Here is a 53,197-nt window from a genome sequence, read left to right as displayed (position 1 = left end):
GCGCGTAAGCGTTTATCTCCGTGCCAGCTCGACCAAGTGCGCTGCTGCTTCCTCGCTCTTGAGTACCAGCACGTCGCCTTCCAGTGAGTCCAGAACCACCTCTGCGGTGTTGCCGATCAACGCACCGGAAATGCCTGTGCGCGCCACAGTGCCAACGATGGTCACTGCCGCGTTGCACTGCTTCTCGGTGTAGGGAATCAGCACATCCGCTGGCCCTTCTGCGATATGCAGGCGCTCATCGGCAATATCGAACTCTGCCTGGAACGCTTTGCATGCCTCGCGATACCGCTGCTCGATGGTCGAGCTCAGCTGGTAGGTAGGGTCGCTGGCAGACAGCATGGGGGAGGGGTGTGCGCTGATCACATGGAGCTCGCCCTTGGCCAGGCTGGCGATGGCGTAACCGTGATCGATGATGCTGGTATGCAGCCGACGATGGTGTTCATCCTGGTTGCCGACATCCACAGCCGCCAGAATCACGCCGCCTGTCCATGGCTGCTCGCTTTTGACCATCAGCACGGCACAAGGGCACTGGCGTAGCAGCTTCCAGTCGCTGGGGGTAAGCAAGGCCTTGCGCAGAGGGCTGTCGGGGTGGTGCTCCTTGATGACCAACTCGCACCCTTCGGCCTGCTGCACCTTGATGATCGACTCATGCAAACTGTCGTGCCAGGTCTGTTCGTGGGTGACATTGTCATACCCGTCGTCATGCAGCTGGCTGCTCAGCAAAGAGAGCAACGCGCTGTGGTCGTGTTTCTTGTCGCACATCAACAGGTGCAAGCGCGCGCCGGTGACCCCGGCGATCAGTTTCGCTCGCGTCAGGGCGCGGCTGTGGGCGTGCTCGGGGTCGAGAACGACGAGGATACTGCGGACGGCTTGCATGAACGTGAACTCCCTGGGAAATGACGACCAATGCCTGACTATAGTCGGCGTCGTGCGCGATGCCGCTTGACGTGCATCAAGCATAGTCACTGGTGATCGGCACCGCTGACGGTATAATCGGCGATCCTGTCGTTGCCCTGTGTAGCCTTGAGTTTATGTCCCTGATTCCCGAAGTCGACGCCTTCCTCGGTTGTCGCACCCCTGACGCCTGGATCGAAGCAGCACTCGCCGACCAGGAAACCTTGCTGATCGATCACAAAAACTGTGAGTTCAAGGCTGCCAGTACCGCGCTCAGCCTGATTGCCAAGTACAACACCCATATCGACCTGATCAACATGATGTCGCGCCTGGCCCGTGAGGAGTTGGTTCACCACGAGCAAGTGCTGCGCCTGATGAAGCGTCGAGGCGTGCCGTTGCGACCGGTTTCCGCAGGGCGATATGCCTCGGGCCTGCGGCGTGTGGTGCGTGCCCACGAGCCGGTCAAGCTGGTCGATACCCTGGTCGTCGGGGCATTTATCGAGGCGCGCAGTTGCGAGCGTTTCGCTGCGTTGGTGCCGCACCTGGACGAAGAGCTCGGCGCCTTCTATCACGGCTTGCTCAACAGTGAGGCGCGGCACTTCCAGAGTTACCTGAAACTGGCACACCAGTATGGCGACGCAGCGGATATCGCCCGGATGGTGCAGAGGGTGCGTGAGGTGGAGGCAGAACTTATTTGCTCACCCGACATGGAAATGCGTTTCCACAGCGGCATACCGATGGCCCAGGCGGCCTGAACCATCGACCACGCCGTCCGTTTACGGGCGGCGGCCCAGCAACAGGCCAACCACCAGCCCCAGCCCTGCTGACAGTGCTATGGTTTGCCAAGGGTGCCCGCCGATATATTGCTCCGTCGCCTGCACCACAGGTTGCGCCTTGGCGCCGAGCTTGCCGGTGGCCTGGCGCGCTTGGCGCAGTTTCAGGCCAAGCTGCGCGCGCAAGGTGTCGGCTTCCTCGCCGACCAACGCAGCGCTGTCCTCAAGCAGTTTTTCTGATTCCTGGATCAAGGCTTGCAGCTCGCTGAACACTTGGTCCTTGATTTGGTCACTGTCGACAAGCGTGGCGGATTTCCTGGCCATGAACACGTCCTCGTAGGTGGATTGACTTGTACAGTGGATGCCGACGTGCTGCGAAAGTTGCAGCGGCGTACCGATGGCGTGGCGCTACAGTGTAAGATAGCAATCTTTTTTTCAGCGGCAGGAATGACCCCATGAGTTTCAACTTGGCCAACCGAGACTTCGCCGAGCGTGCGCAGATCGAAGGGGAGAAGTCCCGCCTGTTCGAGCTCTGGCAGAACAACCTGGGCAAGGCCAAGGGCGAGGCTGGTCGGTTGATCGCCGAGAAATCGCGGCGCAAGGGCAAGTGGGCAGAGTGGGTGCGCGCCGAATTGGACGCCATGTCGCCACCTGAATACGCCAGCATGGTCCGCAGCGAAGTCAACAAGATGATGGCCGCCGCCAGCGCCAACCGCTAAGGCCCGCTCGATTACCCGCCCGAAGCGCTTGCCTGGGGCAGGTCGAGCGTGCCCTTGTCGGTGAAGCGCACTGTCCCCAACGGCCCGCCGGCCAACTTGCCACGCAGCACGTAGGGCAACCCCTGCAGCGATTCCAGCCGACTCAGGCCATAGGCCTGACGCAGGAAGGCAAAGGCGGTGATACTCACCGGCACCACGATCACTTCCTCGTCATAGCGGCCGATATGTCCGCGTTGGTCGCTGACGCCAGCGGCCAGCGGCTGGTCGTTCACCTCCAGGTTCAGGGCGATGCCGTTGAAATCCACGGCACTTTCGTTAGGGTTCTGCACGCGGATCTTCACCGCCATGCGCAGCTCCAGTTCCTGTCCGGGCAGCGGCTCTATGCCGATCACACTGATGTTCAGCGGGTCGCGTGGCTGCAACAGGGCGCAGGCATTCAGGCCTGTGGCCAACAGCAGGATCGAGCACAGGCGCAGGTAGCGGGCAGTCATATCGGGGGCCTTGGTGAGCGAGCGGCCCTTGAGTGTGGCAAATGCATCCACGCTTGTCAGTGCTGGCCAGGCGCGAGGAAATGCGCCAGCAGGTCATCCACGAATGCCTGCTGTGCCTCGCCCGGTACCTGGCCTCGGTGCTGCGCCAGGGTGAAGGGCACCATGAAATCCAGCGTGGGGTCCAGCGCTCTTAGCAGTCCTTGCGCTTCCCAGGTGGAGGCGCAGTGGCAAGGCAGATAGCCGATATGCTGCCCCGACAGGATGAAGGTCAAGGCGCTGTCGATCTGTTCAGCCTGTGCCGAGCTGCGGCGGCTCTGGAACGGCTCCCCGTGCTTTAGGAACCGATAGGGGTGGCGTACCTGGTCGGCTTCCAGCAACTGTTCGCGAGTGATGTCCGACACTTTGAACAGTGGGTGATGCAATCCGCAAAACAAGCGTTGGCGTTCCTCGAACAGTACCTGGTAATCGAACGCCGCCTGATTCCCGGAGAAATAGCTGATCGCCAGGTCCAGGCGCTGCTCCAGCAGCAGACGCTCCAGCTCTGCCGGTGGCGCGCAGGTGAGCTCCAGCTGTACCGCCTGGTCACGCTGGCGAAAGCGGGCGATGGCTTCGGACAAGCTCAGCGTCACGCCGCTGTCCTGGTTCTCCGCCATGCCGATGCGCACCCTTCCCAGCAGGCGTCCGGCCACCCCATTGGCCTGCTGGCGAAACTGCTCGATCTGCAACAACAGCCCGCGTGCCGCCTTGAGCAACAATTCGCCTTTCTCGGTGAGGGCAAAGCCGCGCTTGCCCCGGCTGCACAAGCGATAGCCAAGGCGCGTTTCCAGCCGGGCCATCTGCTGACTGATGCTGGGTTGGCTAAGCCCTAGCACGCCCTGGGCGGCACTGAAGCCGCCGGCCTCGACTACAGTGACGAACAGCCGCAGCAGGTGCAGGTCCGGGTCGTGGAGTTGTCCAAGCATCACATTGCTCCCGGTGAATGTCAGCTTTATACAGTTGCCATTTTTGCAATGTAACCCGCCTGGCATGCTTGCGGCATCCCCCATTCGCCGAGGTCCCCGTCATGCGTCGATCGTTGTGCCTGCTCAGCCTGGTCCTGGCCCTGCCCCTGCAAGCCGAGGAAAAGGTCGTCAACCTGTACAGCTGGGCCGACTACATCGCCCCGCAAACCCTGGCGCGGTTCGAGAAGGAAACCGGCTACAAGGTGCGTTATGACACCTTCGACACCACCGAGGTGCTGGAGACCAAGCTGCTGACCGGCCGCAGTGGCTACGACGTGGTGGTGCCATCCTCAACCGTGTTGGCCAGGGCACTCAAGGCCGATGCCCTGCAGCCGCTGAACCCGCAAGCGATGCCCGGCTATGCCAACCTCGACAAGGACTTGCTGGCCAAGCTCGCCGAGACCGACCCGGGCAACCGCTACGCAGTGCCCTACACCTGGGGCACCCTGGGCCTTGGGGTTAATGTGGAGGCAGTGCGCCAGCGCTTGGGCGACGTGCCGTTGGACAGTCTCGACTTGTTGTTCAAGCCCGAGTACGCCAGCCGCCTCAAGGATTGCGGCATCGCCATGCCCGATTCGCCCCAGGAGGTCATCGGCCTTGCCCTGCACTACCTGGGCAAGGACCCCTACAGCCAGCAAAAGGCCGACCTCGACGCGGCCCAGGCGTTGCTGCGAGGGTTGCAGCCTTCGATCAGCTACGTCGCCAACGGGCGGCAGATCAACGACCTGGCCAATGGCAGCGTGTGCCTGGCCCTGACCTACAACGGCGATGCCGCCATGGCTGCCGACCAAGCCCGCGCTGCCGGCAAACCATTCGAGCTGATCTACCGCATTCCGCGTGAGGGCACGTTGGTCTGGCAGGACAACCTGGTCATTCCCAAAGGTGCGCCGAACCCTGAGGCGGCGCGGGCCTTCATCACCTTCATGCTGCGTCCCGAGTCGGTGGCCGAGCTTACCAATACGCTGTTCTTCGCCAACGCCAACCAGGCCGCCACGGCACTGGTGGACGACAGTGTGCGCAACGACCCGGACATCTACCCGCCGAGCGAGGTGCGCGAGCGCCTGTACGCCGACCGCAGCATGGCGCTGTCCGACCTGCGTCAGCGCAACCGCCTGTGGACCGCCTTCCGCAGCCGTCAGTGACCCTTTTGCAGAACCAGGAGCAGCACCGTGGAACAAGCTCTGAACAACGACCAGGCCATGACCCGCGACAGCCTCTACGGCACCGCTGCGGAAAGCACCTACGCCGGCATCACCAGTTTCTCGCGACGCCGCTACAGCCGTGACCTGCGCGGTGTGGACGTAGTGGTCAGCGGCGTGCCGTTCGATACCGCCACCAGCAACCGTCCCGGTGCGCGCTTCGGCCCGCGGGCGATCCGCGCTGCCTCCGTGCAGCAGGCCTGGGCGCGTCATTGGCCCTGGAGCTTTGACCCATTCGACTATCTGGCGGTGATCGACCATGGCGATTGCGCCTTCGACAGCGGCACGCCCGAGTCGGTACCCGGCAGCATCGAAGCCCACGCCACGCGTATTCTCGAGGCCGGCTGCGCGATGCTCACCCTGGGCGGTGACCATTTCATCAGCTACCCGCTGCTCAAGGCCCATGCTCGGCGTCACGGGCCGCTTGCGTTGATTCACTTCGACGCACACAGCGACACCTGGCCAGACGAGGAGGGCAAGCGCATCGACCACGGCACCATGTTCTGGCATGCCGCTCGCGAGGGCCTGGTGGACCCCTCCAGCTCCGTGCAGATCGGCCTGCGCACCACCAATGACGACAGCCAGGGCTTTGCCATCATCGATGCCCGCCAGGTGCACCGGCAGGGTAGCGAGGCGGTGATCACGGCGATCCGCCAGCGCGTGGGCGAGCGTCCGGTGTACCTGACCTTCGACATCGATTGCCTGGACCCGGCCTACGCGCCCGGCACTGGCACCCCGGTGTGCGGTGGCCTGAGCACCGTGCAGGCGTTGGAGATCCTCGGTGGCTTGCGCGGCATCAACCTGGTGGGCATGGACCTGGTGGAGGTTGCGCCGGCCTATGACCATGCCGACATCACCGCCTTGGCAGGAGCGACCCTGGCGATGGAGATGCTGTGCCTGTACGCAGCGCGCCACAAGGTGGACAAGACGACTTAACGCACCCGGCCCCCGGTGCGAGGGTTGCCGTAACATGAGGAATCAACTCCAGCGGCTTTCGGGCTTTTTCCGCGAACCTGTCGCGCCTTAGGCTATCCAACGCTTGGGCGCGACTTTTCGTACCGGAGATAGCGATGAAACCGATTCTGCCAATTTTGGCCCTCGGCCTGCTGCCTTGCCTGTCTGTGCAGGCGGCGCCATCCCAGTTGTTGCTCGCCGCAAGCAACAACAACCCCTACAACAGCCCCATCCAGCGCGCCAACCCCAACAGCCGCCAGGGCAGTGTTCCGGCTACGCCAGCGGTGCGTGGCCCGTCCACCCAGCCGAATCCACGCCCGCCCACCCTGGAAAACCGTGGTATCGGCAATGGTGAGAACCTGCGCCGCCAACAACAGACGCCTGACCTGGAACCCATCCGCCCACCGCGCGACTCGCAACGCGCGCCTTGAGCCCTTTGGAAGGAAGCCCGAATGACCTCACGTACCTGGTTGACCACCCTGGCCGCCGCCGCGCTGTTCCCGTTGTTGGCGCAGGCCGCGCAAGAGCAGCAGCTGCCCAGCGAAGAAGGTCAATTGACCGTCAGCACCATCGCCGATGGCCTGCGCAACCCCTGGGCACTGGCCTTCCTGCCGGGAGGCAAGGACATGCTGGTGACCGAACGTGCCGGCAACCTGCGGGTGGTCACTGCCGACGGCAAGGTCGGGCCGCCGCTGTCGGGCGTGCCCAAGGTATGGGCCAAGGGGCAGGGTGGTTTGCTGGATGTCGTGCTGTCGCCGGAGTTTGCCAAGGACCGTACGGTCTATCTGTCGTTCGCCGAGGAAGGCAGCGACGGCAAGGCCGGCACCGCAGTCGGTCGCGGACAGTTGTCCCAGGACCTGGCGCGGCTTGAGAACTTCAACGTGATTTTCCGCCAGATGCCGAAGCTGTCCGATGGCAACCATTTCGGCTCGAGGCTGGTATTCGACCGCGACGGCTACCTGTTCATCGCCTTGGGCGAGAACAACCAGCGGCCCACCTCGCAGGACCTGGACAAGTTGCAGGGCAAGGTCGTGCGCATTCTGCCCGACGGAGAAGTGCCCAAGGACAACCCGTTCGTAGGGCGCGACAACGTGCGCCCGGAAATCTGGTCGTTCGGCCATCGCAACCAGCAAGGCGCGGCGCTGAACCCCTGGACCGGCAAGCTGTGGACCCACGAGCATGGGCCGCGTGGCGGGGATGAGATCAACATTCCAGCGCCCGGCAAGAACTACGGCTGGCCGATCGCTACCCATGGCATCAACTACTCGCTGCTGCCGATTCCCGAGGCCAAGGGCAAGCACGTCGATGGCATGGTCGACCCGCACCATGTGTGGGAAAAGTCCCCGGCCATCAGCGGTATGGCCTTCTACGACAGCCCGACGTTCAAGGCCTGGGACCACAACCTGTTCATCGGCGCGCTGTCCAGTCAGGAGCTGATTCGCCTGCAACTCGATGGCGACAAGATCGTCCACGAAGAGCGCCTGCTGGGCGACCTCGGCGCGCGCATTCGTGACGTGCGGGTAGGGCCGGACGGCTACCTGTACCTGTTGACCGATGCCACGGACGGGGCGTTGCTGAAGGTGGGCCTGAGCGACGGCTGAGCATCAGTTGGCTGCGGGCAGAGGGCCATGGTGTACGATGGCCTTTTGGCCCAGACCCTCCACCAATGCCCCTCGATCCTCAGACGTTGTACCGCCAAGCCCTGGAGCAGCATGGTTTTGCTCCCGACCCCGCGCAAGCCCAGGCCACCGCTGCATTGCAGTCCTGCTTCGAGGCCTTGCGAGACGGCCCGCCAGGCCAGGGGGTGTACCTCTGGGGCCCGGTCGGTCGGGGCAAGACGTGGTTGATGGACCAGTTCCACCATTGTCTTGGTGTACCTTCCCGGCGCCAGCATTTCCACCATTTCATGGCCTGGGTCCACCAGCGCCTGTTTCAGCTCAATGGCACCGCCGACCCCCTCCAGGCCCTGGCCCGCGAGTTGGCCGGGCAAATACGCGTACTGTGCTTCGACGAGCTGTTCGTCAACGATATTGGCGACGCGATCATCCTCGGGCGGCTGTTCCAGGTGCTGTTCGACCAGGGGGTCGTGATCGTCGCCACCTCCAACCAACCCCCAGGCCAGCTATACCATGACGGCTTCAACCGCGACCGCTTTCTCCCGGCCATCGCCGCCATCGAGCGGCATATGCGGGTGGTATCGGTGGCGGGCGAGCAGGATCATCGCCTGCACCCAGGGGCCGAACGGCAACGCTACTGGGTGGCCGAGCCAGGGCAACCCTGCGCGCTGGCTGCAGTCTTCCAGCAGTTGAGCCCGGACGACCCGGGGACCGAACAGCCATTGCAGCTCGGCTCGCGACAGGTTCAGGTGGTGCGGCGCAGTGTCCAGGCGATCTGGTTCCGGTTCGCTGACCTTTGCGAGCAGCCGCTGGCCACTGCCGAGTTCATGGCCTTGTGCGATTGCTTCCCGGCGGTTCTGGTGAGCGGTGTGCCAGCCATGGGCGGTACGCAGCAGGCCGGGCGCATTGCTCGGGGGACGGAGGACGGCGCCACGCGCATCGAGGCGGGCGACCGCGAGTTGCCGATGCTGTCGCCCAAGGACGACGGTGCGCGGCGCTTCATCGCTCTGGTCGACGAGTGCTACGACCGGCGGGTGCCGTTGTACCTGGAAGCCGAGGTGGCGCTGCAGGCGCTCTACACTCAAGGGTATCTGGCGTTCCCGTTCAGGCGGACCCTGAGCCGACTGCGGGAGATGCAACTGCAACGCTTCGCTTGAAGGAGCCGACCATGGAGCCGCTGTCGCATCATCTGCTGACCCAGGCCTACAACAATGGCTGGGCCAACCACCGCCTGTACAAGGCCTGCCTGCAACTGACCCAGGACGAGTTCGTCGCCCCCCGCTGCAGCTTCTTTCCTTCGATCAAGGCTACCCTCAGCCACCTGCTGACGGTGGACTGGTTCTACTTGCACGCCCTGGAGTGCGAGCAGCGCGGCGAGGCGCCGGACCCGGACGCCGAGCGCTTCTTCCAGCCCGGGCAACCTTTCACCACCTGCGCCGATTTGCAGGCCCAGCAGGCACAGGCCGACCAGCGGCTGATCGCCTACTGCCGACAACTTCGCGACAGCCAGCTGGCGCGCTACGTGAGTATCGTGCGGCCCGAGCGGGTGCAGCGCGAGCAACGCCTGCGCCTGCTGGCGCATCTGTTCGAGCACCAAGTCCATCACCGTGGTCAGGTGCACGCGATGCTCAGTGACACGGGAGTGCGCCCGCCGCAGCTGGATGAGTTCTTCTGTGAGGAGGAAGCCCAGCTGCGGGCGGATGACTTCGCCGAGCTGGGCTGGACTGAGGAGCAGGTCTGGGGGCGCGGTTAGCACAGCCGTTGAGCGTTTCGCAGCGCCTGGGGGCGGGCTGATCTAAACGCCATGTGGAAGACAGCGCCGGAGGCGTTAGCGCGCCATCCAGTCGACCAAGGCCTTGTGGAAGCGTTCTGGTTCCTCGATCTGCGGCGCGTGCCCCAGGCCTTCGAAGGTCACCAGTTCACCCTTGGGAATCCTCTTGGTCGCCTGCGGCCCCAGTTCCTTGTATTTGCCCATGCGCGCCTTGACCTCAGGCGGGGCGATGTCGCTGCCGATCGCGGTGGTATCGAGGTCGCCGATCAGCAACAGCGTCGGCATCTTCAGGTCCTTGAACTCGTAGACTACCGGCTGGGTGAAGATCATGTCGTAGATCAGCGCCGAGTTCCACGCCACTACTTCATGCCCCGGGCCTTTGTTCAAGCCCACCAGCATCTCTACCCAACGCTCGTACTCAGGCTTCCAGCGTCCAGCGTAGTATGTATTGCGCTCGTAGTTGCGCACGCCCTCGGCGTCTAGCTTGAGCTCGCGCTGATACCACTGGTCGACGCTGCGGTAGGGCACGCCCATGGCTTTCCAGTCTTCCAGGCCGATGGGGTTGACCATCGCCAGGCGCTCGACCTGCTGCGGGTACATCAGCGCGTAGCGGGTGGCCAGCATGCCTCCGGTGGAGTGGCCCAGCACGTTGGCCTGCTTCACGCCCAGGTGCTGCAGCAGGGCATGGGTGTTGTGCGCCAGCTGCTGGAAGCTGTACTGGTAGTAGGCAGGCTTGCTGGAGGTGCAGAAGCCGACCTGGTCGGGGGCGATGACCCGATAGCCGGCCTGGCTGAGGGCAGCGATGGTGGTTTCCCAGGTCGCGGCGCAGAAGTTCTTGCCGTGCATCAGCACCACGCTGCGGCCGTTGGCCTTGCCCTGGGCAGGCACGTCCATGTAGCCCATTTGCAGGGCTTGGCCCTGGGACTGGAAGTCGAAGTGCTTGAGCGGGTGCGGGTAAGCGAAGCCTTCGAGCTGTTTGCCATAGGTGGGCGCTTCGGCAGCAATGGCCGAGCCGCCGACGAGGCAGGCCAGGGCCAGGGCGGTGGTACGCAGCATTCGGGTACTCCGTGTAGGTCCATGTAGGAATTGGCGACTGTAGCAGTCAGTGGACCGTACGGAAGGTGAAAGGTGTTACTCGGTGTGAGAGCGCTCGCGAGGCGCTATCGTGGGGACCCCGGGGCACCGAGGCGCCCAGGGGTTGAGCATCAGTAGCGAGCGACCACTTCGTCCTTGCCTTCGTGGGTGAGGCCGATGACCTCATAGGCATCCTTGCGGTCACCCATTTCCATGCCGGGTGAGCCGATGGGCATGCCTGGTACGGCGAGGCCCTTGAGGTCCGTGCGCTTGGCCAGCAGGCGCACCTGCTCGGCGGGCACGTGGCCTTCGACGAACTTGCCGTCGATCACGCCGGTGTGGCACGACGCCAGGCGCGGGGCCACGCCCAGGCGCTCCTTCACCGCGCTCATGTTCGGCTCGACATGGTCGTTGACGGTGAAGCCGTTGTCGCGCAAATGACTGATCCACTGCTTGCAGCAGCCACAGTTGGGGTCGCGGTAGACATCGATGACCTCGCTCGCCTGGGCGAGGCCGGTGAAGGCCAGGAGGCCAAGGGCGATCAAGTGTTTGCGTAGCATGTGAGTTCCTCTGTAAACGCAGGCGCAGCCCGACTGCTCGAGTATCCAGCGATTGGTCAGCAGCATAGCGTAACTGGCCGCCAGGCGCCGCCCAGGCCCTTGAGGAAGCGGCGGCGAGGGGCGAGCGAGCATGGAAAGACCTGGGCATGCCGACCCTGGCGCGAGGCCGGTTCGCCTGCGATGTTCCCCTTACCCGGCTGTCAGCTCCCTTAGGTGAACATTACAAATGCGTCAGGTCGCGCATCAGCAAGCCGAACGCCAGGCTCACCTGTTCAGGAATCGGCAGGTAGACCGTGTGGCCGTCCCCCGGCGCCACTTGGATAGCGTGCAACTGGCGATCGCACAGGCGGTTCAGGTCGAAGTGGTAGTTGCCTCTTGGTGTCATCAACTCCAGGTGGTCGCCGATCGCGAAACGGTTCTTCACCTTGACCTCGGCCAGGCCCTCGACCCGAGCTCCGGTGAGTTCGCCAACGAACTGCTGGCGCTCGGACGACGAGTTGCCGCGCTGGTAGTTCTGGTATTCGTCGTGCACGTGGCGGCGCAGGAAACCCTCGGTGTAGCCGCGTTGGGCAAGGGACTCGAGGCTGTCCATCAGGGTGCGGTCGAAAGGCCGCCCGGCGGCGGCATCGTCGATGGCCTGGCGGTAGGACTGCACGGCGCGGGCGCAATAGAAGTGCGACTTGGTGCGCCCTTCGATCTTCAACGAATGCACGCCCATGGCGCTCAGCCGCTCGACATGCTGGATCGCGCGCAGGTCCTTGGCATTCATGATGTAGGTCCCGTGCTCGTCCTCGAATGCCGGCAGGTGTTCGTCCGGGCGGCTGGCTTCCTGGAGCAGGAACACCTGCTCGGTGGGGGCGCCAAGGCCCAGGGTTGGCTCCACCTCACGCACGATATCGCCCGTGGCGTCCTGGGCGGCAGGCGTGGCCTGGTACTTCCAGCGGCAGGCATTGGTGCAACTGCCCTGGTTGGCATCGCGCCGGTTTAGGTAGCCCGACAGCAGGCAACGGCCTGAATAGGCCATGCACAGGGCTCCATGGACAAACACCTCGAGCTCCATGTCGGGCACCTGCTGGCGGATCTCCTCGATTTCCTCCAGCGACAACTCGCGGGACAGGATCACCCGGCTCAGCCCCAGGCCCTGCCAGAACGCGACGCTGGCCCAGTTGACCGTGTTCGCCTGCACCGACAGGTGGATTGGCATCTGCGGGAAGTGCTGGCGGACCAGCATGATCAGGCCCGGGTCGGACATGATCAGCGCATCCGGGCCCATCTCTATCACCGGGGCCAGGTCCTTGAGAAAGGTCTTCAGCTTCGCATTGTGCGGCGCGATGTTGACCACCACGTAAAAGCGCTTGCCCAGGGCATGGGCCTGCTGGATGCCGAGAGCCAGGTTGGCGTGGTCGAATTCGTTGTTGCGCACTCGCAAGCTGTAGCGCGGCTGGCCGGCATAGACGGCGTCGGCGCCGTAGGCGAAGGCGTAGCTCAGGGTCTTGAGGCTGCCGGCGGGGGCCAGCAGTTCGGGCTTGGCAGGGGAGGTCATGGGGCACCGAGGGCAAAAGCTGCGCATGCTACGGCTGGCGCGTACTCAGGGTGTTGAGCCAGGTCAACGCGAGTGCGGCACTTTTGCTTGCCGGCGGCGCACTAATAGCTGAGCTTCGAGGAATTTCCATGAATCAAGACGCATTGCAGAACAAAGCCCTGGCGGTATTGCTGGCCCTGGTGAGCATCGCCTTCGTGTGGGTTCTGCTGCCTTACTACGGCGCAATCTTCTGGGCGGTGATCCTGGCCATTCTTTTCGCCCCCCTGCAGCGCCACCTGGTCGTGCGCTTCGAGCGTCGACGCAACCTGGCGGCGGGCGTGACACTGGCGACCTGCCTGTTGATTGCGGTGCTGCCGGTGATCGTCATCAGCATCCTACTGGTCCAGGAAGGCGCCATGCTCTACCAGCGCATCGAAAGCGGCCAGCTGGATATCGCGGGCTACATCGAGCGTGGCAAGGACATGCTTCCGCCCTTCGCCCAGCGCTGGCTGGACAACCTGGGCATGGGCAACCTCGATGGCCTGCGCGCGAAGATCACCGAGTGGGCGACCCAGGGCAGCCAGTTCCTGGCCACCCAGGCCTTCAGCTTCGGCCAGGGGACGTTCGAGTTCCTGGTCAGCTTCGGCATCATGCTGTACCTGTTGTTCTTTTTCCTGCGCGAGGGCGCGGAGTTGGCGCGCAAGGTGCGTCAGGCGGTGCCGTTGCCCGAACAGCAGAAGCGTCGGCTGCAACTGAAGTTCAGCCGGGTGGTGCGCGCGACGGTCAAGGGCAACCTGCTAGTGGCGATTACCCAGGGGGCGCTGGGCGGGTTGATCTTCTGGGTGCTGGGCATCCCCAGCGTGGTGGTGTGGGCAGTGCTGATGGCGTTCCTGTCGTTGTTGCCAGCCGTGGGTGCGGGCATCGTCTGGGCGCCGGTGGCGGCCTATTTCCTGTTGACCGGCGCGATCTGGCAGGGTGTGGTGCTTACCGCCTTCGGCGTACTGGTGATCGGCCTGGTGGACAACTTGCTGCGGCCGATCCTGGTGGGCAAGGACACGCGCATGCCCGATTACCTGATCCTGATCTCGACCTTGGGCGGTCTGGCGGTGTTCGGCCTCAATGGCTTCGTGATCGGGCCCTTGGTCGCAGCGCTGTTCGTGTCCAGCTGGACGATCTTTACCGAGACCAAACCGCAGGTGCAGTTGCCATCCTGATAGCGGTGTAGGCCTCGTTGATAGCGATAAAGCACCCGTGGGAGCGGGTGTTGCCTGCGGCACACCGGCGAAACCGGTGACCTGCGCCGCAGCGTCTGGTTCGCGGGCGAGCCCGCTCCTAAGCGGGCCGCGCCGTACTGACGTTCAGCGCAGACTGTAGGAAAAGCCGGTGTATACCCCGAACCCTTCGCCAGGCGTGGAGCGGGCGATGTCCTGCCCGGCATCGTCGTAGCCCGGTGTCACCGTGGCGGCGTAGCGCTTGTTGGTGAGATTGCGCAGGTCCAGCCAGGTCTGCCAGTCCTGCTTGGGCGAGTCCCAGCCCAGGCGTGCGCCGAGCAGGGCGTAGGCGTTGGCGTGATAGCTATTGGCATAGTCGACCTGCACCTTGGAGGCCATTTGCGTGTTGACTCCGGCGTAGAACCCGCTCGGCCAGTCGTAGCGCAGCTCGGCCTGGTAGTAGTGCATGGGGATGCCGGGCAGGCGATTGTCTTCGAAGCGCTCGTCGTTGCGGTAGTGGAAGTCGCTGAAGGTATAGGCCTGGCGCAGGCTCAGGCGGCCGCTGCCGTGGTGTTCCCACAGGGTGCTGTCCAGCGCAGCTTCGACGCCCTGGTGCACGGTGGCACTGGCGTTGAACTCCTTGGGCAGCGCGCCGGGGACGATTTCTACCGCCAGCAGCTCGTGGCGAACCTGCGCGTAGTACCAGGCCAGGTCCCAGCGACCCAGGGCCGAATCGCCTCGGGCACCGAGCTCCAGGGTGGTGGCGGTCTGGTTTTGCATTTCGATCGGTTGGGTGGCCTGGGTCGAGCTCCACAGCAGCGACCACGGGTGCGGCGGTTCGACCGCGCGGCTCAGGTTGCCATAGACCTGCAACGCCGGGCTCAAGTCGTAGCGCAGACCCAGGCGCGGTGCGTAGTCCCAGTCGTGCTGGCTGACCTTGCCGCCGCTAACCGGGTAGGTGACGTCGCTTTCGCGGCGGGTGTAGATCATTGCCAGCCCGGTGGTCAGCCACAGGTCGGGAACCAGTTCCAGCTCATTGCTGGCGTGCAGCACGTTGTCCGAGCCCTGGTAACTGAAGTCGCGGCTGCGTGCACCGATCACGTCACGGTCGCGGGCGAACTGCGATGCCCCGCTGTTGGGCAAGTGCTTGGTGCTTCGCCAACCCACTGTGGTGTTGCTCGCATGCCCCAGCAGGGTGTCGTGGCGCAGGTAGTTGAGCGTGGCGCTGATGTCGGTGTAGGCCACTTTCAGGCGCATCGGGCCTTCGCGCAGGTCCATCGGGTAGTCGTGGTAGACCAGCCCGGCTTCCAGGCGCGAGTCGTCGTCGAGGTAGAAGGTGGTCTTGTTGCCGAGCCAGGTGCTGCCAGGTTGCGGGCGGCTGTCGTCGCGGGCCAGGTAGGCGGGGTTGGCGGCGCGTGGGTGGTGCTTGATCTGTTCCTTGGTAAGGCGCCCGGCCAGCTCGTTCTCGGTCTCGCGATAACGCAGGTAGAAGCGTGTTTCGAGGTTGGCGTTGAAGCGGTAGCCGATGTTGGCGGCGACGCCCTTGGCGCTGCCGCTGCTGTGTGCCTGGTAGCCGTCGTATTCCGAGTCGGTCAAGGCCACGTAGTAATCCAGGTCGCCCAGCACCTGCCCTGAACTGATGTGTCGGCGCTGGTAACCGCGGCTGCCGATTTCATAGCGCAGTTGCAGCGGGGCGGCGTCATGCCCGGTGTGGGTCACGTAGTTGATCGCGCCGCCCAGTGCCAGCGCGCCGCGGTCGAAGCCGTTAGCGCCGCGCAGCACTTCGGCGCGGCTCAGCCAAAGAGGCTCGAACAGCTCATAGGGCGTTCCACCGGGGCCGGTCAATGGCAGCCCATCGAACATCGTGTAGACCCCGGAGCCGTGGGCACCTGGGGCGCGGTTGATGCCTGAGCCGCGAATCGAGAGCTTGATGCCATCGTTGCCCGCCGACTGGGCGAACACCCCAGGTTGGTAAGCCAGCACATCCTGGTTGGTGGCCACGCGCCCCTGGCCGACCTGCTGCATGTCCACCAGGTTGCTGGCGCCGGGTATCTCGCGCAACTGCTGCGCGGCCGCCTCCAGCGCATCTTGGCGTTGCCCCTCGATCATGACCTGTCCGAGCTCCACGGGCGCACTCGCCAGGGCCGTGCAATTGGCCACGCCGACGAGCAGCCCAAGGGCTGAGGGGAGGGGGGGAACGAGACGCATTGGGTGACTCCGAGCGAAAGGGATGACAAGCAGTGCTGGTCAGACGCGTGAAACGCCGCTCAAAGCACGTCGACCTATCGCGGGGGAAAGTGCGACGCAATTTGTAGGACGCCACTTTACAAAGTGCATCGGTGGAGTGACCCGTCCGCCTGTTCGTATGGTGGGGCCCATGAATCAGGAGCGGCCAATGGGGCTGGCCCTGAATGCGCGGAGAAAAATCATGAGTTGCGTAATCCCCTCTAAGTCCGAATGCGACAGCCCAGAGGCCATCCATCTCACCCCGAGGGAGCGCCAGGTATTGCTCTGGTGCGCCTATGGCAAGACATCCTGGGAAATCGGCCAGATTCTTGGCTGCAAGGAGTCGACCATCAACTTCCATATCGGCAACCTGCTGCGCAAGCTTGCGGTGAACACCCGGGTGGGTGCGGTCATCAAGGGAATACGTTACGGCCTGCTGAAAGACATATGAGGAGTGATGGCCATGGATTGCACTGCGTATGATCCCAAACCAAGCGCTCACCGTGACCCTGAGCGACGTTACCTGGCCTGCCACGACCCCTTCTGGCCAAGCGTCGATCTTGCACTGCTGCGCGAACGCCTGGCGTTGCGCGCGGATATCAGCGAAACCCAGCTGCAGCTGGCGGCCCAGTCGGCCGTCGCTACCGCCATGAGCGAGTTCGCCAACTGGCGCCGAGCATTGCGCTTGCGCGGATACCAGCGTCTGAGTGATGTGAGTGGCCATGCCCATGGGCTAGCGCTGTCGATTTGCTTCCTGCGTATGGTCGAAGCAGGCACGCGACGCGCCCTGGTGTTACATGTGAAGGAAGCGGCTGCAAGCGACCCGGTTGGCACCAGAGGGAATAGCCATGAATGAGGCGATGGCGGCGATGCTGGTGCGGTTATCGCAGATGGAGTGGCCCACGCCATCTACCGAGCAGGTCGACAGCGAAATGCTCTTCGGTGCTTTGTTGGGCGCTTGCCTGGCCTACAACTCACGACGACGCCTCAAGGCCTGGCTCGTAGAACACTCATCCAGGTCACTCAAGTTCACCGGCTGGCAGAGGTTGTGTGCGCTAACGCTGTGTGTGGGGGTGGGTTACCTGTTCGCGCCCTTGATATTGGCGTTGGCCCCTTTTCTGTCGACGGGGGTGGCTGCCTTCGTGGCCTCGGTGGTGGTGATACCTATCAGCCTCAAGGTAATGCTATGGCTGGACCACATGCAACTTAACGATCTGCTCGAGAAATGGCGCAGAGGGCGTTAGTGCTTGGGCGGCAGTTTCAGTTCGTCCAACTGGCGTTGCAGCTGCTGCAGACGGAGTTTGTCATCGGCATATGAGCGGATGGCTTGTATGTCGGTAGGGGCAAGTGCACGCAGTTGCTCGAGCAGGTCCGCTTCCCAAGGCGCTGCAGGGGTGGCGGTATCTGGCGCGGCGGTACGCTGGCGGTGACCTTCCCCCAGAATCAGCCAATCGAGCGAGAAGCCTTGGTTGAGGGCAAGTTCCAGCAGCATGGAGTAGGGAATGCTGTCGCGCACTTTCCAGCTACTCAATGTCTGGGCGCTGATGCCGAGGGCTCTGGCCAGTTCAGAGTCAGAACGGGAGTTGGTAATTACCTTGAGTCGAGCAAGTACACCAATAATGCTAACTTTATTCATTGTGAGTGTGTCGGTCAAAACTTTAAGCGTTGTTGATATTGTGTTACTCATAATGAATAATTTTGGTGGGAGATGGATTTGCTTTTAATGGTAAAACAATATGATTAATATGAAAATTCCTACATTAAAATGTAGATGTGTCGATCCATCGATTGGAAGCCAGAAGGGGCTGGGTTTCGGTATTCTTGCTGTGTTCCAGGGAGGTTTTAATGAGTAGTTACAAGTTGGTCTGTCCTCACTGTAGTAGCCGTATGCGTATACGTACCAGTGAGGGAAAGCATGTTTTTCTCCGTATTGCCTACTTGCAATGTGTCAACGAAGCCTGTGGCTGGTCGGTACGCGCCGAGTTCGAGATGACGCATGAGCTTTCCCCTAGCGGCATGCCCAACCCTGAGGTACAACTTCCCGTCGCTAATCATGAGCTGCGCAAGGCTGCTCGCAATCCTGGACGTCTGGTCCCAGTGGCCCAGCCCTCGGCTGGCGCCCGAACTGCATAGACGTATTTTCCAGACGCATATAAGAAAACACCCCGCATTAAGCGGGGTGTTTTCATTTCACGTCTTTCAACCGATGAGTTGCAAGCCTGCCTGCTGGACCATCTCCAGCAGCGGTTGCGGATAAACCCCCAGCACAAAGGCGAGAATCGCGATAGCCAGCAGCATGACGCCACCGGTGCGCTGTTCCCACTTCAGCGGTGCATCGTGGCGACGCAGGTTCGGCTCGACCAGGTACAGGGTGACCATGACGCGCAGGTAGTAGTACACGCCGATGGCACTGCCGATCACCAGAGCGCCCACCAGCCACCACAGTTGCGACTCGACGCCGGTGGCGATGATGTAGAACTTGCCGATAAAACCAGCGGTCAGCGGAATGCCCGCCAGCGACAGCATCATCACGGTCAGCACCGCGGTCAGGTACGGACGACGCCAGAACAGGCCGCGGTACTCGTACAGCGCGTCGGCGTCACGGCCAGCGTAGGGCGAGGACATCAGGGTAATCACGCCAAAGGCACCGAGGCTGGTGATCACGTAGGTCACCAGGTACACGCCCATGGCCTCCATCGCCAGGCCCTTGCTGGCGATCAGGGCGATCAGCAGGTAGCCGAAGTGGGCGATGGACGAGTAACCCAGTAGGCGCTTGAGGTTGCTCTGGGTCAGCGCCAGAAGGTTACCGACCAGGATGGACGCTACCGCGATCACCGCCAGGATGGTGCTCAGCACGCCGCTGCTGGCAGCAGGGGAGAGCATGAACAGGCGAACCACCACGGCAAACACCGCGACCTTGCTTGCCGTGGCCAGGAACGCTGCCACCGGCGCGGGGGCGCCCTCATAGACGTCCGGGGTCCACAGGTGGAACGGCACCAGCGACAGCTTGAAGGCCAGGCCTACCAGCATCATGCCCAGGCCCAGCTGGGCCAGCAGGCTTGGCAGGTTGGTACTGGCCAGGGCCTTGCCGATCAGGTCGAAGCTCAGGCTGCCAGCGTCGGCGTACAGCAGCGCCATGCCGAACAGCAGGAAGGCGGAACCGGCGGCCGACAGCACCATGTACTTGATACCGGCTTCCAGCGAGCGTTTGTTGAAGAACGCGTACGCCACCAGGCCGTACACCGGCACCGACAGCAGCTCAAGGCCGATGAACAGGCCAGCCAGGTGGTTGGCGCTGACCAGCACCAGGCCACCCAGGGCAGACATCAGCAGCAGCAGGTACAGCTCTTCGCGGTTGCCCGGGTAGCCCTTGGAGCCTTCCCCGAGGTAGGCGTGGGCGAGGGTGACGCAGGCCAGGGTAGCCACCAGGATCAATGCCATGTACAGGCAGGCGAACTTGTCGATGGTCACCAGCGGGGTAACCGCCAGCGGTGCGACGGTCAGCGCCGGCAGGATCGACAGCAGGGCCAGGTTCAGGCCCACGGTGGACAGCAGGAAGGTCTGCGAGTGGTTGCGCTTCCAGGCGATCGCCAGCATCACCACCACCGTGGTGATGGTGGTGATGAGCATCGGCGCCAATGCGATGAAGTGTTGAGTGGTGAATTCCATAGCGCTCTTACCGGGCCGAAGCGAGTTGAGTGAAAGCGGAACCGAGCCACTGCTGCACACCGCTCATGGTGGCGGCAGAGGTGTCGAGGAACGGCTGCGGGTACACACCGAGCACGATCAGCAGCACGGCCAGGCCCAGCACCATGATCAGCTCGCGGCTGTCCATGCCGGCCAGCACGGTGTCGGCCTTGGCCGGACCGAAGTAGGCACGGTGGATCATGATCAGCGAGTAGACCGAGCCGAAGACCAGGCCGGTGGTGGCGATCACGGTGATCCACGGTACATGGGCGAAGCTGCCGAGCAGGATCAGGAACTCGCCGACGAAGTTGCCGGTGCCTGGCAGGCCAAGCGATGCGGCGGCAAAGAACAGGCTGATGGCCGGCAGGTAGGCGATGCGGTGCCACAGGCCGCCCATCTGACGCATGTCACGGGTGTGCAGGCGCTCGTACAGCTGGCCGGACAGGATGAACAGCGCGGCGGCCGACAGGCCGTGGGCCAGCATCTGGATCACCGCGCCTTGCAGGGCCTGCTGGCTGCCGGAGTAGATGCCGATCAGCACGAAGCCCATGTGCGAGACGCTGGAGAAGGCGATAAGACGCTTGATGTCGGTTTGCGCGAAGGCCAGGAAGGCACCGTAGAAGATACCGATCAGGCCCAGGGTCATGGCGATCGGCGCGAACTCCGCCGAGGCGTTCGGGAACAGCGGCAGGGCGAAGCGCAGCAGGCCGTAGGCCGCAGTCTTCAGCAGGATACCCGCCAGGTCCACGGAACCTGCGGTCGGTGCCTGGGCGTGAGCATCAGGCAGCCAGGAGTGGAACGGCACCACCGGCAGCTTCACCGCGAAGGCGATGAAGAAGCCCAGCATCAACAGGTACTCGGTACCGGCCGGAAGTTCGGCCTTGAGCAAGTCGCTGTAGTTGAAAGTGATGACCCCGGTGTTGCCATAGTTCACCAATACCAGGGCAAGGATCGCCACCAGCATGATCAGACCGCTGGCCTGGGTGAAGATGAAGAACTTGGTGGCGGCGTAGATCCGGGTCTTCTTGCCATCGGCCGAGCTGTGACCCCAGAGCGCGATGAGGAAGTACATCGGCACCAGCATCATTTCCCAGAAGAAGAAGAACAGGAACAGGTCCAGGGCCAGGAACACCCCGACCACGCCGCCGAGAATCCACATCAGGTTGAGGTGGAAGAAGCCGACGTGGCGCTGGATCTCTTTCCACGAGCACAGCACCGACAGCACGCCGAGCAGGCCGGTCAGCAGGATCATCAGCAGCGACAGGCCGTCGAGGGCCAGGTGGATGCTGATACCGAAGCGCTTGATCCACTCGACCTTGTATTCGAGGGTCCAGGCAGGTTCCGCGCCCGGGGCAGGGGCCAGGGTGTAGTCGCCGGCGCCCCACAGCCACAGGCCGATACCGAGCAGCAGGGACATGGTCAGCAGTGCGATCCAGCGGGGCAGGGTGGCGCCGAAGCGCTCACCCAGCCAGCACAGGAGGCCGCCGATGAAGGGGATCAGGATCAGCCAAGGCAAAATCATGACGGGTTGGTTTCCTTTGGCAAAGTCGCAAGATTCATTGTCATACCGCGGCCACTACCACCGCACCCAGTACCAGCACGGCACCGACGGCGATCGAGGCGGTGTACCAGCGCAGCTGGCCAGTCTCGGTCTTGCTCATGGCAACGTGGCCGCCACGGGCCATCCGAGGAATCAGGCCGATGCCGCGGTCAACCGGGTCCTTGCGCAGGAGGTGGCTGATCAGCAGGTAAGGTTTGACGAAGAGCTTGTCGTAGATCCAGTCGAAGCCCCAGGCGGCGAACCACCAGGCCGACAGGACACGGCCGATGCTGCTGCCTGCGATGGCGGTTGCCAGGCGACGCTTGCCCAGGAACAGCACGGCGGCCAGCAGGATACCGGCGATGGCGATGGCACCCGAGGCGATCTCCAGCGAGTGCTTGGCGTCACCACCGGCATGGCCGGCGCCTTGCGGCAAAACGCCTGCCAGCGGCGGGTGGATCCAGGCGCCGACGAAGGTCGACAGCACGATCAGCACGCTGAGCGGCAGCCAGTGGCTGATGCCGTGGCCGGCATGGGCTTCGGTCTTGGCTTCACCGTGGAAGGTGATGAAGATCAGGCGGAAGGTGTACAGCGAAGTCATGAAGGCGCCCACCAGGCCCGCGTACAGCAGGTTGGTGTTGCCGCTGGCGAAGGCTTCCCAGAGGATCTCGTCCTTGGAGTAGAAGCCCACGGTCAGGATCGGCAAGGCCGCCAGGGCCGCGCCACCGACCACGAAGCTTGCGTAGGCCAGCGGCAGTTTCTTCCACAGGCCGCCCATCTTGAAGATGTTCTGCTCGTGGTGGCAGGCGTTGATCACCGCGCCCGAGGCCAGGAACAGCAGGGCCTTGAAGAAGGCGTGGGTCATCAGGTGGAAGATCGCGGCGTGCCAGCCGCCCACGCCCAGGGCCAGGAACATGTAGCCGATCTGGCTCATGGTCGAGTAGGCGAGGATACGCTTGATGTCGGTCTGAACCAGTGCGGCGAAGCCTGCCAGGACCAGGGTGACGCCACCGACCACGCCCACCAGGTGCAGGATATCCGGCGCCAGGGTGAACAGGCCGTGGGTACGGGCGATCAGGTAGACACCCGCGGTCACCATGGTCGCGGCGTGGATCAGTGCCGAAACCGGGGTAGGGCCGGCCATTGCGTCGGCCAGCCAGGTTTGCAGTGGCAGCTGGGCCGATTTACCGACAGCGCCACCGAGCAGCATCAGGGTGGCCAGTACCATCCAGGTGTCGCCGGCCTGGAACTTCTGCGGTGCCAGCACCAGCAGTTCCTGCACGTTCAGGGTACCCAGCTGGACGAACAGGATGAACAGGCCGATGGCCATGAACACGTCGCCGATACGGGTGACGATGAAGGCCTTCAGTGCCGCGTTACCGTTGTTGCGGTTGCTGTAGTAGAAACCGATCAACAGGTACGAGCACAGGCCCACGCCTTCCCAGCCGAAGTAGATGAACAGCAGGTTGTCGCCCAGGATCAGGAACAGCATGCTGGCGATGAACAGGTTGGTGTACGAGAAGAAGCGCGAGTAACCGGCTTCGCCACGCATGTACCAGGAGGCGAACAGGTGGATCAGGAAGCCTACGCCGGTGACCACGCCCAGCATGGTGACCGACAGGCCATCCAGGTACAGGGTGAAGTTCGGCGCGAAGCCATCCACCGACATCCACTGCCACAGCAGCTGGCTGTAAGCGCCGCCTTCAGGCGGGGCGACGTTGAACTGCCAGATGACATAGGCGGCAGTGGCGGCCGAGAGGCCCACCGAGCCGACGCCGATCAGCGCCGAGAGGTTCTCGGAGAACCGACCGCGCGAGAACGACAGCAGCAGGAAGCCGATCAGGGGGAAGACGAAAGTCAGGAAGAGAAGGTTCATCCGCGCATCTCACTGGCAGCATCGATGTCGAGAGTGTGGAAGCGGCGATACAGCTGCAGCAGGATCGCCAGGCCAATGCTGGCCTCGGCGGCTGCCAGGCTGATGACCAGGATGAACATCACCTGGCCGTCGGGCTGTACCCAACGGGCACCGGCGACGACGAACGCCAGGGCAGAGGCGTTCATCATGACTTCCAGGCTCATGAGTACGAAGAGGATGTTGCGGCGGACCATCAGGCCAACCAGACCTAAGCAGAACAGGATGCCGGCGACCGCCAGACCATGCTCGAGAGGGATAGCACCCATGATTTACTCCTTCGCCTCGTTGCGGCCCAGGTGGAAGGCGGTGACGGCTGCGGCCAGCAGCAGCATCGACGCCAGTTCGACCACCAGCAGGTACGGGCCGAACAGGCTGATACCTACTTCCTTGGGGCCTACGGTGGTACCGCTGATGCCCGCGCCGCTCGGGGCTACGAACAGCACGTACAGCAGCTCCAGCAGCAGCAGCGAAGCCAGGATCACCGGCCCCGCCCAGATGCCTGGCTTGAGCCAGCCACGTTCCTGGGCGACCGAAGCCGGCCCGAGGTTGAGCATCATCACCACGAAGACGAACAGCACCATGATGGCGCCGGCATAGGCGATCACTTCAAGGGCGCCGGCGAATGGCGCACCCAGGGCGAAGAAGATCATCGCCACGGAAATCAGCGAGATGATCAGGTAAAGCAAGGCGTGCACGGGGTTGGTGCCGGTCACCACCCGAAGGGTGGAGACCACGGCGATCCCGGATGCGAAGTAGAAAGCGAATTCCATCTTTCTGTCCTTATGGGAGCAAGCTCTTCACGTTGATCGGCTCGGCTTCGTTCTGTGCAGAGCCTTTCGGCTTGCCAGCGATCGCCATACCCGCAACACGGTAGAAGTTGTAGTCAGGGTTCTTGCCGGGGCCGGAGATCAGGAGGTCTTCCTTCTCGTACACCAGGTCCTGACGCTTGAACTCAGCCATTTCGAAATCCGGGGTCAGCTGGATCGCGGTGGTCGGGCATGCCTCTTCACACAGGCCGCAGAAGATGCAGCGCGAGAAGTTGATGCGGAAGAACTCCGGGTACCAGCGGCCATCCTCGGTCTCGGCCTTCTGCAGCGAGATGCAGCCGACCGGGCAAGCCACCGCGCAGAGGTTGCACGCAACGCAACGCTCCTCGCCATCGGGGTCGCGGGTGAGGACGATGCGACCGCGGTAGCGCGGCGGCAGGTAAACGGGCTCTTCGGGGTATTGCAGGGTGTCGCGCTTGCGGAACCCGTGGGAGAACACCATTACCAGGCTGCGCAGCTGGGTGCCGGTGCCCTTAACGATGTCGCCGATATATTTGAACATGGGTCAAATCCTCACTGGGCCGCGACGGCTGGCGTGTTGTAGAGCACAACCGCAGCGGTCACCAGCAAATTGATCAGGGTCAGCGGCAGGCAGAACTTCCAGCTGAAGTCCATCACCTGGTCATAGCGTGGGCGCGGGATCGAGGCGCGCAGCAGGATGAACAGCATGATGAAGAACGCGGTCTTCAGCGCGAACCACAGGAAAGGCACCTGTGGCAGCAGGTCGAACGGACCGTGCCAGCCGCCGAAGAACAGGGTCACCAGCAGCGCCGAGATCAGGATGATGCCGATGTACTCGCCAACGAAGAACATGCCCCATTTCATGCCGGCGTATTCGATGTGGTAGCCGTCGGCCAGTTCCTGTTCCGCTTCCGGCTGGTCGAACGGGTGACGGTGGGTCACGGCGACGCCAGCGATGAAGAAGGTGCAGAAGCCGAAGAACTGCGGAATGATGAACCACAGGTTCTGGGCCTGGTACTCAACGATGTCGCGCATGTTGAACGAGCCCACCTGCACCACCACGCCCATCAGCGCCAGGCCCAGGAACACCTCGTACGACACGGTCTGCGCCGAGGCCCGCAGGCTGCCGAGCAGGGCGTACTTGTTGTTCGATGCCCAGCCGGCGAAGAGCACGGCGTAGACCGACAGGCCGGCCATGGCGAAGAAGAACAGCAGGCCGATGTTCAGGTCGGCGACGCCCCACAGCGGGGTGATCGGGATGACCACGAAGGCGATCAGCAAGGCACTCATGGCCACGACCGGCGCCAGGGTGAAGATCATGCGGTCGACGAAGGGTGGGTTCCAGTCTTCCTTGAAGAACATCTTCAGCATGTCCGCAGCGATCTGGAACATGCCGAACGGGCCGACACGGTTCGGACCGTAGCGGTCCTGCCACCAGCCCAGCAGGCGACGTTCGACGAAGCTGAGCAGCGCACCGCAAACCACCACCGCGAGCAGGACCACGATGGCCCGGACCACGGTAAGGATCACATCGATCACTTCGGGGGTGAACCAGCTCATTGTGCTGCCTCCTGCAGGCCTTCGACGGTGGCACCGAAGATGGCGGGCGGGATGCCGGCCAGGCCTTTCGGCAGGGCGACCAGGCCTGCGCCCAGTTCTTCATTGATACGCAGCGGCAGGCGCAGCGACACACCGCCCACGGTCAGGCTGAGCAGGGCGCCATCGTTGACGCCCAGCCGGTCGGCTTCGGACTTGGCCAGACCCACGTAGGCGGCCGGGATGCGCTCTTGCACCGGGGCTGCGCGGGAGGAGCTCTCCTCGCTGCCGAACAGGTGGAAGAACGGTACGGCAGTCCAGGTGCCGCGTGCCGGGTTGAAGGCGCCCGGAATGGCGGTGAACCAGTCGAGCCTGTCGCCCTGAGGCTCGATCAGGCGAACGCCTGGGTCGCCTGCTCGCAGGTGACCACCGACTTCGTCCTGGAACTTGTTCCAGGCCTGCGGCGAGTTCCAGCCCGGCGACCAGGCGAACGGCACTTGCTGACGCGGTTCGGCTGCGCCCGAGTAGCCTTCCATGGAGAAGGCGAACGCGGTGTCCTTGTCTTGCGGGGTGCGCGGCTCGTGCACGCTGATGTTGGCGCGCATGGCGGTACGGCCGGAGTAGCGCAGCGGCTCACGGGCAAGCTTCATACCTTTGATGCGGAACGCGGCGCTTGGCGCGGCGTTGACGATGCCGGCCAGTTGCGGGGCGGCTTCGGCACAGGCGCTGGTGACGTGGTCCAGCTGGGTCCAGTCGACCGGCTTGTTCAGCAGGGTGGCACGCAGAGCGTGCATCCAGCGCCAGCCTTCGTGGATCTGGATGCTGCTGTCCAGGTACTGCGGGTCGAACACCTGGAAGAAGCGCTGGGCGCGGCCTTCCTGGCTGACCAGGGTGCCGTCGCCTTCGGCGAACGAGGCGGCAGGCAGCACCAGGTGGGCGCGGTCGCTGGTCGGGGTCTTGGAGTGGTCGGCGACGATCACCACCTTGGCGGCGGCGAGTGCTGCGTCGACCTTGGCGGCCGGCAGGCGGGCGTACAGGTCGTTTTCCAGTACCACGATAGCATCGGCCTTGCCATTGATGACCAGGTCCAGCGCGGCATCCGCGGACTCGCCACCCATCATGGCCAGGCCGAGGCTGTTGGCCTCAGGCACCACCAGGCTCAGCGAGCCGTTCTTCTCGCGCAGCTTCAGGGCCTTGGCGATGTTGGCGGCGGCTTCGATCAGCGCCGGGTCGGCCAGCGAGGTACCGGCGACCACCAGGGGGCGCTCGGCGGCAACCAGGGCGTCGGCGATGCGCTGGGCCAGGGCTTGTGCTTCCTGGTCCAGGCCGACGACGGCTGGAGCGCTCGGGTCGATGGCGTGGGCGACGGCGAAACCGATGCGGGCGAGGTCGGCAGGGGCTGCGTGTACGCATTCCTCGGCGACGTCGTCCAGCTTGGTTTCGGCCAGGGAGGCGATGAACAGCGGGTACAGCGCGTGCTGGCCGATGTTCTTCACCGCAGCGTCGAGCCAAGGCTGCACGCGCATCGCGTCGGCCATGGCCTCGGCCTTGCCCTTGGTGGCCTGGCGTACGGCCAGGGCAACGCGGGCGGCGGTTTGGGTGAGGTCTTCGCCGAGCACGAATACCGCGTCGTGGTCTTCGATGTCGCGCAGGGTCGGCACGGGCAGCGGGCTGTCGTTCAGCACCTTCAGGGCCAGGCGTACGCGCGCCAGCTCACCGGCTTCCATACCCGAGAAGAAGTAGTCGGCACTGACCAGCTCACGCAGGCCGTAGTTGCTTTCCAGGCTGGCACGTGGCGAACCGATGCCGACGATGGTGCGGCCGCGCAGCAGGTCGGCAGCCTTGTCCAGGGCAGCGTCGAGGCTCAGCTTGCTGCCATCGGCGAGCAGCGGCTGACGTGGGCGGTCGCTGCGGTTGACGTAGCCATAGCCGAAGCGGCCTCGGTCGCACAGGAAGTACTGGTTCACCGAACCGTTGAAACGGTTCTCGATTCGGCGCAGTTCGCCATAGCGCTCGCCGGGGCTGATGTTGCATCCGCTGGAGCAACCGTGGCAGATGCTTGGGGCGAACTGCATGTCCCACTTGCGGTTGTAGCGCTCGGAGTGGGTCTTGTCGGTGAACACACCGGTCGGGCAGACCTCGGTGAGGTTGCCGGAGAACTCGCTTTCCAGCACGCCGTCTTCGACGCGACCGAAGTACACGTTGTCGTGGGCGCCGTAGACACCCAGGTCGGTGCCGCCGGCGTAGTCCTTGTAGTAGCGCACGCAGCGGTAGCAGGCGATGCAGCGGTTCATCTCGTGGGCGATGAACGGGCCGAGGTCCTGGTTCTGGTGGGTACGCTTGGTGAAACGGTAGCGGCGCTCGTTGTGGCCGGTCATTACCGTCATGTCCTGCAGGTGGCAGTGACCACCTTCCTCGCACACCGGGCAGTCGTGCGGGTGGTTGGTCATCAGCCACTCGACGACGCTGGCGCGGAACGCCTTGGACTCTTCATCGTCGATGGAGATCCAGGTGCCGTCGGAGGCAGGGGTCATGCAGGACATGACGATACGACCACGGGTGTCATTCTCGTCGGTGTACTGCTTGACCGCACATTGCCGGCAGGCGCCGACGCTTCCGAGCGCCGGGTGCCAGCAGAAATAAGGGATGTCGAGGCCGAGTGACAGACAGGCCTGTAACAGGTTGTCTGCACCGTTGACTTCGAGCGCTTTGCCGTCTACGTGGATAGTGGCCATGGTTCAAAGTTCTTCGTTGGCCCGCGTGAGCAGGCGTGGCTAATGGAAATCGGTGAGCCTGCGGCCGGCCACGAATCGTTCGGGCCGGCCTGCGGGCTGGCGGGTGGCACGGACCACCCGCGTTTCATCTTGTTATGCGCCGACTACGGTCGGTCCGGCCTGGATTGGCCTGGCCAGGTTCGGGCGCAGGGTGTCGGCAGCGCTTGCTGGCGCGACACCGGCCTCGAACTCGGACCGGAAGTACTTGATGGCACTGCCCAATGGCTCGACGGCACCTGGTGCGTGAGCGCAGAAGGTGCGGCCTGGGCCGAGGAAGTTGACCAGCCCCAGCAGGGTCTCGATGTCTTCGGCACGGCCTTGGCCGTTTTCCAGGGCGCGCAGCATCTTCACGCTCCATGGCAGGCCATCACGGCACGGGGTGCACCAGCCGCACGACTCGCGGGCGAAGAACTCTTCCATGTTGCGCAGCAGCGAGACCATGTTGACGCTGTCGTCGACCGCCATGGCCAGGCCCGTACCCATGCGGGTGCCGACCTTGGCGATGCCACCGGCGTACATCTGCGCATCCAGGTGTTCCGGCAGCAGGAAACCGGTACCGGCGCCGCCTGGCTGCCAGCACTTGAGCTTGAAACCATCGCGCATGCCGCCAGCGTAGTCTTCGAACAGCTCGCGGGCGGTGACGCCGAACGGCAGCTCCCACAGGCCAGGGTTCTTCACCTTGCCGGAGAAGCCCATCAGCTTGGTGCCGTGGTCTTCGCTGCCTTCGCGGGCCAGCGACTTGTACCAGTCGTTGCCGTTGGCGACGATGGCCGGCACGTTGCACAGGGTCTCGACGTTGTTCACGCAGGTCGGCTTGCCCCACACGCCAACGGCGGCAGGGAAGGGGGGCTTGGAGCGTGGGTTGGCGCGGCGGCCTTCGAGGGAGTTGATCAGTGCGGTTTCTTCACCGCAAATGTAGCGCCCGGCACCGGTGTGCACGAACAGCTCGAAATCGAAACCGGAGCCGAGGATGTTCTTGCCCAGCAGGCCTGCGGCCTTGGCTTCGTCGATGGCGCGGTTGAGGTTCTTCGCCGCCGTGGTGTATTCGCCACGCAGGAAGATATAGCCACGGTAGGCCTTCAGAGCGCGGGCGCTGATCAGCATGCCCTCGACCAGCAGATGGGGCTGTTGCTCCATCAGCATGCGGTCCTTCCAGGTGTTGGGCTCCATTTCATCCGCGTTGCACAGGAGGTAGCGGATGTTCATGGATTCGTCCTTTGGCATCAGGCCCCACTTCACGCCAGTGGGGAAGCCTGCACCGCCACGACCCTTGAGGCCGGAATCCTTGACGCTTTGCACAATGTCGTCGGCGGACATGTCTGCCAGCGCCTTGCGCGCGGCGGCGTAGCCGTTCTTGGACTCGTACTCGGCCAGCCAGACCGGCTCACCGTCGTCACGCAGGCGCCAGGTCAGTGGGTGGGTTTCGGCCGAACGCGCGATGCGGTTGGCCGGGCCGAAGGAAGTAATGGTCATGCGTAACCCTCCAGCAGCTTGGAGACGCCAGCAGGCTGCACGTCGCCAAAGGTATCGTCGTCGATCATCAGCGCCGGGGCCTTGTCGCAGTTACCCAGGCAGCAGACCGGCAGCAGGGTGAAGCGTCCGTCGGCGGTGGTCTGACCCAGGCCGATGCCCAGCTCGCTCTGGATCTGGCTGACTACCGATTCGTGGCCGCCGATATAGCAGACCATGCTGTCGCACACGCGGATGATGTGGCGACCGACCGGTTGGCGGAAGATCTGGCTATAAAAGGTGGCGACACCCTCGACGTCGCTGGCCGGGATGCCCAGCACTTCGCCGATGGCGTAGATGGCACCGTCCGGCACCCAGCCGCGTTCCTTCTGGACGATCTTCAAGGCTTCGATGGACGCCGCGCGCGGGTCCTCGTAATGGTGCATCTCGTGCTCGATGGCCGAGCGCTCGGTTTCGCTCAGGGCGAAACGGTCGGTTTGGATAAGCGTGTTGTTCATGCTTAGCGGTCCACGTCAGCCATAACGAAGTCGATACTGCCCAGGTACGCGATGAGGTCCGCGACCATGCTGCCTTTGATCACCGAAGGGATCTGCTGCAGGTGCGGGTAGCTCGGGGTGCGGATCCGGGTGCGGTAGCTCATGGTTCCGCCATCGCTCGTCAGGTAGTAACTGTTGATGCCCTTGGTCGCCTCGATCATCTGGAACGACTCGTTGGCCGGCATGACCGGGCCCCACGAGACTTGCAGGAAGTGCGTGATCAGGGTCTCGATGTGCTGCAGGGTGCGCTCTTTGGGCGGCGGCGTGGTCAGCGGGTGGTCCGCCTTGTACGGGCCTTCCGGCATGTTGCGCAGGCACTGGTCGATGATGCGGATACTCTGGCGCATCTCCTCGACACGGACCATGCAGCGATCATAGGCATCGCCGTTGTGGGCCAGCGGCACTTCGAACTCGAAGTTCTCGTAGCCGGAGTAGGGGCGGGCTTTACGCAGGTCGAAGTCGCAACCGGTGGAGCGCAGGCCGGCACCGGTGGTGCCCCACGACAGCGCTTCCTCGGTGTTGTACGCGGCGACACCGATGGTGCGGCCCTTGAGGATGCTGTTCTGCAGGGCGGCCTTGGTGTACTCGTCCAGGCGCTTGGGCAGCCACTCGACGAAGTCCTTGACCAGCTTGTCCCAGCCGCGCGGCAGGTCGTGGGCAACGCCACCGATGCGGTACCAGGCCGGGTGCAGGCGGAAACCGGTGATCGCCTCGATCACGGTGTAGGCGCGCTGGCGGTCGGTGAAGGTGAAGAACACCGGGGTCATGGCGCCGACGTCCTGGATATACGTACCCAGGAACAGCAGGTGGCTGGTGATGCGGAAGAATTCGGCGAGCATGATGCGAATCACGTCGACCTTCTGCGGCACCTGGATCCCCGCCAACTTCTCGACCGCCAGTACGTACGGCAGGTTGTTCATCACCCCGCCGAGGTAGTCGATACGGTCGGTGTAGGGGATGAAACTGTGCCAGGACTGGCGCTCGGCCATTTTCTCGGCGCCCCGATGGTGGTAGCCGATGTCAGGGACGCAGTCGACGATCTCTTCGCCGTCCAGCTGCAGGACGATACGGAAGGCACCGTGGGCTGAAGGATGGTTGGGGCCGAGGTTGAGGAACATGTAGTCCTCGTTGGCGCCCTGGCGTTTCATGCCCCAGGCTTCGGGATTGAAGCGCGCCGATTCCTCTTCCAGCTGTTGCTTGGCAAGGTTCAGGCTGTAGGGGTCGAACTCGGTGGCGCGTGCCGGGAAGTCCTTACGCAGCGGGTGACCTTCCCAGGTCGGCGGCATGAGGATACGCGACAGGTGCGGGTGGCCGGCGAAGTCGATGCCGAACATGTCCCATACTTCGCGCTCGTACCAGTTGGCGTTCGGCCAGATACCGGTCACCGAAGGCAGGTTCAGATCGCCTTCGCTGAGCGAAACCTTGATCATCACGTCGCTGTTACGGCCTACCGACAGCAGGTGGTAGAACACGCTGAAGTCGGCGGCTGGCAGGCCACGGCGCTGGGTGCGCAGGCGCTCGTCGACGCCGTGCAGGTCGTACAGCATGCTGTAGGGCTTGGCGACGTTGCGCAGGAAAGTCAGCACTTCCTTGAGCTGGGGGCGCTTGACCCACAGCACAGGCATGCCGGTACGGGTTTCCTGGGCGACGAAGGCGTCGGCGCCAAAACGGTTGTGCAGTTCGACGACCACATCCTGGTCGTCAGCCTTGTAAGGCGGAATATTAATAGCGGTGTCCGCTGTCATGGTCTCGGTCGCTTTGAGTCAACGTAGAGAATGAAGCCAGGCCGCCTGCTCCTTCCGGGAGCGGGCGGCAGGTCGCTGGATCAGACTTCGTCGGGGCTGCGCAGGTTGGTTACCGCGATACGCTGTTCGCGACGCAGGTCTTTCTGGGCGGGCATCTCGGCACGGTAAATGCCTTGATCGCCGACAACCCAGGAAAGCGGGCGTCGCTCCTGGCCGATCGACTCCTGCAGCAGCATCAAGCCCTGCAGGAAAGCTTCGGGGCGAGGCGGGCAGCCAGGCACGTACACGTCCACGGGGAGGAACTTGTCGACCCCTTGAACGACCGAGTAGATGTCGTACATGCCACCGGAGTTGGCGCACGAACCCATGGAGATGACCCACTTGGGCTCGAGCATCTGCTCATAGAGGCGCTGGATGATCGGCGCCATCTTGATGAAGCAGGTACCGGCGACGACCATGAAGTCGGCCTGGCGCGGCGAGGCCCGGATGACTTCGGCGCCGAAGCGGGCGATGTCGTGGGGTGCCGTGAAGGCCGTGGTCATTTCCACGTAGCAGCAGGACAGGCCGAAGTTGTACGGCCAGAGGGAGTTCTTGCGACCCCAGTTGACCGCGCCACGCAGCACATCTTCGAGTTTCCCCATGTAGATGTTCTTGTGGACCTGGTCCTCTAGCAGCTGGTCGGTGACGGTTTCCCGCTCACCGACCGGGTACTGCTCGTTGGGCGCATCCGGATCGATTCTGGTGAGATTGTATTGCATGCCAAAGCCTCATTGTTTCAGCTTCGCTTGCCGCTTGCGACGACCTTCGGGAGCCCAATCAAGTGCCCCGACGCGCCAAAGGTAGACAAGACCTGCCAACAGAATTGCTATGAAAATGAGTGCTTCGACGAATCCGGTCCAACCGCTTTCGCGAACGGACACAGACCAGGCAAAGAGAAAGAGGGCTTCGATATCGAAGATCACGAACAGCATCGCGACCAGATAGAATTTCGCGGAAAGGCGCAGGCGGGCGCTGCCAACGGGCAGCATGCCGGATTCGAAGGGTTCGTTCTTGGCGCGACCCCAGGCCTTGCTACCGAGCAGGCTGGACAGGCCGAGCATGAAGGCGCACAGGCCGACGACACCCAGGAGGAAGATGGCAAAGCCCCAGTTGTGGGCGATGAGTCCTGCCGAATCGGACATGCTAGAAATCCTTATACAGAGACCCAGCTCTGCAGTCTGAAATAAGTAGAGCGGCGACCTGCGTCGCAGATGCAGTGACCAAATGTCGCAGCTGAATCAATCGGGCTGATTTTATGGGTAAACCCTGTGCAAGTAAAATTTCCATTGCAAATTTATTCGTAGGATTAAGAACAAAAATCTTTCGTAAATGGCTGAAAGCCATGAGTTTCGGGCATTGCGAGCGGTTTTGTTAATGATGTTTCTTGCGTCGCGTAACGACCGCGAAGTTTCGTAATGATAATTAATATCATTTGACTCATCCGGCTCTTTCGAGCACTTTTTGTTGCGGGCCAAGTTGCTGTTGCGCGCTCGCCTCTTGCAAATGAGAAAACCTCTCGTTCTAGCAGTTGTGCGTCGTGTGCGCACCGCGCTGGGTCAATGTTTCGATGCTTTGGCGATGTGTCGTCGACCGTGCAATCAGCCCCTGGCCAAGCCAGTAGCTGAGGGTGACCAGGTAGGGAGCCGCTGCTGGCCAGGGCGCGCCAAAGCATGGAGCAGGCCACTGCATATATAGAGAGGGCGGACGCTGTGACCGCGATGATGAGCAGGTGGCCAGAACGTGGCATGGGCAGTCCTTGCTATCGGGTAGCCACAAGCTTAGTCGGTATATCGGGTTCTGCTTGTGCCAATGCCGACCTCTTCGCGGGCAAGCCCGATCCTACAGGATTTGCCAAGGCTGAGGTTCAGCTGCAGCAGCGGGCTTGCCCGCGCAAGAGATCGGGGCAGCAAAACAAAGGCCCAGGCACCTTACGGGGCCTGGGCCTTTCATTTCAGCTCACCGTACTCAGTGGAACTGCTCTTCCTCGGTCGAGCCGGTCAGCGCAGTCACCGACGAAGCCCCACCCTGAATCACGGTGGTCATGTCATCGAAGTAGCCAGTACCCACTTCCTGCTGGTGCGCCACGAAGGTGTAGCCTTTGCTGGCATCGGCGAATTCCTGCTCCTGCAGCTTCACGTAGGCGGTCATGTCGTTGCGGGCGTAGTCGTGCGCCAGGTTGAACATGCCGTGCCACATGTTGTGGATACCGGCCAGGGTGATGAACTGGTGCTTGTAGCCCATGGCCGACAGCTCGCGCTGGAACTTGGCGATGGTGGCGTCGTCCAGGTTCTTCTTCCAGTTGAAGGACGGCGAGCAGTTGTACGACAGCAGCTGGTCCGGGTATTCCTTCTTGATCGCCTCGGCGAAGCGACGCGCTTCGTCCAGGTCGGGCTTGGCGGTCTCGCACCAGATCAGGTCGGCGTACGGGGCATACGCCAGCCCGCGGGCGATGGCCTGGTCGAGGCCGGCGCGGACTTTATAGAAGCCTTCACGAGTACGCTCGCCAATCACGAACGGCTGGTCGTACGGATCGCAGTCGCTGGTCAGCAGGTCGGCGGCGTTTGCATCGGTGCGAGCCAGGATGATGGTCGGCACGCCAGAGACGTCAGCGGCCAAGCGCGCAGCGACCAGCTTCTGCACGGCTTCCTGGGTGGGAACCAATACCTTGCCGCCCATGTGCCCGCACTTTTTCACCGAGGCCAGCTGGTCTTCGAAGTGCACGCCTGCGGCGCCTGCCTCGATCATGTTCTTCATCAGTTCATAGGCGTTCAGCACGCCGCCGAAACCGGCCTCGGCGTCAGCCACGATCGGTGCGAAGTAGTCGATGTAGCCGTCGTCACCCGGGTTCTTGCCGGCTTTCCACTGGATCTGGTCGGCGCGACGGAAGGCGTTGTTGATGCGCTTGACTACGGTCGGCACCGAGTCGACCGGGTACAGCGACTGGTCGGGGTACATGGATTCGGCCGAGTTGTTGTCGGCCGCCACTTGCCAGCCGGACAGGTAGATGGCCTGGATGCCGGCCTTCACCTGCTGCACTGCCTGGCCGCCGGTCAGGGCACCCATGCAGTTGACGAAGTCTTTCTCGGGGCGGAAGGACGGGTGGGCGCCTTCGGTGACCAGCTTCCACAGTTTTTCCGCGCCCAGGCGGGCCAGGGTGTGCTCCGGCTGCAGGGAGCCACGCAGGCGAACGACATCGGCGGCGGTGTAGGTACGGGTCACGCCTTTCCAGCGCGGGTTCTCGGCCCAGTCTTTCTCAAGGGCTGCAATTTGCTGTTCGCGTGTCAGTGCCATGGAAATAAAACCTCGTCGCATCAGTCTTGTGAAGTAGGTGCTGGTGCTCTGCGCGCGGTTCAGGGGCCTAGGCGGCTGTCCTTCGCGATGGAGTGGCGGCGGCGAACGAGAAGGCTCGAAGGGAGGAAGTGGCAGCGCGGGCGAAGTGCGGCGACAGGTTGGCTCGTGGATGCCTTGCTGTGGCGCGACAGGGTTTGCCGGGTGACTGCGGTGATGCGCTTCCGTCCCTCGGGACAACTTCTTCGTTGCAGTCGCAATCCCATCGAACAACCTTGTGGGCCGTATGGACACGAGACGCCGCCAGGGGTGACCCGGGTGCATCTCGGAAGCCCTTGCCAGGGCCTCTGATTAGCGGGAGCGAGGCCATCATGCCCTTGGAAAAAAGAGCCTGTCAAATGTTTTGTAGTGAATTTTTTCGCTTACTACATCTTTGGTCTAATGCGACTTGCTGGTCAGTTTCGAGGCCTTTGGTCGAGGCCTCGAACTGCCTGGGGTCAGTCAAGAAGGTCGACTTTGACGCGCAATGTCATGTTTTCACCGCGCTGGGTGCTGTAGCTAAGGCTCGAAGGGTCGCGTCCAGCCTGGCTCTGCTGGTTGTAGCCGGCCAGGGTGATCCACTCCCCAAGCCTGCCGGTGATAGTCGTGTCGGTGCTCTGGACTTTCACTACATCCGGACGTTCGTTACTCATTCGGTCGTTATTGGTGCTTATTTGCAGACGAACCGTTTCGCCGCTCAGGGTTGGCGTGACGTAGAAACCCTGGGTCACGTTGCGGTATTCGGTATCGCTCTGCACCCGCCCGTAGCCATCGGTGGAGGTGCTGGTGATCGGCACGCTCTGTCCCACCTGGATCAGCGCTGGCTGGCCTTCGCTGGCCTGGACCTGTTGCAGGCCGCCCTCGCGATTGCTCGTGCCGTAGCGGATGACCCGGCCATTGCCGCGGTTGTCCTGGAAGTTGCTGTCGTTATTGTCGACGCTGATGAGCATGCGCTTGGGCGCGGTGTCGAGCTGTTGCAGCAGGGTGCGCAGGTCGTCGATGCGTTCGGGGCTGGCGTTGACGATCAGCTTGTTCTCGAAGGCGCTGACCGTGCCGTCCTTGCCAAGGAACGATTGCGCGGCGGGCAGCAGCTCGGCGCTGCTGCGGTGCTGCAACGGCACGACCTCGGTGGCGGCCTGGGCGGTTAGGCTGGTCGCCAGAAGCACGGCGGCGAAAAGGGGGCGTAGCGGCATGTGCGTGTTCTCCGCAGGTGGAATGAACATGATGGCAAATTTGTCAGCATTGTGCAGGGCGTGGATCACAGGGTTTTGAATGCCGATTGCTGGCATCGCTGAACCTTTGATTTCCCCTGGCAGTCGCAGCAAGAACAGCCCGACCGGAGCCTTCCCATGGCGCGCTATTTCGTTTTCCTGTTGCTGCTCGCCCACGGCGCACAGGCCCAGGACCCCCTGCGCATTCAGCACCTGCAACGCTGCGGTGATCTGCTGGGCGAAGGTCCGCGCCATTGGTGCCTGCGGGCCCAGGGCATGGGCCAGGACACGCCAGAGGTGTGGCTCGGCGGACAGCGTCTGGCCGACCAGGCTGTCGAGCGTCGCGGCGATACCCTCGAGTTCGTTCTCGAAAACCCAGGTCAGGCCAGTGCGCCGGTGTGGCTGCAAGTGGGCGAGCAGCAAAGCAACCCGGTGTGGCTGACCCGCCATGCCAGCCATGTAGTCGCCGCTGGCCCCGCCGAGGTGGCGAAGAACATGGATGGCCTGACCACCTACCTCGACCTGGTCAGCCTGTTGATCGAAGAAAAGCACGATGGCTTGTCCGAGGCCCGGCGTATCGCCGAAAAGTTCGGCGCGAAGGTCGTTGGCGCGATCCCCCCGTTGAACATCTACCAACTGCGTTTGCCGGTGCAGGACCTGGTACAGCGCGACGCGATGCTCCTGCGCATGGGCAGCGAGCTCAGCGTGGACGCGGTGGTGATCGAGGAGTCCGCCCCTGAGCGTGGCGAGGAGGGGGCCGGGAAAGACAAGGCCCAGGTCGACCAGGCAGACGAATGGGCGGCCAACCGTTTCATCGATGCCCTGTACTACTACCAGCAGCGCATACCGGCCACCGCGATACCGGTGCAGCCGGTGCGCATCGGCGTGATCGAGCGCGAACTGGACTTCGATGCGGCGGCCTTCACTGCCTATCGCGGTGCCTGCACGCTGCCTTCCACCTGCCTCTATGGCCGCGACGGCGACCGTCCGCAAGGTCATGGCAGTCATGTGGCAGGCATCCTGGCGGCACGTGGCGAAGGGGCGGCGGGCGGCTTTCTGACCGGGCTGGGCAATGCCAGCCCAGGGTTCGAGGTGATCGTGGAGCGCAACAGCGACGCCGGCATCACCGCCAATATCGCCGCTTCGGTCAACCTGGTAGAGGATGGGGTCAAGGTGTTGAACTGGAGTTGGGGCATCCACCGCGTCGGTGCCCGCGACGTCAAGGGCGACGAGATAGACTCGCTGGTGCGCTCGGGGCTGGCCATGAGCGGCTATGAAGAGCTCCTGGAAGAGTTCTTCCTGTGGTTGCGGGTCAAGCACCCCGATGTGGTGGTGGTCAACTCGGCGGGCAATGGCGCCTCCTGGTCGGGTACCGATGAATACCGCCTGCCATCCTCGTTCATCACCGAGCAGTTGCTCGTGGTGGGTGGCCACCAGCGGAGCGAGCGCGATGTCCCGGTGCAGGACCCGCGCCATGTCACCAAGCGCGCCAGTTCCAACATCGACATGCGCGTAGATGTCAGCGCCGCCGCCTGTCTGCAGCCTTCGCAGGCCGACAAGGCGTACTGCGGTACCTCCTATGCCACACCGTTGGTGGCGGCAACCGTCGCGGCGATGCGTTCGATCAACCCTGGCCTCACTCCCGAGCAGTTGCGCATGCTGCTGCGCCGCAGTGCATTGACCCTGGGCCCGAGGCAGGATTTCGAGGCCATGGACGCCGAAGACCTCACGGCGCCCATCCTGCCGTCGGAGCGCAACGGCCAGCTCGACGACCCCGACCTGGGGCGCTCGGCCCGGCTGGACATGCAGCGCGCCCTGGACCTGGCCGTACAAAGCCGCGAGCGGGTGCGCTAGGCAAGGGCTGGCTGGCTGCTGTCAGACAAATTCCGTAATATCGCGCTCCCATTCGTACGCACGTAGCCTCGCTGGCAACCAGCAGGGCCCGCCGACCACAGGAACACCATGAAACCCGCCCGACTTCGCGCCGACCTGCTCGCCGGACTGACCACGTCCTTCGCCCTGGTGCCCGAGTGCATCGCCTTCGCCCTGGTCGCGCACCTGAACCCGCTGATGGGGCTGTATGGTGCCTTTATCATCTGCACCCTGACGGCACTGTTCGGCGGTCGTCCCGGCATGATCTCCGGCGCCGCGGGCTCGATGGCGGTGGTGATCGTCGCCCTGGTGGTGCAGCACGGCGCGCAGTACCTGCTGGCCACGGTGTTGCTGGGTGGCGTACTGATGATCCTGTTCGGCGTGCTGCGCCTGGGCAAGCTGGTGCGCCTGGTGCCGTACCCGGTGATGCTCGGCTTTGTCAACGGTCTGGCCATCGTCATCGCCCTGGCACAATTGGAGCACTTCAAGGAGGGCGAGCACTGGCTGGCGGGCAGCGCCATGTACCTGATGGTCGGCCTGGTGGTGCTGACCATGCTGGTGGTCTACCTGCTGCCGAAGCTGACCCGCGCGGTGCCGCCAGCCCTGGTGGCGATCCTGGGGGTGGGCGTGCTGGTGTACCTGCTCGACCTACCCACGCGCACCCTCGGCGACATGGCCCATATCGCCGGTGGCTTGCCAGGGCTGGCCTGGCCCGACGTGCCCTGGACCTTCGAGACGCTGAAGATCATCGCGCCCTACGCGCTGGTGATGGCGATGGTCGGCCTGCTGGAAACCCTGCTGACCCTCAACCTGACCGATGAGATTACCGAGAGCCGTGGTTATCCAGACCGCGAATGCGTGGCCCTGGGCGCGGCGAACATGGTGTCGGGCTTCTGCGGCGGCATGGGCGGCTGCGCGATGATCGGACAGACTGTCATCAACCTCAGCTCCAATGGCCGTGGTCGACTATCAGGCGTGGTGGCCGGTGTGATGATCCTGCTGTTCATTCTGTTCCTGTCGCCGCTGATCGAGCGCATTCCGCTGGCAGCATTGGTCGGTGTGATGTTCGTGGTCGCCCAGCAGACCTTCGCCTGGGCCTCGCTGCGTGTGTTGCACAAGGTGCCGGTGAACGATGTGCTGGCGATCATCGCGGTGACCGTGGTGACTGTATTCACCGACCTGGCTGCCGCCGTGCTGTTCGGCATCGTTATTGCGGCGGTGAACTTCGCCTGGCAGCAGGCCCGCGAACTGCATGCCGACAGCCATGACGACGGCGAGGGCGGCAAGCGCTACCACGTGCATGGCACCTTGTTCTTTGCCTCGACCACGCTGTTTCTCAACCAGTTCGACCCTGCAGGCGACCCGCAGAACGTGACGTTGGACTGCAAGCACCTGAGCTTCGTCGATTACTCGGCGATCGCGGCGTTGAAGACCCTGCGCGAGCGTTATGCCAGGGCGGGCAAGCACCTGCGGGTAGTGCACTTGTCGGAGCGTTGCAAGACGCTGCTCAAGCGCGCGGGGGAGCAGCACTGAACGTGTTCTTGCCTGATGGATCGCATTCGCAGGCAATCCCGCTCCTGCAAGATCGGCGCGGTACCTGTACGAGCGGGCGTGCCTGCGAAGGCGCCAGATCAGACCCTATGAGTGATCAGTTTCACTCCCCCCGATTTTTCTTCACGATGCCATCGGCAATGCCTGTCGGCACCTCGGCATACTTGGTGAACTCCATGGAGAAGCTCGCCCGCCCCTGGGTCATCGAGCGCATCGAGGTGGCATAGCCGAACATCTCGCCCAGCGGCACCTCGGCACGAATCACTTTGCCTGCCGGGGTCTCGTCGCCATCCTGGATCATCCCGCGGCGCCGGCTCAGGTCGCCGAGGATATCGCCCTGGTATTCCTCGGGCGTCACCACCTCCACTTTCATCACCGGCTCCAGCAACACCGCGCCGCCTTTCTGCGACAGCTGCTTGGTGGCCATGGATGCGGCAATCTTGTAGGCCATTTCGTTGGAGTCGACGTCGTGGTACGAACCGTCGTACACCGCTGCCTTCAGGCCGATCAACGGGTAGCCTGCGAGCACGCCGTTCTTCATCTGCTCCTCGATACCTTTCTGTATCGCGGGAATGTACTCGCGCGGGATCACGCCGCCGACCACTTCGTTGGCGAACTCCAGGCCTTCCTTGCCCTCTTCGCCAGGCGCGAAGCGAATCCAGCAGTGGCCATATTGGCCGCGCCCGCCGGACTGGCGCACAAAGCGCCCTTCGATCTCGCAGGTGTTGCGGATCTTCTCGCGGTAAGCCACCTGCGGCTTGCCGATATTGGCCTCGACGTTGAACTCGCGGCGCATGCGGTCGACGATGATGTCCAGGTGCAGCTCGCCCATGCCGGAGATGATGGTCTGGCCGGTCTCTTCGTCGGTGCGCACGCGGAACGATGGGTCTTCCTGGGCCAGCTTGCCCAGGGCGACGCCCATCTTTTCCTGGTCGCCCTTGGTCTTGGGCTCTACCGCCACGGAGATGACCGGGTCGGGAAAGTCCATGCGTTCGAGGATGATCGGCTTGTCGATGTCGCATAGGGTGTCGCCGGTGGTGACATCCTTCATGCCGATCAGCGCGGCGATGTCGCCGGCGCACACATCCTTGATCTCGGCGCGCTGGTTGGCGTGCATCTGCACCATGCGGCCGATGCGCTCCTTCTTGCCCTTGACCGAGTTGAGCACCGCGTTGCCCGAGCTGAGCACGCCGGAGTACACGCGGGCAAAGGTGAGGGTGCCGACAAAGGGGTCGGTGGCGATCTTGAAGGCCAGGGCCGAGAACGGCTCGAAGTCGTCGGCATGGCGCTCGAGGTGTTTTTCCTCGTCGTCCGGGTCGGTGCCTTTGATCGGTGGGATCTCGCTGGGGGCCGGCAGGTAGTCGATGACTGCATCGAGCATCAGCGGCACGCCCTTGTTCTTGAACGAGGAGCCGAGGATGGTAGGGACGATTTCGTTGGCGATGGTGCGCTGGCGCAAGGCGGCCTTGATCTCCTCGACGCTCAGTTCTTCACCTTCGAGAAACTTCTCGGTCAGTTGGTCATTGGCCTCGGCTGCGGCCTCGATCATGTGCGCGCGCCACTCGTCGGCCAAGGCCTGGAGCTCGGCAGGAATGTCCTCCTCGCGGTAGCTGGTGCCCTGGTCGGCGTCGTTCCAATAAATGGCCTTCATCTTCACCAGGTCGATCTGGCCGATGAAGTTTTCCTCGCTGCCGATGGCCAGCTGGATCGGCACCGGGTGGTGGCCCAGGCGCTGGTCGATCTGCTTGACCACGCGCAGGAAGTCGGCGCCCTGGCGGTCCATCTTGTTGATATAGGCCAGGCGTGGCACGTGGTACTTGTTGGCCTGGCGCCATACCGTCTCGGACTGCGGCTCGACCCCGTCGGCGCCGCTGAACACTACCACCGCGCCATCGAGCACACGCAGCGAGCGCTCCACCTCGATGGTGAAGTCAACGTGGCCGGGAGTGTCGATGATGTTGAAGCGGTACTTGTCGGCGAACTGCTTGGTCGAGCCTTGCCAGAAGGCCGTGGTCGCCGCCGAGGTGATGGTGATGCCGCGCTCCTGCTCCTGGGCCATCCAGTCCATGGTCGCGGCGCCGTCGTGCACCTCGCCCATTTTGTGGTTGACCCCGGTGTAGAACAGGATACGTTCGGTGGTGGTGGTCTTGCCGGCATCCACATGGGCGACGATGCCTATGTTGCGGTACAGCTCGATGGGGGTTGTGCGGGCCATGGCGGGATCACCTGCGGGGTGAGGGTTCTCCCAAGGTAGCAGACCGGGAGAATCCTGCCGCACCGCCTAGCCGTCAGTCGGCCTGGGCCTGCAGGTGCCAGCTGCCGTCCACTTCGCGGGCCAGGCCGCTGGCCGGCAGCAGCGCAAGGAGGCGTGTGTGCAGGGCGCTGTCGGTAAAGGTCTTGACGGTCGCCAGGTCCAGTTCGCCCACTGGCCGCAGTTCGCCCTTGGTGTACGACAGCCAGGCTTTCTTCAGCGCTTGCAGCACGTCGCTGCCTGCGGTGCTGGCGAAGCGCCGGTGCAATTGGCGGCCTTCCAGCTCGAAGGTGTGGCGGTGGCTGTACCCGCTCTCGTCGCCGCCGAGCTCCAGGCAGCGGTGGCAGCGGCAGGGGCCGTCGCCGAAGGCGTTGCGCAGGTAGGCGTTGAAGTCCACGACGGGCTTGAGGGCCAGGCGTTTGTCGACCTCGAACAGGTCGGCGATCAGGGGTTGTTCGGCGCTCACTCGGTGTCCTCGTGTGGTGTGGCGTGCATCGGTGGGCACCCTAACAGATCGAGGCGGGGGAGGCCATTTGCATCCGCCTGTGCGGTCAGGCCGCTAGAGACAACCGGGAACGCCTGCCGTACCCTATGCGCCCCAGCAAACCCACCGAGGCCACCCGCTTGAGCAAATACCCCTACATCGCCACCGTCACCATCAGTGCCGAAGACCGCGGAGGCGACGCCGAGGCGGCCGAGAACCCCGGTATGCGCGTTGGCCTGGAGGCGGTGACCGAGACCCTGAAGAAGGTGCATTTCGTCGGTACGCTCGCGGCGCCGGATAAAAACGCCACGCACATCTGCGTGACCCTTGAGAACGGCCTGACCTACTACGGCCCGATCGTCAATGGCCACGCCGAACTGGAAGGCGGCTGGATCGCCTTCGAGTCCGATATGCTCACCCCGCAAGAGCTCGGCCTCTAGCGCTTGCGCCTTGCGGGTAATGGCCAGTTCGCGCGTATGGCTCTAAAGTGGTGCTTCCCATTTCCCAGCAAGGGTTGACCATGACGGACCTCAGCGCTTTCCCCATCACCCGCAAATGGCCGGCGCAGCACCCGGAGCGTTTGCAGCTCTATTCGCTGGCCACCCCCAACGGCGTCAAGGTGTCGATCATGCTCGAAGAGATCGGCCTGCCGTACGAGGTGCACAAGGTCGACTTCGCCAGCGACGACCAGCTGACCCCTGAGTTCATCTCCCTGAGTGCCAACAACAAGATCCCCGCGATACTCGACCCCGACGGCCCGGGCGGACAACCTCTGCCGTTGTTCGAGTCCGGGGCGATCCTGCAATACCTGGCGGAGAAGACCGGTCAGTTGCTCAGCCTCGACCCGGCCACCCGTTACCAGACCCTGCAATGGCTGATGTTCCAGATGGGCGGCATCGGGCCGATGTTCGGCCAGGTCGGGTTCTTCCATTTCTTCGCCGGCAAGGACATTGAGGACAAGCGTCCACGCGACCGCTACGTCAACGAGTCGAAACGTTTGTTGGGCGTGCTGGACCGGCATCTGGAAGGCCGCGACTGGGTGGCGGGCGACTATAGCATCGCCGACATCGCCATCTTCCCCTGGGTGCGTAACCTGGTGGATCGCTACGATGCGCGCGACCTGGTGGGCTACGACGACTTCAAGCAGGTGCAGCGCGTGCTGGCGACCTTCCTCGAGCGCCCGGCGGTGCAGCGCGGGCTGAAGGTTCCTGGCTGAATTGCAACGCAGCTGCACGGCATGAACCTGGTACCGGCGCCCGACACGCAGCGCACCTTCGCCCGCGACCTCACGCGGCGCGCAATGCTGCCTTACTACCGTGAATTCGACCTGCTGTGGATCGAGGAGGCCTTTGACCAAGCCTGGGGTTGGCGTGAGCAGTGGCTGGTCGAGGAGGGCGGTGAGGTGGTGGGTTTCTGCAGCCTCAGCCAGGACCGCCAGGCCCTGTTCATTCGCGAGTTGCACCTGCTGCCTGAACATCGCGGGCGGGGTATCGGCAGCCAGGTATTGCAACTTCTGGCCGAGTGGGCGGGGCAGCGACGCCTGCCCTTGCTGCGTCTGATGGTGTTCAGGAGCAACCCTGCGCGACGTCTATACGAGCGCTGTGGCTTCGTCGAGATGGGGATGGATGAGTGCTTCGTGCGTATGCAGCGTGCGATCGATGGTGGGAGGTAAACGAGGGTTGTAAAGACATGAGTGGACAAGGATGGCTTGCGCATATTGGATCCAATGTGCATAGTGCAAAGCGCTGCGCTTGCTATTCATAGGGGGCGGGATGCACCCGATCATGTCTTTACAGAGGAAGGGAATCGTATGAACGAATTCGGTCCGCGCCTGAAGCAAGAGCGCGAACGCCTGGGCCTGACCCAGCGGGCGTTCGGCGACATTGGCGGGGTTGAGCCCAATGCCCAGGGCAAGTACGAAAGCGGTGAGCGCACGCCACGTCTCGACTACCTGGCGGCCCTGGCAGCCAGGGGCGTGGATGCGCTGTACGTGGTCAGCGGGGGGCGCACGCCAGCACCCAATGATAGCCTCAGCGCCGAGGAGAGCCGGTTGCTCGGCGTGCTCCGCCAGTTGTCGGCGGCGGACCATGCTGCCGTCTGGCACCTGCTCAACCGGCTCGCCGCGGCGGCGGATACACGGGCATCTTCCAAGCGCTCATGGGTGGGGCGCCAGGCGTATCTCAATGACGCTTTACGCTAGGTCCGCAATGAAAAATTTTGTTAAGGTGGCCGGATCCAATCGCCCCATGACGAGGTGTCTGCTTGATTAGGGTCCTAGTGGTCGATGATCACGATCTGGTGCGTACCGGCATCACGCGAATGCTGGCCGATATCGACGGCCTGCAGGTGGTCGGTGAGGCGGATTCGGGCGAGTCCGCACTCAAGCTGGCCCGTGAGCTCAAGCCGGATGTCGTGCTGATGGACGTGAAGATGCCAGGGATCGGCGGGCTCGAGGCTACCCGCAAGCTGCTGCGCAGCCACCCGGATATAAAAGTGGTGGCGGTTACCGTATGCGAGGAAGACCCGTTCCCCACGCGCCTGCTGCAAGCCGGTGCCGCTGGCTACCTGACCAAGGGCGCCGGGCTTGACGAGATGGTCCAGGCCATTCGCCTGGCCTTTGCCGGCCAACGCTACATCAGTCCGCAAATTGCCCAGCAGCTGGCGCTCAAGCCGTTCCAGCCGCAAGGCTCGCCATTCGATGCGTTGTCGGAGCGGGAAATCCAGATTGCCCTGATGATCGTCGGCTGCCAGAAAGTGCAGATCATCTCCGACAAGTTGTGTCTGTCCCCCAAGACCGTCAATACTTACCGTTATCGGATTTTCGAAAAACTCTCGGTCACCAGCGACGTCGAACTGACGCTGCTGGCCGTCCGCCACGGTATGGTCGACGCCAGTCTCTAAATGTCCCAACTCTTTGATGCCAGCGCGTTCCTGGCGACCTGCAGCGGTCGCCCGGGCGTCTACCGAATGTTCGACGCCGAGTCCCGGCTGCTTTACGTGGGCAAGGCGAAGAACCTCAAGAAGCGCCTGGCCAGCTATTTTCGCAAGGCTGGCCTGGCGCCCAAGACCGCCGCGTTGGTGGCGCGTATCGCCCAGGTCGAGACCACCATCACCTCCAATGAAACCGAGGCGCTGCTGCTGGAGCAGACGCTGATCAAGGAGTGGCGGCCGCCCTACAACATCCTGTTGCGCGACGATAAGTCCTATCCCTACGTGTTCCTGTCTGACGGCGAGTTCCCACGCCTGGGAATCCATCGTGGGGCCAAGAAGGCCAAGGGCCGCTACTTCGGCCCATACCCCAGTGCCGGTGCCATTCGCGAAAGTCTGAGCATGCTGCAAAAGGCTTTCTCGGTTCGCCAGTGCGAAGACAGCTACTACGCCAACCGCACACGCCCTTGCCTGCAATACCAGATCAAACGTTGCAAGGGCCCTTGCGTGGGCCTGGTGCCTGCCGAGGAATATGCCGAGGACGTACGTCACTCGGTGATGTTCCTCGAGGGCCGCTCCCAGCAACTGGGCAACGAGCTCAACGCCGAGATGGAAGCGGCCGCCATGGCCCTGAACTTCGAGAGGGCTGCCGAGTTGCGCGACCAGGTCGCCTTGCTGCGCCGGGTCCAGGACCAGCAGTACATGGAAGGCGGCTCTGGCGACGTCGACGTGGTGGCCGCCTTCGTCAACCCGGGCGGCGCCTGCGTGCACCTGATCAGCGTGCGCGGTGGGCGTGTGCTGGGCAGCAAGAATTTCTTTCCCCAGGTGGGGATCGAGGAAGAGGTGGCCGAAGTAATGGCCGCATTTCTTTCCCAGTACTACCTGGGCAATGCCGAGCGCGAGCTGCCGGGCGAGTTGATCGTCAACGTGGTGCACGAGGACTTCGAGGCCATCGTCGAGGCCGTGCAGAGCCTGCGCGGTCGTGAGCTGGCCATCAGCCACCGGGTGCGTGGCACCCGTGCGCGCTGGCAGCAACTGGCGGTGACCAACGCCGAGCAGGCCCTCAACGCGCGCTTGGCCAACCGCCAGCACATGGCAGCGCGCTTCGAGGCACTGGCCCAGGTGCTTGGCCTCGATGAGGTGCCGCAACGCCTGGAGTGCTACGACATCAGTCACTCCAGTGGCGAGGCCACCGTGGCCAGTTGCGTGGTGTTCGGCCCTGAAGGCCCGCTCAAGTCCGACTACCGGCGCTTCAACATCGAAGGCGTGACTGCCGGCGACGACTATGCCGCCATGCACCAGGCCCTGATGCGTCGTTATGGGCGTATCAAGGATGGCGAGGGCAAGCTGCCCGACGTGCTGCTGGTGGACGGCGGCAAGGGCCAGCTGAACATGGCGCGCGACGTGATGCAGGCGCTTGGCCTCACTGACCTGACCCTGCTGGGCGTGGCCAAGGGTGTGACCCGCAAGGCCGGTTTCGAAACCCTGTACCTCAACGATGTGGCTCACGAATTCACGCTCAAGGGTGACTCCCCGGCGCTGCACCTGATCCAGCAGATCCGCGACGAGGCCCACCGTTTTGCCATCACCGGCCACCGTGCGCGTCGCGGCAAGGCACGGCGAACGTCGAGCCTGGAGGATGTCGCCGGGGTCGGTCCGAAGCGGCGTCGAGACCTGCTGAAACATTTCGGCGGCTTGCAGGAGCTCAACCGCGCCAGCATCGACGAGATCGCCAAGGCACCGGGGATCAGTAAAAAGCTTGCCGAGTCGATTTATGCCAGCCTGCATAGCGAGTAGAATGCCGGGTTCAACTTGCAGCCAGTCGTACCGATGAATATTCCAAACCTGCTCACCGTTCTACGCGTCCTGCTCATTCCGATCTTCATCCTGCTGTTCTACATGCCATACCCCTGGAGCTACATGGCAGCCAGCAGTGTGTTCGCCATCGCTGCCGCGACCGACTGGCTCGACGGCTACCTGGCGCGTCGGTTGCAGCAGAGCACCCCGTTCGGCGCCTTCCTCGACCCGGTGGCGGACAAGCTGATGGTGGCTGTCGCCCTGGTGTTGCTGGTGCAGGTGCATGCCAACTTCTGGCTGACCTTGCCGGCGGCGGTCATCATTGGTCGCGAGATCGTGGTCTCGGCCCTGCGCGAATGGATGGCAGAGCTGGGGGCGAGGGCGCACGTGGCGGTGTCGAACCTGGGCAAGTGGAAGACCGCCGCACAGATGCTGGCGCTGGTGATCCTGCTGGCCAACCCACCGGTGTTGACCTTCTGGGTGGTGGCTGGCTATGGGCTGTTGCTGGTGGCAGCGGGCCTGACCCTTGTGTCGATGGTGCACTACCTGCTGGCTGCCTGGCCGCACCTGCGCGAAGGCTCTGAGCAGAAGTAAAAGTTTTTTTGAATCAAAGGGTTGACGTTCCTTCGCAAGTCGATAGAATAGCAACCCATCACGACGCGGGAATAGCTCAGTTGGTAGAGCACGACCTTGCCAAGGTCGGGGTCGCGAGTTCGAGTCTCGTTTCCCGCTCCAAATATCGATCCAAAGGCTTCCATGAAGCTTTGGGATCAACGAAAAAGGGCCCTCAGTAGAGGGCCCTTTTTCGTTTCCAGCGTTCAAGCGCGCCAGTCATTGATCGAGGCCATTGTCAGTAGCCTCGACCGATGGCGTGGGTCCTAATGCTTGGCCACTGTCGCTCCATGCTCCTCGGCGATCGCCTGGCGAACGGCGCCGATTTCCTTGGCCGAAACCTGCGGCGCCTTGTTGCCCCAGCTGTTGCGAATGAACGACACCAGCTGCGCGGCTTCCTGGTCATCCAGACGCCAGCCGAAACCCGGCATTACCAGGTCAGAAGGTGCCTGGTGGGTCGAGGGCAAGCGGCTGCCGTTGAGAATCAACCGAATCATCGAGCTTGGGTCTTCGGCAAGCACCGAGGGGTTGTTCGCCAGGCGCGGGAACACCTCCTTGTAGCCCTGGCCGTCTGTGCGGTGGCAGGCCGCGCAATTGTCGACGTAGAGCTCGGCGCCGCGGCTTGGCGACTCGCCGGCCCACAATGCCTTGGCCGTGGTGTCGCTGGCTGCGAATGCAACCTTGCTCGAACCCGATACGGCAGGCAGCGACTTCAGGTACTGGGCGATCGCCTTGAGGTCCGGGTCGGTGAGGTGCTGGCCGCTGTGCTGGATCACATCGTTCATCGCTCCGATCGAGGAGAAGTGTGCGTTACGGCCATTGCGCAGGGTTTGCACGATGTCATCCACGCTCCAATCGCCTATACCGTCGGGCGAGTGCCCGCGCAGGCTGATCGCGACCCAGCCATCGATCACCTGGCCACCGGCCAGGTAGCTTTCGTCCCGTTCATCCAGCGACTTCTCTTGCAGCGTAACCGCCCGAGGGGTGTGGCAGCTGCCGCAATGGCCCAGCCCCTGGACCAGGTAGGCGCCTCGGGCGATCTGGGCGTTCTCGTACTTCAGCGGCCCGCTGGGTGTTTGCGCCTCGACCGCCGGCGCGAACGCGGTACGCCAGATGCCCAGCGGCCAGCGCATCGACAGAGGCCAGGGAATCTCGCTTTCCCGGTTGGCCTGCTCGACTGGTTTCACTCCATGCATGAAGTAGGCATACAGCGCCTTGAGGTCTTCGTCGGTGACCCGAGCGTACGAGGGGTAGGGCATCGCCGGGTACAGCGTGTAGCCATCCTTGGCGATGCCGTGGCGTACGGCCTTGTCGAAGTCTTCGAGGCTGTAGTGGCCGATGCCGGTCTTAGGGTCGGGGGTGATGTTGGTGGCGAAAATGGTGCCGACCGGCGTTGCCATCGGCAGCCCGCCCGCGTAGGGCTTGCCGCCTTTGGCCGTGTGGCAGGCGACGCAGTCGCCTGCGCGGGACAGGTATTCGCCTTGTTTGATCAGCTCGGGCGACTTGTAGTCGTCGGCCCACAAGGGGCCCGCCACGAAAAGGACCGCCGTTGCCAGTGCAGTTCGAATGCTCATCAACGCGGCGCTCCTCACGCTTGCACCAGTGGGCCGGGGGCCTTGAGGTACTTTTCACGAATGGCCTTGGCTGACCAGTACGCCAACGCACCCACCATGCCGGTCGGGTTGTAGCCGTTGTTCTGCGGGAAGGCGCAGGCGCCCATGACGAACACGTTGGACACGTCCCAGGACTGCAGGTAGCGGTTCACCGCGCTGGTCTTGGGGTTTTCGCCCATGATCGCGCCGCCGCAGGTGTGAGTGCTCTGGTAGCGGGTGGTGTTGTAGTGTTCACCGGCCTTTTTCGCATCGGCGGATATCGCCAGCGGGTTCAAGCTGCGTGCCATTTCCTGGAGCTTGCCGACCATGTACTGGTTGGCCTTGATCTCGTTGGCCTTCCAGTCGAAGGTCATGCGCAGCATGGGGCGGCCGTAGGCGTCCTTGTAGGTCGGGTCGAGATCCAGGTAGCAGTCCTGGTAGGCCATGTTGGCGCCTTGGACTTCCCAGTAGAACTGGTGGCGGAAATGGTCTTGCGCGGCTTTCTTCCAGGCGCTGCCCCATTTCGGCGTCCCTGGTGGCAGGCTGATGCCGCGCACTGGCCCACCGCCGGGCTGGCGCGCCCAGAGCACGCTGCCGCCCAGGTAGCCGAGCTTGGCGTTGTCGATCTGGTTGCCGTTGAAGTCATCGATGACTTGGCCGGCGCCGCCGATACCGATGAATGGGTTGCCCTGTACGCGCTTGTCGAAGAACAGCGTCATGCGGGTCAGATTCTGATAGGTGTAGTTCTTGCCGACCACGCCTTCGCCGGTGTGTGGGTCGTAAGGCTTGCCGATGCCGGAGAGCAGCATCAGGTGCACGTTCAGGTAGGAGAATGCGGCGAGGATCACCAGGTCGGCGGGTTGGGTCTGTTCATGGCCCGAGGCATCCAGGTAGGTCACCCCGGTGGCCTTTTTCCGGTCGCTGTCCAGGTTCACTTGCAGCACCTGGGAGTTGGGCCGCAATTCGAAATTCGCACGCTGACGCAGCACCGGCAGGATGCAGGCGTTGGGGCTGGCCTTGGAGTAGTTCAGGCAGCCGTAGTCGCTACAGAACCCACAGTAGTTGCACGGGCCAAGTTGGCAGCCATAGGGGTTCTTGTAGGGGCCTGAGGCGTTCGAGGCCGGAATCGGATAAGGGTGGTAGCCGAATTCGTTGGCGGCCTTGGCGAACATCTTGCCGCCCAGGTAGTCCGGGTTCGCGGCCAGGGGGAAATGTCGACTGCGCGAGCCTTCGAAGGGGTTTCCCCCGGCCACGGCAACGCCGTTGACGATGCCGGCCTGCCCGGCGGTGCCGCACACGTGTTCGAAGTGGTCGAAGTGCGGTTCCAGCTCGGCATAGGTGACCGGGAAGTCCTGGATGGTCATTTCCTTGGGGATGAACGACTTGCCGTAGCGGGCTTCGTAGTTCGAGCGCAGGTTGAAGTCTTCGGGCAGTGCGCGGAAGTGGCAGCCCGACCAGTGCGTACCCGCACCGCCCACGCCATCGCCGGGCTTGAACGAGCCCATCTGCCGGTAGGGGACGGCGCGCTGCGAGAGGTCGTGGCGAATCGTCAGGGTTTCCTTGCTCAGGCTTTGCAGGTACTTGCGGTGCACCGAGCCTGCGAGCTCGTCATTGACCTTGGGGTATACGAAATCCGGGTAGGTGTCGCGGTCTGCGCCGCGCTCCAGGGCCACTACCTTCAGGCCCGCATCGGTCAGTTCCTTGGCCAGGATGGCGCCGGTCCAGCCCATGCCCACGATCACCGCATCGACTTTTTCTTGGGTTGCCATGCTTAACCTCGACGACCAGACATGCTTACAGGCGGCAGCGGATAGGGCTTGGAGGTTTGCTCCACCCAGTCCATGAAGTCGGCGCGAACGCCGGGGTAGCCCACCAGTTTCCAGCCGGCCATGTCCTTGTTGCCGCCGTACTGAGGGTCGGAGAAGAAGCCGTACAAGGTTTCGTTGAGCAGGTGGCTGAAGAACACCTTTCCGGGTACGCCTTCGGTCTTGATTTCACCGGCTTCGAGTTGCTTGAGCGTTGTGTCCTGCTGGGCGTTGGAAAGCTCGCTGAAGCGCTTGCCGGAGAAGGTCTTTCTGCTCCAGGCATCCAGCCCGGCCATGCCGACCCGCAGGATGTCGCGCGGTGCCAGCCTGCCCTGGTAGCCGAACTCCGGGCCTGCTTCGTAGTACGGGCCCTGGAGGAACCAGATATCACCCGCGGCGTAGCTGCTCTGCATGTGTCGGTCGATGAATTCGGGAACACCCGCCTCGATGGCTCCGGCACCCAGTTCGTCCCTGGGAATCAACCGGGCGCAGGCCGCATTGATGATGGCCCATTCGATTTCGTTGAAGAACACGGGCAAGTAGGGCGTGGTCGGTGCACGGTCGCGTGGTTCACGCACAGGTTCGCTGGGGGCGGCATCGACAAGCCCAGGCATCTGGGTGGCGACTACGGTGAGGGGGATCAGGGTGAGGGTTTTCTTGAAAAACGATCGCCGCGATTCGTAGGTTTTTTCTTGTTCTTCTGGGTCCATGGTGTGACCTCTCAGGCTGGGTCGGAGGGGGTTGTGAGACAGTCGCAATGCGATGCCTTTGGTATTCTGCATTCAAAATATAAAATGCGTCTACCGGCAACGGCATAAAATCGCGTAGATAGTGGCGTGCAGGGGTGCAGACCGATCGGGTTTGATCGGTCTGAATTCAGATTTAAGGGTTTAAGGGTAGAGCGGAAGGAGAGAGGTATCAGCGCGGGGCGGGGTGACGGTCAAGCGTGTTCGATACCACCGGCGTCGAGAATGTGGCGGCGCAGGATATTGCGCAACTGGTCCGCATCGCGCTTCTCCAAGGCCTCGATCATGTCTTCATGGTCGTGGATGGCGCGCTCCCACTTCACCTCGGTGCGGTTGGAGAGATAGCGAATGGATTGGATACGCCGGTTGAGGGTCAGGTAGGTCTTGCGCAGGGTTTCGTTGCGTGCGGCCTGGCTGATCGCATCGTGGATGGCGGCGTTCTTCTGGAAGTACAGCGACAGGTCATTGTTTTCTTTCGCCTGCAGCATCTGGTAGTGCAGGGACTTGATATTGATCACCTCGGCATCGGTGATACGCTCGCAGGCCAATTGGCCGTTGAACGCCTCGATGCCGCTCATGAGCTCGAAGGTTTCGCGGATCTCGACATCGCTCATTTGCGCAACTCGCGCACCGCGGTTGGGGCGAAGTTCGATCAGGCCTTCCACGGCCAGCACTTTCAGTGCCTCGCGCAGGGGGGTTCTGGAAATGCCGAGCACTTCGCAGAGTTCACGTTCGTTGATCTTGATGCCCGGTTTCAACGTGCCTTCGATGATGAAACGACGCAAATGATCGAGCACGGTGTCATGCAGTTGCAGCCGCTCGATTTTCGCCAGTTCGCTGGTTGTTGAAGCACCAGGAGACATATCTTACCTCTGCCGGGATTGTTCGCTTGAGCCCACGCTGCCGGTTGTCTGGCAGTCGGGGCGCAATCTTAGCAGGAGTCGGTTGGTGCGACTTGGGTTTGTATTTTGCGTTGTCCG

The 53,197-nt window shown here is 63.2% G+C and carries 52 protein-coding genes and 1 tRNA gene; 23 read left to right on the top strand and 30 right to left on the bottom strand.

Going from position 1 to position 53,197, the window contains the following annotated elements; translation table 11 throughout:
- Positions 1-12 precede the first annotated feature (12 nt).
- Entirely contained in the window at positions 13-876 is an 864-nt protein-coding gene (locus RAC97_RS21725; protein WP_375102192.1) for a universal stress protein, read from the bottom strand.
- Positions 877-1,031: 155 nt separating this feature from the next.
- On the opposite strand from RAC97_RS21725, the gene RAC97_RS21720 reads away from it, so the two are divergent.
- Positions 1,032-1,649 (top strand): tRNA-(ms[2]io[6]A)-hydroxylase, encoded by a 618-nt coding sequence (locus RAC97_RS21720; protein WP_375102191.1) that lies wholly within the window; start codon positions 1,032-1,034, stop codon positions 1,647-1,649.
- A gap of 21 nt (positions 1,650-1,670) precedes the next feature.
- On the opposite strand, the gene RAC97_RS21715 is transcribed toward RAC97_RS21720, so the two are convergent.
- Positions 1,671-1,991: a YqjD family protein gene (locus tag RAC97_RS21715; RefSeq protein ID WP_375102190.1), complete on the bottom strand. Its 321-nt coding sequence runs from the start codon at positions 1,989-1,991 to the stop codon at positions 1,671-1,673.
- 131 nt (positions 1,992-2,122) lie between these two features.
- On the opposite strand from RAC97_RS21715, the gene RAC97_RS21710 reads away from it, so the two are divergent.
- On the top strand, positions 2,123-2,386 hold the full coding sequence (locus RAC97_RS21710; RefSeq protein WP_375102189.1) for a hypothetical protein: 264 nt from the start codon (positions 2,123-2,125) through the stop codon (positions 2,384-2,386).
- Positions 2,387-2,397: 11 nt separating this feature from the next.
- Here RAC97_RS21710 and RAC97_RS21705 read toward each other — a convergent pair whose 3' ends face one another.
- Both RAC97_RS21705 and RAC97_RS21700 read right to left on the bottom strand, forming a co-directional pair.
- Positions 2,398-2,877: an LEA type 2 family protein gene (locus RAC97_RS21705; protein ID WP_375102188.1), complete on the bottom strand. Its 480-nt coding sequence runs from the start codon at positions 2,875-2,877 to the stop codon at positions 2,398-2,400.
- A 56-nt stretch (positions 2,878-2,933) separates the two neighbouring features.
- Positions 2,934-3,839 carry a LysR family transcriptional regulator gene (locus RAC97_RS21700; protein WP_375102187.1) on the bottom strand — a complete coding sequence of 302 codons (906 nt, stop codon included), beginning with the start codon at positions 3,837-3,839 and terminating at the stop codon, positions 2,934-2,936.
- Positions 3,840-3,940: 101 nt separating this feature from the next.
- Between RAC97_RS21700 and RAC97_RS21695 the strand changes: the two genes are divergently transcribed.
- The 6 genes from RAC97_RS21695 to RAC97_RS21670 all read left to right on the top strand — a co-directional run bounded on the left by RAC97_RS21695 (position 3,941) and on the right by RAC97_RS21670 (position 9,400).
- Positions 3,941-5,020 (top strand): extracellular solute-binding protein, encoded by a 1,080-nt coding sequence (locus RAC97_RS21695; protein WP_375102186.1) that lies wholly within the window; start codon positions 3,941-3,943, stop codon positions 5,018-5,020.
- A gap of 27 nt (positions 5,021-5,047) precedes the next feature.
- Positions 5,048-6,013, top strand: coding sequence for an agmatinase (speB, locus tag RAC97_RS21690; protein WP_375102185.1), 966 nt, complete (start codon positions 5,048-5,050; stop codon positions 6,011-6,013).
- 134 nt (positions 6,014-6,147) lie between these two features.
- The gene (locus tag RAC97_RS21685) at positions 6,148-6,462 is read left to right on the top strand and encodes a hypothetical protein (RefSeq protein WP_377748377.1); all 315 of its coding nucleotides are present in this window, start codon (positions 6,148-6,150) and stop codon (positions 6,460-6,462) included.
- A gap of 21 nt (positions 6,463-6,483) precedes the next feature.
- A complete protein-coding gene (locus RAC97_RS21680) occupies positions 6,484-7,632 on the top strand; it encodes a PQQ-dependent sugar dehydrogenase (RefSeq protein WP_375101755.1) in 1,149 nt (382 codons plus the stop codon).
- 65 nt (positions 7,633-7,697) lie between these two features.
- Entirely contained in the window at positions 7,698-8,804 is a 1,107-nt protein-coding gene (gene zapE, locus RAC97_RS21675) for a cell division protein ZapE (protein WP_375101754.1), read from the top strand.
- Between the two features lie 11 nt (positions 8,805-8,815).
- Entirely contained in the window at positions 8,816-9,400 is a 585-nt protein-coding gene (locus tag RAC97_RS21670; RefSeq protein WP_375101753.1) for a DinB family protein, read from the top strand.
- Between the two features lie 75 nt (positions 9,401-9,475).
- Here RAC97_RS21670 and RAC97_RS21665 read toward each other — a convergent pair whose 3' ends face one another.
- From RAC97_RS21665 to yegQ, 3 genes are all read right to left on the bottom strand, one after another.
- Complete coding sequence (locus tag RAC97_RS21665; protein ID WP_375101752.1) at positions 9,476-10,474, bottom strand: alpha/beta fold hydrolase; 999 nt, start codon at positions 10,472-10,474, stop codon at positions 9,476-9,478.
- Positions 10,475-10,623: 149 nt separating this feature from the next.
- On the bottom strand, positions 10,624-11,052 hold the full coding sequence (locus tag RAC97_RS21660; protein ID WP_375101751.1) for a DUF411 domain-containing protein: 429 nt from the start codon (positions 11,050-11,052) through the stop codon (positions 10,624-10,626).
- A gap of 220 nt (positions 11,053-11,272) precedes the next feature.
- Entirely contained in the window at positions 11,273-12,595 is a 1,323-nt protein-coding gene (gene yegQ / locus RAC97_RS21655; RefSeq protein ID WP_375101750.1) for a tRNA 5-hydroxyuridine modification protein YegQ, read from the bottom strand.
- Positions 12,596-12,723: 128 nt separating this feature from the next.
- On the opposite strand from yegQ, the gene RAC97_RS21650 reads away from it, so the two are divergent.
- Positions 12,724-13,788: an AI-2E family transporter gene (locus tag RAC97_RS21650; RefSeq protein WP_375101749.1), complete on the top strand. Its 1,065-nt coding sequence runs from the start codon at positions 12,724-12,726 to the stop codon at positions 13,786-13,788.
- 144 nt (positions 13,789-13,932) lie between these two features.
- On the opposite strand, the gene RAC97_RS21645 is transcribed toward RAC97_RS21650, so the two are convergent.
- Positions 13,933-15,993 carry a TonB-dependent receptor family protein gene (locus RAC97_RS21645; protein WP_375101748.1) on the bottom strand — a complete coding sequence of 687 codons (2,061 nt, stop codon included), beginning with the start codon at positions 15,991-15,993 and terminating at the stop codon, positions 13,933-13,935.
- Positions 15,994-16,213: 220 nt separating this feature from the next.
- On the opposite strand from RAC97_RS21645, the gene RAC97_RS21640 reads away from it, so the two are divergent.
- Genes RAC97_RS21640 through RAC97_RS21630 form a run of 3 tightly spaced genes read left to right on the top strand, consistent with a single transcriptional unit; the run spans position 16,214 to position 17,255 of the window.
- Positions 16,214-16,462 (top strand): helix-turn-helix domain-containing protein, encoded by a 249-nt coding sequence (locus RAC97_RS21640; RefSeq protein ID WP_375101747.1) that lies wholly within the window; start codon positions 16,214-16,216, stop codon positions 16,460-16,462.
- Positions 16,463-16,474: 12 nt separating this feature from the next.
- Positions 16,475-16,867, top strand: a complete 393-nt coding sequence (locus RAC97_RS21635) for a head completion/stabilization protein (RefSeq protein ID WP_375101746.1) — start codon at positions 16,475-16,477, stop codon at positions 16,865-16,867.
- Positions 16,860-17,255, top strand: a complete 396-nt coding sequence (locus tag RAC97_RS21630; protein WP_375101745.1) for a hypothetical protein — start codon at positions 16,860-16,862, stop codon at positions 17,253-17,255. Before RAC97_RS21635 ends, RAC97_RS21630 begins: the two co-directional genes overlap by 8 nt.
- Here RAC97_RS21630 and RAC97_RS21625 read toward each other — a convergent pair.
- Complete coding sequence (locus RAC97_RS21625) at positions 17,252-17,647, bottom strand: helix-turn-helix domain-containing protein (protein WP_375101744.1); 396 nt, start codon at positions 17,645-17,647, stop codon at positions 17,252-17,254. The genes RAC97_RS21630 and RAC97_RS21625 overlap by 4 nt on opposite strands.
- Positions 17,648-17,856: 209 nt before the next feature.
- Between RAC97_RS21625 and RAC97_RS21620 the strand changes: the two genes are divergently transcribed.
- The gene (locus RAC97_RS21620) at positions 17,857-18,144 is read left to right on the top strand and encodes an ogr/Delta-like zinc finger family protein (protein WP_375101743.1); all 288 of its coding nucleotides are present in this window, start codon (positions 17,857-17,859) and stop codon (positions 18,142-18,144) included.
- 66 nt (positions 18,145-18,210) lie between these two features.
- Here the strand turns inward: RAC97_RS21620 and nuoN are convergent, their stop codons facing one another.
- From nuoN to RAC97_RS21545, 15 genes are all read right to left on the bottom strand, one after another.
- The gene (nuoN, locus tag RAC97_RS21615) at positions 18,211-19,680 is read right to left on the bottom strand and encodes an NADH-quinone oxidoreductase subunit NuoN (protein WP_375101742.1); all 1,470 of its coding nucleotides are present in this window, start codon (positions 19,678-19,680) and stop codon (positions 18,211-18,213) included.
- Between the two features lie 7 nt (positions 19,681-19,687).
- Positions 19,688-21,220 (bottom strand): NADH-quinone oxidoreductase subunit M, encoded by a 1,533-nt coding sequence (nuoM, locus tag RAC97_RS21610; protein ID WP_375101741.1) that lies wholly within the window; start codon positions 21,218-21,220, stop codon positions 19,688-19,690.
- A gap of 40 nt (positions 21,221-21,260) precedes the next feature.
- Positions 21,261-23,114, bottom strand: coding sequence for an NADH-quinone oxidoreductase subunit L (nuoL, locus tag RAC97_RS21605; protein WP_375101740.1), 1,854 nt, complete (start codon positions 23,112-23,114; stop codon positions 21,261-21,263).
- Entirely contained in the window at positions 23,111-23,419 is a 309-nt protein-coding gene (nuoK, locus tag RAC97_RS21600) for an NADH-quinone oxidoreductase subunit NuoK (protein ID WP_003251446.1), read from the bottom strand. Before nuoK ends, nuoL begins: the two co-directional genes overlap by 4 nt.
- A gap of 3 nt (positions 23,420-23,422) precedes the next feature.
- Positions 23,423-23,923, bottom strand: coding sequence for an NADH-quinone oxidoreductase subunit J (gene nuoJ / locus RAC97_RS21595; RefSeq protein ID WP_375101739.1), 501 nt, complete (start codon positions 23,921-23,923; stop codon positions 23,423-23,425).
- A 10-nt stretch (positions 23,924-23,933) separates the two neighbouring features.
- Positions 23,934-24,482, bottom strand: a complete 549-nt coding sequence (gene nuoI / locus RAC97_RS21590; protein ID WP_011534620.1) for an NADH-quinone oxidoreductase subunit NuoI — start codon at positions 24,480-24,482, stop codon at positions 23,934-23,936.
- 11 nt (positions 24,483-24,493) lie between these two features.
- A complete protein-coding gene (nuoH, locus tag RAC97_RS21585; protein ID WP_375101738.1) occupies positions 24,494-25,501 on the bottom strand; it encodes an NADH-quinone oxidoreductase subunit NuoH in 1,008 nt (335 codons plus the stop codon).
- On the bottom strand, positions 25,498-28,212 hold the full coding sequence (nuoG, locus tag RAC97_RS21580) for an NADH-quinone oxidoreductase subunit NuoG (protein WP_375101737.1): 2,715 nt from the start codon (positions 28,210-28,212) through the stop codon (positions 25,498-25,500). The genes nuoH and nuoG overlap by 4 nt, the downstream gene beginning before the upstream one ends.
- A gap of 132 nt (positions 28,213-28,344) precedes the next feature.
- Positions 28,345-29,724 carry an NADH-quinone oxidoreductase subunit NuoF gene (nuoF, locus tag RAC97_RS21575; protein ID WP_375101736.1) on the bottom strand — a complete coding sequence of 460 codons (1,380 nt, stop codon included), beginning with the start codon at positions 29,722-29,724 and terminating at the stop codon, positions 28,345-28,347.
- Complete coding sequence (nuoE, locus tag RAC97_RS21570) at positions 29,721-30,218, bottom strand: NADH-quinone oxidoreductase subunit NuoE (RefSeq protein ID WP_375101735.1); 498 nt, start codon at positions 30,216-30,218, stop codon at positions 29,721-29,723. Before nuoE ends, nuoF begins: the two co-directional genes overlap by 4 nt.
- A 2-nt stretch (positions 30,219-30,220) precedes the next feature.
- The gene (gene nuoC, locus RAC97_RS21565; protein WP_375101734.1) at positions 30,221-32,002 is read right to left on the bottom strand and encodes an NADH-quinone oxidoreductase subunit C/D; all 1,782 of its coding nucleotides are present in this window, start codon (positions 32,000-32,002) and stop codon (positions 30,221-30,223) included.
- Between the two features lie 80 nt (positions 32,003-32,082).
- On the bottom strand, positions 32,083-32,760 hold the full coding sequence (locus RAC97_RS21560) for a NuoB/complex I 20 kDa subunit family protein (protein WP_375101733.1): 678 nt from the start codon (positions 32,758-32,760) through the stop codon (positions 32,083-32,085).
- A gap of 9 nt (positions 32,761-32,769) precedes the next feature.
- A complete protein-coding gene (locus RAC97_RS21555) occupies positions 32,770-33,183 on the bottom strand; it encodes an NADH-quinone oxidoreductase subunit A (protein ID WP_279808381.1) in 414 nt (137 codons plus the stop codon).
- Positions 33,184-34,006: 823 nt separating this feature from the next.
- Entirely contained in the window at positions 34,007-35,332 is a 1,326-nt protein-coding gene (gene aceA / locus RAC97_RS21550; protein ID WP_275639655.1) for an isocitrate lyase, read from the bottom strand.
- Between the two features lie 494 nt (positions 35,333-35,826).
- The gene (locus tag RAC97_RS21545) at positions 35,827-36,561 is read right to left on the bottom strand and encodes a secretin N-terminal domain-containing protein (protein WP_375101732.1); all 735 of its coding nucleotides are present in this window, start codon (positions 36,559-36,561) and stop codon (positions 35,827-35,829) included.
- Positions 36,562-36,717: 156 nt separating this feature from the next.
- Between RAC97_RS21545 and RAC97_RS21540 the strand changes: the two genes are divergently transcribed.
- Complete coding sequence (locus RAC97_RS21540; RefSeq protein ID WP_375101731.1) at positions 36,718-38,433, top strand: S8/S53 family peptidase; 1,716 nt, start codon at positions 36,718-36,720, stop codon at positions 38,431-38,433.
- Positions 38,434-38,541: 108 nt separating this feature from the next.
- Positions 38,542-39,984, top strand: a complete 1,443-nt coding sequence (locus tag RAC97_RS21535; protein ID WP_375101730.1) for a SulP family inorganic anion transporter — start codon at positions 38,542-38,544, stop codon at positions 39,982-39,984.
- 121 nt (positions 39,985-40,105) lie between these two features.
- Here RAC97_RS21535 and fusA read toward each other — a convergent pair whose 3' ends face one another.
- Together fusA and RAC97_RS21525 are read right to left on the bottom strand one after the other, a co-directional pair.
- Complete coding sequence (fusA, locus tag RAC97_RS21530; protein WP_375101729.1) at positions 40,106-42,217, bottom strand: elongation factor G; 2,112 nt, start codon at positions 42,215-42,217, stop codon at positions 40,106-40,108.
- Positions 42,218-42,290: 73 nt separating this feature from the next.
- Positions 42,291-42,719 (bottom strand): hypothetical protein, encoded by a 429-nt coding sequence (locus tag RAC97_RS21525; RefSeq protein ID WP_375101728.1) that lies wholly within the window; start codon positions 42,717-42,719, stop codon positions 42,291-42,293.
- A gap of 125 nt (positions 42,720-42,844) precedes the next feature.
- Here RAC97_RS21525 and RAC97_RS21520 point away from each other — a divergent pair, with 125 nt between their 5' ends.
- From RAC97_RS21520 to RAC97_RS21485, 8 genes are all read left to right on the top strand, one after another.
- Complete coding sequence (locus tag RAC97_RS21520; RefSeq protein ID WP_375101727.1) at positions 42,845-43,177, top strand: hypothetical protein; 333 nt, start codon at positions 42,845-42,847, stop codon at positions 43,175-43,177.
- 80 nt (positions 43,178-43,257) lie between these two features.
- Positions 43,258-43,953, top strand: coding sequence for a glutathione S-transferase N-terminal domain-containing protein (locus RAC97_RS21515; protein ID WP_375101726.1), 696 nt, complete (start codon positions 43,258-43,260; stop codon positions 43,951-43,953).
- 21 nt (positions 43,954-43,974) lie between these two features.
- Positions 43,975-44,409 carry a GNAT family N-acetyltransferase gene (locus tag RAC97_RS21510; RefSeq protein ID WP_375101725.1) on the top strand — a complete coding sequence of 145 codons (435 nt, stop codon included), beginning with the start codon at positions 43,975-43,977 and terminating at the stop codon, positions 44,407-44,409.
- 138 nt (positions 44,410-44,547) lie between these two features.
- Positions 44,548-44,937 (top strand): helix-turn-helix domain-containing protein, encoded by a 390-nt coding sequence (locus RAC97_RS21505; protein ID WP_375101724.1) that lies wholly within the window; start codon positions 44,548-44,550, stop codon positions 44,935-44,937.
- Between the two features lie 62 nt (positions 44,938-44,999).
- Positions 45,000-45,638: a UvrY/SirA/GacA family response regulator transcription factor gene (gene uvrY, locus RAC97_RS21500; RefSeq protein ID WP_138221546.1), complete on the top strand. Its 639-nt coding sequence runs from the start codon at positions 45,000-45,002 to the stop codon at positions 45,636-45,638.
- Positions 45,639-47,462 (top strand): excinuclease ABC subunit UvrC, encoded by a 1,824-nt coding sequence (uvrC, locus tag RAC97_RS21495; RefSeq protein WP_375101723.1) that lies wholly within the window; start codon positions 45,639-45,641, stop codon positions 47,460-47,462.
- 33 nt (positions 47,463-47,495) lie between these two features.
- Positions 47,496-48,056: a CDP-diacylglycerol--glycerol-3-phosphate 3-phosphatidyltransferase gene (gene pgsA, locus RAC97_RS21490; protein WP_375101722.1), complete on the top strand. Its 561-nt coding sequence runs from the start codon at positions 47,496-47,498 to the stop codon at positions 48,054-48,056.
- Positions 48,057-48,121: 65 nt separating this feature from the next.
- Positions 48,122-48,197 (top strand) — tRNA-Gly (locus RAC97_RS21485).
- A gap of 143 nt (positions 48,198-48,340) precedes the next feature.
- On the opposite strand, the gene RAC97_RS21480 is transcribed toward RAC97_RS21485, so the two are convergent.
- The 4 genes from RAC97_RS21480 to RAC97_RS21465 all read right to left on the bottom strand — a co-directional run bounded on the left by RAC97_RS21480 (position 48,341) and on the right by RAC97_RS21465 (position 53,080).
- Positions 48,341-49,648, bottom strand: coding sequence for a c-type cytochrome (locus RAC97_RS21480; protein WP_375101721.1), 1,308 nt, complete (start codon positions 49,646-49,648; stop codon positions 48,341-48,343).
- A gap of 14 nt (positions 49,649-49,662) precedes the next feature.
- Positions 49,663-51,435, bottom strand: coding sequence for a GMC family oxidoreductase (locus RAC97_RS21475; RefSeq protein ID WP_375101720.1), 1,773 nt, complete (start codon positions 51,433-51,435; stop codon positions 49,663-49,665).
- Between the two features lie 2 nt (positions 51,436-51,437).
- Positions 51,438-52,181: a gluconate 2-dehydrogenase subunit 3 family protein gene (locus RAC97_RS21470; protein ID WP_375101719.1), complete on the bottom strand. Its 744-nt coding sequence runs from the start codon at positions 52,179-52,181 to the stop codon at positions 51,438-51,440.
- A 230-nt stretch (positions 52,182-52,411) separates the two neighbouring features.
- Entirely contained in the window at positions 52,412-53,080 is a 669-nt protein-coding gene (locus RAC97_RS21465) for a GntR family transcriptional regulator (protein WP_375101718.1), read from the bottom strand.
- Between the last annotated feature and the right edge of the window lie 117 nt (positions 53,081-53,197).

Source organism: Pseudomonas sp. LS_2 (genome assembly GCF_042709235.1).
GTDB lineage: Bacteria > Pseudomonadota > Gammaproteobacteria > Pseudomonadales > Pseudomonadaceae > Aquipseudomonas.
Note: the sequence above shows the minus strand (reverse complement) of the source record. Positions and strands in the feature narration are given on the sequence as shown.

Coding starts and splice junctions, on each gene's coding strand:
- RAC97_RS21725 (WP_375102192.1), bottom strand. CDS start 876: ATGCAAGCCGTCCGCAGTATCCTCGTCGTTCTCGACCCCGAGCACGCC.
- RAC97_RS21720 (WP_375102191.1), top strand. CDS start 1,032: ATGTCCCTGATTCCCGAAGTCGACGCCTTCCTCGGTTGTCGCACCCCT.
- RAC97_RS21715 (WP_375102190.1), bottom strand. CDS start 1,991: ATGGCCAGGAAATCCGCCACGCTTGTCGACAGTGACCAAATCAAGGAC.
- RAC97_RS21710 (WP_375102189.1), top strand. CDS start 2,123: ATGAGTTTCAACTTGGCCAACCGAGACTTCGCCGAGCGTGCGCAGATC.
- RAC97_RS21705 (WP_375102188.1), bottom strand. CDS start 2,877: ATGACTGCCCGCTACCTGCGCCTGTGCTCGATCCTGCTGTTGGCCACA.
- RAC97_RS21700 (WP_375102187.1), bottom strand. CDS start 3,839: ATGCTTGGACAACTCCACGACCCGGACCTGCACCTGCTGCGGCTGTTC.
- RAC97_RS21695 (WP_375102186.1), top strand. CDS start 3,941: ATGCGTCGATCGTTGTGCCTGCTCAGCCTGGTCCTGGCCCTGCCCCTG.
- RAC97_RS21685 (WP_377748377.1), top strand. CDS start 6,148: ATGAAACCGATTCTGCCAATTTTGGCCCTCGGCCTGCTGCCTTGCCTG.
- RAC97_RS21680 (WP_375101755.1), top strand. CDS start 6,484: ATGACCTCACGTACCTGGTTGACCACCCTGGCCGCCGCCGCGCTGTTC.
- zapE (WP_375101754.1), top strand. CDS start 7,698: ATGCCCCTCGATCCTCAGACGTTGTACCGCCAAGCCCTGGAGCAGCAT.
- RAC97_RS21670 (WP_375101753.1), top strand. CDS start 8,816: ATGGAGCCGCTGTCGCATCATCTGCTGACCCAGGCCTACAACAATGGC.
- RAC97_RS21665 (WP_375101752.1), bottom strand. CDS start 10,474: ATGCTGCGTACCACCGCCCTGGCCCTGGCCTGCCTCGTCGGCGGCTCG.
- RAC97_RS21660 (WP_375101751.1), bottom strand. CDS start 11,052: ATGCTACGCAAACACTTGATCGCCCTTGGCCTCCTGGCCTTCACCGGC.
- yegQ (WP_375101750.1), bottom strand. CDS start 12,595: ATGACCTCCCCTGCCAAGCCCGAACTGCTGGCCCCCGCCGGCAGCCTC.
- RAC97_RS21650 (WP_375101749.1), top strand. CDS start 12,724: ATGAATCAAGACGCATTGCAGAACAAAGCCCTGGCGGTATTGCTGGCC.
- RAC97_RS21645 (WP_375101748.1), bottom strand. CDS start 15,993: ATGCGTCTCGTTCCCCCCCTCCCCTCAGCCCTTGGGCTGCTCGTCGGC.
- RAC97_RS21640 (WP_375101747.1), top strand. CDS start 16,214: ATGAGTTGCGTAATCCCCTCTAAGTCCGAATGCGACAGCCCAGAGGCC.
- RAC97_RS21635 (WP_375101746.1), top strand. CDS start 16,475: ATGGATTGCACTGCGTATGATCCCAAACCAAGCGCTCACCGTGACCCT.
- RAC97_RS21630 (WP_375101745.1), top strand. CDS start 16,860: ATGAATGAGGCGATGGCGGCGATGCTGGTGCGGTTATCGCAGATGGAG.
- RAC97_RS21625 (WP_375101744.1), bottom strand. CDS start 17,647: ATGAATAAAGTTAGCATTATTGGTGTACTTGCTCGACTCAAGGTAATT.
- RAC97_RS21620 (WP_375101743.1), top strand. CDS start 17,857: ATGAGTAGTTACAAGTTGGTCTGTCCTCACTGTAGTAGCCGTATGCGT.
- nuoN (WP_375101742.1), bottom strand. CDS start 19,680: ATGGAATTCACCACTCAACACTTCATCGCATTGGCGCCGATGCTCATC.
- nuoM (WP_375101741.1), bottom strand. CDS start 21,220: ATGATTTTGCCTTGGCTGATCCTGATCCCCTTCATCGGCGGCCTCCTG.
- nuoL (WP_375101740.1), bottom strand. CDS start 23,114: ATGAACCTTCTCTTCCTGACTTTCGTCTTCCCCCTGATCGGCTTCCTG.
- nuoK (WP_003251446.1), bottom strand. CDS start 23,419: ATGGGTGCTATCCCTCTCGAGCATGGTCTGGCGGTCGCCGGCATCCTG.
- nuoJ (WP_375101739.1), bottom strand. CDS start 23,923: ATGGAATTCGCTTTCTACTTCGCATCCGGGATCGCCGTGGTCTCCACC.
- nuoI (WP_011534620.1), bottom strand. CDS start 24,482: ATGTTCAAATATATCGGCGACATCGTTAAGGGCACCGGCACCCAGCTG.
- nuoH (WP_375101738.1), bottom strand. CDS start 25,501: ATGAGCTGGTTCACCCCCGAAGTGATCGATGTGATCCTTACCGTGGTC.
- nuoG (WP_375101737.1), bottom strand. CDS start 28,212: ATGGCCACTATCCACGTAGACGGCAAAGCGCTCGAAGTCAACGGTGCA.
- nuoF (WP_375101736.1), bottom strand. CDS start 29,724: ATGACCATTACTTCCTTCGGCCCGGCCAACCGCATCGCGCGTTCGGCC.
- nuoE (WP_375101735.1), bottom strand. CDS start 30,218: ATGAACAACACGCTTATCCAAACCGACCGTTTCGCCCTGAGCGAAACC.
- nuoC (WP_375101734.1), bottom strand. CDS start 32,002: ATGACAGCGGACACCGCTATTAATATTCCGCCTTACAAGGCTGACGAC.
- RAC97_RS21560 (WP_375101733.1), bottom strand. CDS start 32,760: ATGCAATACAATCTCACCAGAATCGATCCGGATGCGCCCAACGAGCAG.
- RAC97_RS21555 (WP_279808381.1), bottom strand. CDS start 33,183: ATGTCCGATTCGGCAGGACTCATCGCCCACAACTGGGGCTTTGCCATC.
- aceA (WP_275639655.1), bottom strand. CDS start 35,332: ATGGCACTGACACGCGAACAGCAAATTGCAGCCCTTGAGAAAGACTGG.
- RAC97_RS21545 (WP_375101732.1), bottom strand. CDS start 36,561: ATGCCGCTACGCCCCCTTTTCGCCGCCGTGCTTCTGGCGACCAGCCTA.
- RAC97_RS21540 (WP_375101731.1), top strand. CDS start 36,718: ATGGCGCGCTATTTCGTTTTCCTGTTGCTGCTCGCCCACGGCGCACAG.
- RAC97_RS21535 (WP_375101730.1), top strand. CDS start 38,542: ATGAAACCCGCCCGACTTCGCGCCGACCTGCTCGCCGGACTGACCACG.
- fusA (WP_375101729.1), bottom strand. CDS start 42,217: ATGGCCCGCACAACCCCCATCGAGCTGTACCGCAACATAGGCATCGTC.
- RAC97_RS21520 (WP_375101727.1), top strand. CDS start 42,845: ATGCGCCCCAGCAAACCCACCGAGGCCACCCGCTTGAGCAAATACCCC.
- RAC97_RS21515 (WP_375101726.1), top strand. CDS start 43,258: ATGACGGACCTCAGCGCTTTCCCCATCACCCGCAAATGGCCGGCGCAG.
- RAC97_RS21510 (WP_375101725.1), top strand. CDS start 43,975: ATGAACCTGGTACCGGCGCCCGACACGCAGCGCACCTTCGCCCGCGAC.
- RAC97_RS21505 (WP_375101724.1), top strand. CDS start 44,548: ATGAACGAATTCGGTCCGCGCCTGAAGCAAGAGCGCGAACGCCTGGGC.
- uvrC (WP_375101723.1), top strand. CDS start 45,639: ATGTCCCAACTCTTTGATGCCAGCGCGTTCCTGGCGACCTGCAGCGGT.
- pgsA (WP_375101722.1), top strand. CDS start 47,496: ATGAATATTCCAAACCTGCTCACCGTTCTACGCGTCCTGCTCATTCCG.
- RAC97_RS21480 (WP_375101721.1), bottom strand. CDS start 49,648: ATGAGCATTCGAACTGCACTGGCAACGGCGGTCCTTTTCGTGGCGGGC.
- RAC97_RS21475 (WP_375101720.1), bottom strand. CDS start 51,435: ATGGCAACCCAAGAAAAAGTCGATGCGGTGATCGTGGGCATGGGCTGG.
- RAC97_RS21470 (WP_375101719.1), bottom strand. CDS start 52,181: ATGGACCCAGAAGAACAAGAAAAAACCTACGAATCGCGGCGATCGTTT.
- RAC97_RS21465 (WP_375101718.1), bottom strand. CDS start 53,080: ATGTCTCCTGGTGCTTCAACAACCAGCGAACTGGCGAAAATCGAGCGG.